Annotated in this window: 35 protein-coding genes, 3 pseudogenes and 1 CRISPR repeat array; of the genes and pseudogenes, 7 read left to right on the top strand and 31 right to left on the bottom strand. The window is 34.3% G+C overall.

All coding sequences use genetic code 11. The annotated features are described in order from the left end of the window. The 21 genes and pseudogenes from G577_RS12685 to G577_RS0103135 form a co-directional block, all read right to left on the bottom strand. Positions 1-141: pseudogene (locus G577_RS12685) on the bottom strand (IS1380 family transposase); the annotation flags it as partial. A gap of 219 nt (positions 142-360) precedes the next feature. Further along, positions 361-555 carry a hypothetical protein gene (locus G577_RS0103230; RefSeq protein WP_028789938.1) on the bottom strand — a complete coding sequence of 65 codons (195 nt, stop codon included), beginning with the start codon at positions 553-555 and terminating at the stop codon, positions 361-363. A 58-nt stretch (positions 556-613) separates the two neighbouring features. After that, complete coding sequence (locus G577_RS0103225) at positions 614-1855, bottom strand: hypothetical protein (protein ID WP_028789937.1); 1242 nt, start codon at positions 1853-1855, stop codon at positions 614-616. Positions 1856-1945: 90 nt separating this feature from the next. Next, entirely contained in the window at positions 1946-3739 is a 1794-nt protein-coding gene (locus tag G577_RS0103220) for a hypothetical protein (protein ID WP_028789936.1), read from the bottom strand. A gap of 76 nt (positions 3740-3815) precedes the next feature. Further along, positions 3816-6743 carry a CDP-glycerol glycerophosphotransferase family protein gene (locus G577_RS10960; RefSeq protein WP_155988479.1) on the bottom strand — a complete coding sequence of 976 codons (2928 nt, stop codon included), beginning with the start codon at positions 6741-6743 and terminating at the stop codon, positions 3816-3818. Between the two features lie 12 nt (positions 6744-6755). Then, positions 6756-6920, bottom strand: coding sequence for a hypothetical protein (locus tag G577_RS11975; RefSeq protein ID WP_155988478.1), 165 nt, complete (start codon positions 6918-6920; stop codon positions 6756-6758). Between the two features lie 33 nt (positions 6921-6953). After that, complete coding sequence (locus G577_RS0103205) at positions 6954-7136, bottom strand: hypothetical protein (protein WP_028789935.1); 183 nt, start codon at positions 7134-7136, stop codon at positions 6954-6956. A 50-nt stretch (positions 7137-7186) separates the two neighbouring features. Then, the gene (locus G577_RS10955) at positions 7187-7999 is read right to left on the bottom strand and encodes an acyltransferase (RefSeq protein WP_051176606.1); all 813 of its coding nucleotides are present in this window, start codon (positions 7997-7999) and stop codon (positions 7187-7189) included. A 333-nt stretch (positions 8000-8332) separates the two neighbouring features. Then, positions 8333-10231: a glycosyltransferase gene (locus tag G577_RS0103195; RefSeq protein WP_028789934.1), complete on the bottom strand. Its 1899-nt coding sequence runs from the start codon at positions 10229-10231 to the stop codon at positions 8333-8335. Positions 10232-10278: 47 nt separating this feature from the next. After that, a complete protein-coding gene (locus G577_RS0103190; RefSeq protein ID WP_028789933.1) occupies positions 10279-13392 on the bottom strand; it encodes a CDP-glycerol glycerophosphotransferase family protein in 3114 nt (1037 codons plus the stop codon). 9 nt (positions 13393-13401) lie between these two features. Then, on the bottom strand, positions 13402-16173 hold the full coding sequence (locus G577_RS0103185) for a CDP-glycerol glycerophosphotransferase family protein (RefSeq protein ID WP_155988477.1): 2772 nt from the start codon (positions 16171-16173) through the stop codon (positions 13402-13404). Between the two features lie 368 nt (positions 16174-16541). After that, positions 16542-17738, bottom strand: coding sequence for a CDP-glycerol glycerophosphotransferase family protein (locus G577_RS0103180; protein ID WP_028789931.1), 1197 nt, complete (start codon positions 17736-17738; stop codon positions 16542-16544). Continuing rightward, positions 17719-18465 carry a WecB/TagA/CpsF family glycosyltransferase gene (locus G577_RS0103175; protein WP_014125007.1) on the bottom strand — a complete coding sequence of 249 codons (747 nt, stop codon included), beginning with the start codon at positions 18463-18465 and terminating at the stop codon, positions 17719-17721. Before G577_RS0103175 ends, G577_RS0103180 begins: the two co-directional genes overlap by 20 nt. Further along, entirely contained in the window at positions 18455-19609 is a 1155-nt protein-coding gene (locus G577_RS0103170) for a CDP-glycerol glycerophosphotransferase family protein (protein WP_028789930.1), read from the bottom strand. Before G577_RS0103170 ends, G577_RS0103175 begins: the two co-directional genes overlap by 11 nt. Before the next feature lie 176 nt (positions 19610-19785). Then, the gene (locus G577_RS0103165; RefSeq protein ID WP_014125009.1) at positions 19786-20013 is read right to left on the bottom strand and encodes a hypothetical protein; all 228 of its coding nucleotides are present in this window, start codon (positions 20011-20013) and stop codon (positions 19786-19788) included. A 241-nt stretch (positions 20014-20254) separates the two neighbouring features. Beyond that, positions 20255-21553 (bottom strand): asparagine--tRNA ligase, encoded by a 1299-nt coding sequence (asnS, locus tag G577_RS0103160; protein ID WP_028789929.1) that lies wholly within the window; start codon positions 21551-21553, stop codon positions 20255-20257. 41 nt (positions 21554-21594) lie between these two features. Further along, entirely contained in the window at positions 21595-22785 is a 1191-nt protein-coding gene (locus G577_RS0103155) for a pyridoxal phosphate-dependent aminotransferase (protein WP_028789928.1), read from the bottom strand. A gap of 26 nt (positions 22786-22811) precedes the next feature. Then, complete coding sequence (locus tag G577_RS0103150) at positions 22812-23324, bottom strand: cell wall elongation regulator TseB-like domain-containing protein (protein ID WP_028789927.1); 513 nt, start codon at positions 23322-23324, stop codon at positions 22812-22814. 78 nt (positions 23325-23402) lie between these two features. Further along, a complete protein-coding gene (locus G577_RS0103145) occupies positions 23403-26153 on the bottom strand; it encodes a helicase C-terminal domain-containing protein (protein WP_028789926.1) in 2751 nt (916 codons plus the stop codon). Positions 26154-26405: 252 nt separating this feature from the next. Next, the gene (locus G577_RS0103140) at positions 26406-26606 is read right to left on the bottom strand and encodes a cold-shock protein (protein WP_028789925.1); all 201 of its coding nucleotides are present in this window, start codon (positions 26604-26606) and stop codon (positions 26406-26408) included. Between the two features lie 239 nt (positions 26607-26845). After that, on the bottom strand, positions 26846-27940 hold the full coding sequence (locus G577_RS0103135) for a baeRF6 domain-containing protein (RefSeq protein WP_028789924.1): 1095 nt from the start codon (positions 27938-27940) through the stop codon (positions 26846-26848). A 204-nt stretch (positions 27941-28144) separates the two neighbouring features. Here G577_RS0103135 and G577_RS0103130 point away from each other — a divergent pair, with 204 nt between their 5' ends. The 5 genes from G577_RS0103130 (at position 28145) to G577_RS0103110 (ending at position 34214) form a co-directional block, all read left to right on the top strand. Continuing rightward, positions 28145-29485 carry a Y-family DNA polymerase gene (locus tag G577_RS0103130; RefSeq protein WP_028789923.1) on the top strand — a complete coding sequence of 447 codons (1341 nt, stop codon included), beginning with the start codon at positions 28145-28147 and terminating at the stop codon, positions 29483-29485. Positions 29486-29576: 91 nt separating this feature from the next. Further along, positions 29577-31625 carry a heavy metal translocating P-type ATPase gene (locus G577_RS0103125; RefSeq protein ID WP_028789922.1) on the top strand — a complete coding sequence of 683 codons (2049 nt, stop codon included), beginning with the start codon at positions 29577-29579 and terminating at the stop codon, positions 31623-31625. A 156-nt stretch (positions 31626-31781) separates the two neighbouring features. After that, positions 31782-32846: an ABC transporter permease gene (locus tag G577_RS0103120; RefSeq protein ID WP_028789921.1), complete on the top strand. Its 1065-nt coding sequence runs from the start codon at positions 31782-31784 to the stop codon at positions 32844-32846. Between the two features lie 2 nt (positions 32847-32848). Next, on the top strand, positions 32849-33529 hold the full coding sequence (locus G577_RS0103115; RefSeq protein ID WP_028789920.1) for an ABC transporter ATP-binding protein: 681 nt from the start codon (positions 32849-32851) through the stop codon (positions 33527-33529). Between the two features lie 76 nt (positions 33530-33605). After that, positions 33606-34214, top strand: coding sequence for a TetR/AcrR family transcriptional regulator (locus tag G577_RS0103110; protein WP_028789919.1), 609 nt, complete (start codon positions 33606-33608; stop codon positions 34212-34214). Positions 34215-34641: 427 nt separating this feature from the next. Here G577_RS0103110 and G577_RS0103105 read toward each other — a convergent pair whose 3' ends face one another. The 9 genes from G577_RS0103105 to G577_RS10950 all read right to left on the bottom strand — a co-directional run bounded on the left by G577_RS0103105 (position 34642) and on the right by G577_RS10950 (position 46021). Then, entirely contained in the window at positions 34642-35358 is a 717-nt protein-coding gene (locus G577_RS0103105; RefSeq protein ID WP_028789918.1) for an MIP/aquaporin family protein, read from the bottom strand. Between the two features lie 3 nt (positions 35359-35361). Beyond that, positions 35362-37167 (bottom strand): type 1 glycerol-3-phosphate oxidase, encoded by a 1806-nt coding sequence (gene glpO, locus G577_RS0103100; RefSeq protein ID WP_028789917.1) that lies wholly within the window; start codon positions 37165-37167, stop codon positions 35362-35364. A 5-nt stretch (positions 37168-37172) separates the two neighbouring features. Continuing rightward, complete coding sequence (gene glpK / locus G577_RS0103095) at positions 37173-38690, bottom strand: glycerol kinase GlpK (protein WP_028789916.1); 1518 nt, start codon at positions 38688-38690, stop codon at positions 37173-37175. A 152-nt stretch (positions 38691-38842) separates the two neighbouring features. After that, positions 38843-40282: an AcpB/EbpR/MafR family transcriptional regulator gene (locus tag G577_RS0103090; RefSeq protein WP_028789915.1), complete on the bottom strand. Its 1440-nt coding sequence runs from the start codon at positions 40280-40282 to the stop codon at positions 38843-38845. Continuing rightward, on the bottom strand, positions 40272-41588 hold the full coding sequence (locus G577_RS0103085; protein ID WP_028789914.1) for an NAD(P)/FAD-dependent oxidoreductase: 1317 nt from the start codon (positions 41586-41588) through the stop codon (positions 40272-40274). The genes G577_RS0103090 and G577_RS0103085 overlap by 11 nt, the downstream gene beginning before the upstream one ends. 491 nt (positions 41589-42079) lie before the next feature. After that, on the bottom strand, positions 42080-43069 hold the full coding sequence (locus tag G577_RS0103080; RefSeq protein ID WP_028789913.1) for a nuclease-related domain-containing protein: 990 nt from the start codon (positions 43067-43069) through the stop codon (positions 42080-42082). A gap of 136 nt (positions 43070-43205) precedes the next feature. Next, positions 43206-43955 (bottom strand): DUF4336 domain-containing protein, encoded by a 750-nt coding sequence (locus G577_RS0103075; RefSeq protein ID WP_028789912.1) that lies wholly within the window; start codon positions 43953-43955, stop codon positions 43206-43208. 433 nt (positions 43956-44388) lie between these two features. Further along, positions 44389-45276 (bottom strand): serine hydrolase, encoded by an 888-nt coding sequence (locus G577_RS11605; RefSeq protein WP_051176604.1) that lies wholly within the window; start codon positions 45274-45276, stop codon positions 44389-44391. Between the two features lie 274 nt (positions 45277-45550). Beyond that, a complete protein-coding gene (locus G577_RS10950; protein WP_051176601.1) occupies positions 45551-46021 on the bottom strand; it encodes a hypothetical protein in 471 nt (156 codons plus the stop codon). A gap of 428 nt (positions 46022-46449) precedes the next feature. Between G577_RS10950 and G577_RS10945 the strand changes: the two are divergent. Continuing rightward, positions 46450-47556: pseudogene (locus tag G577_RS10945) on the top strand (IS4 family transposase). Positions 47557-47790: 234 nt separating this feature from the next. Here G577_RS10945 and G577_RS11970 read toward each other — a convergent pair. Then, on the bottom strand, positions 47791-47958 hold the full coding sequence (locus G577_RS11970) for a hypothetical protein (protein WP_155988476.1): 168 nt from the start codon (positions 47956-47958) through the stop codon (positions 47791-47793). A gap of 397 nt (positions 47959-48355) precedes the next feature. Here G577_RS11970 and G577_RS0103040 point away from each other — a divergent pair. Then, positions 48356-49106 (top strand): annotated as a pseudogene (locus G577_RS0103040) (transposase). Positions 49107-49401: 295 nt separating this feature from the next. Continuing rightward, positions 49402-51386: a CRISPR direct-repeat array (repeat unit 28 nt; unit sequence GGATCACCCCCGCTTATGCGGGAAAGAC). Positions 51387-51390: the final 4 nt, after the last annotated feature.

The raw sequence follows: 51390 nt of genomic DNA, 5'->3' as shown, positions 1-51390 counted from the left end.
TGAATCAAAATGAATTTGATTTAGAAACTCCGAAAGTAAGACGAGCCCCGCGTCATTGGTTAAGGTACCACCGTCGTTGGCTATTGAGATGACTTTTTGCTCATTGAATGTAAGAGAATTTTGTTGTAAAGTAATAGACATAAGAACGCACTCCTTTATTGTTATGTTTTGTCGACTTTACAATAACACGAAGTGCGTTCTTTTTGTACACCCAGAAGGTGAAGCAACTAAACTTTTAGAAAAATGAGCATACCAATGATTGAATCATTCTTGGAAAAATTTATAAATCATTCAGGATATCTTTTTATTATTTTAAATTTTTTCCTTTCTATTATTCTATAAAAAATTACAAATAATGTTTCATTGTTCGTTTTCTAATAGTCTATCTAACGAAGAATCATGATAGTTTACAATATTAAACCTTGTATCTAAAGAAATATTATGATGCATTTTTTGCCGATCCCCTTGAACACTGCCATCTGGTGGTGTTAAATCATGACCTATAAATTCATATGGCAAACGTTTCAGTTCTACCTCTTCTTCGCCAGAATTCACCTCTTGCTTTAACTGAGCTATTCGTTGGCTATCTTCAAATTTATTTATTCCATGTAGATCAAGAAAAAAAAAGAGTTAGGCAAGCTACAAGTATTAACGCAATTTTTTTACTCCATCGACTAGTAAAGTCTATTTTTGTGTATCTCAGCAATTCAAATAAAGCTAGACCTAAAAATACATAAGAAGTCAAAATATTTCTTGGGCCATAAGGCCTGACAATCAGAAAGGGAGCAATTAATAATAAAGAAATAATAATATAACTAAACGAACGACGCTTACTAGAAAAAGGGATCTGGGACTGACTAATGACAACGATTAGTGTCCCTAAGAAATTAATAATTAAAAGTAATTCAAATACTAAAACCACTATTGACTGTTGTTGCCAAGAGATATTAAATAAATAACGCAACATAAAGTAGCCAGATGGTATAAAAAATAACAATAATTTTTCTAAAGATTTGTTTTTAGACAATAAATACATTGCGGTGCTAAATAAAACTAATAGCAAAGCATTATGTTTAACATATAATTCTGACCACTCCGTTAATAGCGTGGAATTAAAAGTATGAAAATCAGCATTTGAAAAACCCCGCATATTATTATCCATATGATAAGCGCTATTGGAAAACATGATAAACGCACCGACAACCGCTCCCGCTAGCCAGCTGATATAAGGAAGTATTTGTTCATTTAACATGATAGCTGTTATTAAACCAATACCTGCGATTAAGATACTAGCAATGGTTAAATTCTCAATAAAAAGCTGTGTCAGCAAAGATAAAACAAAAATGCTCCCACATAAAAAAAAGCTATTCCTATTTTTTTGAACGAAGTAAATAATCAATAAAAATAGAAAAGTTGAAGTATTATAATTCGCAAATCCTGCTAACCAGCCGTAAGTTTGGCTATAGAAACTAACAGATAACAGTAGAATCAATAAAAAACAATAAACATAGGCAACTTTTCTATCCAAAATTTCTCTAATTAAAAACACAATTCCAGTGTTGACAAATGAATAAATCAACAGTCGAGCAAAGATACTTCGGGTAATAATCATCTCAATAATATTACCAAAATACCGCCCGTTATATTCGTCAAAATGGTTCTCCAAACGGGCTTGTCCAATATCTCCACCCCAAGCCCAGTCATCTCCAGAAAGAACCAATAACCAAGCAATGACTAAATAAAAGAGAGTAATGGCAAGCAAAAGGAAAAAGTTATCTTTTCCGCTCTTTGCTTTTCGTTTCTCTCTTTTTTTTGTGACTCTACGGCCTACCCCAACGTTATCCGTATTTTCCATTAATAACTCCCCTTACCGACTCTTATTCACTTTTTAGCTATGAGAATTTTATTCATAAAGAATCATCCCATATAAGTCTTATTCACTGTTTTAATTTTTACCGTTGAGAAACTTTCTTATGCCTTTTACAAAAGCCAAAATAACGAGTAAGCTTATAGTAAAGAATTTTATTACGAATAATAAAGCGGTATTGACCAATGGTTCATAGCTAATCGTAAATTGATTTGTACCACTTTCCGATTGAACAATAGGAGCGCCTAATGTAGTTTTTGATATCTGCTCTGAAGTATAATGATTTCCATTAAAATTGATTTGACTATTTGAATAAATAACGGCTGGTAACGTCTCTTCTTCATTCCCATTACTTTCCCATGTTAAAACCAAATTATTGTGATTATCAATTGTTTTGGACACACGAAGTTCATTATTAACAACTTGTTCATCATACATATTATACCCCCCTTGCTCTTCTAACTCTTCTTGAGTCGTACCATTTAACAAAGGTAGATAATCAGGGGTAGGTTTTTTTATCACTTCAAAAACATCCTCATACTGCCCACTAGTAAATCCTTGCCGCAATTCGTCCGGGTCATCTGTCGTCGTCCAAACACCATTATTTCCTGCTGCAGTAGGATCATCTGTTTCCCAAGCTTCAGCACTTTGCAACACTTTCAAGTTGACATTAGCAATCATCAAAAAAGAAATCATACATAAAACGGGATAAACCATTTTTTCCCGCTTATTCCCCAAATTTCTGATGCCTTTTTCTAAAGTAAAAGCAAAAGCAATCAAAAGAAACACATAAGCGACTACAGTAAATCTTCTTGGAAATTGTATAATTTGTACCATATTGGTATATTGGGAAATGTCTTCCCATGGTAAAAAGTTCGTAGAAAGCAGCAAGAAAATAGCACCGACAATTGTAAGTAGTCTTTCCAAAAGAGAAACACTTTTCCAATTAATAAACAAATAAAAGATTTGAAATAGCATAACACAAGAAAAAATGAGTCCTAAACTGGAATAAGTATTATCACCAATATCAAAATAAGTTGTATAAGAAAGAACATCCTCAAAAAAATTGGGATAAACAAGTTGGTTTGTTAAATAAACCTCTGCAAAACCTATTAATGTATTAATATTTAGTAAAATTGTCAGTAAAACAGCGAGAAAGAAATCTCTTATCATTTCTTTTTTATGACTAGTTCGAACAAAACCTACAATATAAAAAGGGACACTTGAAAGGATTCCCAAAAATAGTGTCAAATTATGCAAAAATCCCACGCTAGTAACTGCAAGAGCTAGTTCTATAGGTTTTATAGGCTTTTGGGAATTTTGGACCACTCTGATAGCTGGAATATATATAAAAGGAAGAAAGGCAGCGGCCCAGCTTGTCATATTTTGTGACAAAGCGTAATAAGAGATCACTGAACTACTCATATAAAGCAAAGAAATAAATACAGAAAGCTTATAGTTCATTTTCGTTTTTCTAGTCAAAGAAAACATAGCTATACCAGCAATAAAAAAGCAAAGAAAAGAAGATAATAGTTGATAGCGAAACCAATTCTTTGTCAAAAACATTAATAATCCTTGTAAATAAGCAAAATCAGGCCCGTAAAGTGCATTGACAATTCTACCGGATTGATCAAAACTAAAAATGGATTGAAAATAGTTAAAATCCCCCGTCTTTATTTGCATATAAGCTTCATAAAAACGATTAAAGTGAAACATCATATCGTTACCAAGTATAAGACTATGCTTGTAAAGCTGAGGTGATATCATTAAAAAAGACACTAGCGCGAAAATAAAGACTACAATAATAATCTTTTTCTTCGATGAGTACGACTTCCCTTGATTTTTTATTTCTGTTTTTTCCAAGACTTCCACTTATAATTCTCCTTTGCTATTCACATTTAAACTCTCGGATAAAAAGGTGATTAAAAAACTTTAAAAAGACTTTTAATCACCTTTTAAAAAACGCTTTATAAACCTTCTCTGCTCTATTAGGTCCATCTAGAGGTGCAAAACGATTTTGAAACGCTCGATATTTCTCTCCATAATTATCCCAATATTCCCCTTCTTTGGCAATTGATCTGAATAAATTTGATGTGTTTTTTACAATTGGCCCTGGAGCTTGTTCTTCTAAATCAAAATAGAAACCACGCATATCTCCATATTCATCCAAATCATAACAGTAAAAATACATTGGTTTATTTGTATTCGCATAGTCAAACATAACCGATGAATAATCTGTAACCAGCATATCAGAAGCTATCATTAGTTCTTGAATGTCCGGATATTTTGACACATTTATAATATTGTGTCGAAATTCTTCTGGTATAATCAACTTACTAGCTACTACAACATGTTCTCTAATTAATAAAACATAATCTTCTCCTAAGCGACGTTCAAAGATTCGAAAATTGATTTTATTTTTCATGGTGAACTTCTTCCCCTTTTTCTGATTATCACGAAAAGTAGGAGCATAAAGAATCACTTTTTTCTCTTCATCAATATTCAATTTACGACGAATACTTTCTCTTTTCTCATCTAAATTAGGCATATAAAAAACATCATTTCTTGGATATCCTAGCTCTAAGACTGGACCATTATATTGAAAGGCAGAACGAAACGCCTGCGTAGCGTAGGAAGAAGGAGACACCAACGCGCTCCATTGGTTTTTTGCATGAGTTACACGAGCCAGATAGTCTTCATCTCTACCTTCAATTTGATCTTGGTCATGTTGCATTTTCTTTAAAGGAGTACCATGCCACGTCTGTAAATACTGAGTTTGTTTCGGCTTTGTTAAATAAGTAGGAAAGTTTTGATTATTTACCCAATATTTACTTGTAGCTAGGTACTTATAATAATCAGGAGATAGTCGTTTTATAATTTTTGTTTGAGGATTAGCTTTTAAGGGTGCATTATTATTCATAATCCAGATATAATCAAAATCTTCCTGATTTTCTATCATTTTTTCATAAATCATACGCGGGCTATCTTCATATCTTTTCCCTACACCACTTTCAAATACAATTTGTCTATCATTTGTTTTTCCAAAGTGACTTAAAAATTTATAAAACAATTTCATGGTAGGAAAATAGTACTTAGAACGTCTGTAACGGGAGAAGACTTTTAGAGCTAATGGGTCATCTCTAAGAAATTTCTTTATTTTATTTTGTTGGGGAATATTTTGAATAGCTTTAAATATACGTTCATTTGAATAACGATCACGATACATAATGAATTTATCAGCTTTTTCTACATATTCATTCTCCATTTTAAAATTGTCCTCACCAATTTTAAATAAATACTCAATAACCTTATCCTCATCAAATGCAATGTCTCCAGGTAACTCATTGTCCAAATCCAAATGCGAAGGGTTTTTGCCTAAAAATCGGTTACGATCAAATTGATAATAAACAACGGGTTTGTGCAAGAAACTAAAGTCAAATGCAACACTGGAATAATCTGTAAGCATTACCATACTTTCTTTAATTAAATCTTGAACATCTCGATCTCCTTGTTTTACCACGGTCACAGGTGCATTTTCAAAGTAACCCACGTAGTCTTGCATATTCGGATGCAAGCAAAAAATCAATTCTAAATCAAACTTTTCTGCAAACTCTTTTAATCGCGGGTCAAAGAGTAGTTCTTCATACCTTTTAAAATAATCACTTTCCTCAAAAACTTGGTTATTCGTAATCCAATCTCGCCAAGTAGGAATAATCAAAACTTGCCGTTTTAGTGGAAGATCATTTTTAAATAATGTTTCAAAACGAGCTAAACATGTGGCCACTACTTCTTCCTCATGATATCCCATATCTACCATAGCAATTTTCCGCTCTTTTTCTGAACTTGTAATAAATAGATCCGTGTAAAATTCATTCACCCATTTTGCATAAATGGGAGCGATATTCTTTGTTCCGAAAACACCATGCTGCAAAAAAATCTTTTTAGCTGAAATATTTTTAATATATTCTCTACTACGAATCGGATACAAAGAATCCGGGTGGTGGGTTCCACAAATATAATCTGCTTGAATAACTTTTTCAAAGTGGTCCTTAGACCCAAAATCAATAACATTTCCAAACGGAGCAACATGTTTACGTTCAGGAGAGTCCTTTTGTATGACATAATAGGCATCGATTTCTGGATGGTTCGTACGTAAATATTTGAAAAAATGGTATCCGTTATCTTGAGCTTTATAAGAACGCTCCCCTATGATCCACACAGAACGGTTCTTTGCTTGCTTTTTTACACTCTTCCAATGCTTTTTATATTTCCGATAATAATCATAAGCTTCTTTTCCATATTGATTATAAGTTAGTGAAAGATTGACGCCTTTCAAAGTGAAATAAGGGACAGCTGAAAGCCAACGATTATCTTTCTCCGAAAAAATAGCCATTTCACCCTTCATGAAATAATTTGTCAAAAACCTTGGGTTCCCTACCCGAAACCTAACGGCTTGATCCGTTCCTTTTAATGATAAGACAAAGAAGAAATCAATACTTAATTCCTCTTTTTTGGCTAAATTTTCTAAATACAATTTTATTTTTTCTATAGGTAAATGCCAATCATAATGGTGTCTCCGTGCAAAAGCGTTCTCTTTTTGATTTTTATTTTGAACAATTGAAACAGGAAAACTTATTGACTGATCGCCACCTCTTTCAACTAATTGAATTTCTCCACTCTCAATATCAAAAAAGCGAGTAGTCAAATTGCCCTGAAGATGTAATTCTTTTTCTGTAACTTTAATTTTAGAAATCGTCTTTCTTCGATAATATTGACTATCCGCAAGTTCTTTATTTACTAAAAGAGCCAAAGCCCCTTTTTTTGTAATGTAAGGGACAAACATTAAATCATTTTCTTCATTAAAAACATGGTCCAAATTAAACAAGGACTACTTTTTCTTATTCAATTTTACGATATGTTCCGCACGCTTTATCGTATCTAATTTTTTGTTATATTTTAAATATTGCGTTGTAATAGTAAATTTATACGTTTTCTCATTATTCTCTTGATCTTCTTCCTCTTCTTCATTTATATCGTCTTCGTAATTTACCATTGAATTTTCTTTTTCCTGTAAAAATTCAGCAAACTAAGTTAAAGAACAACCAAATTGATAAAGATTATAATCGTCATATTCTTCATAATTTATAAGATGAAAACCAAATTGCTTATCGCTACGCTTTAGAGAAACTGTATATTCATAGGATGATTTATTACTTGTAAATGCAAGAATCAGTTTATTTTCTTCTACAAAGTATCTTAAGTTATTCATCGTCATTTCCCCTTCAGGAATAAAGAATTTTGGACCAAAGATTAATTTAATTAATCTAATACAACCAACGGTCTTAAGTGTGTTACTTTTTTTATAAAACCCATAACTTCAGATTGATTGGTAAAGGTAGGCTTTGCAGTAATATTTTCCCACCATTTTTCCAAATTATCTGTTTCTTTAAATATATATTGTGAAGAATCTGTTTCATAAAATTCATGTTGTCTCGTATCTTCTTCAGTAAAGAAGTGAGAAGACTGTCTATCCCAAAAAACATTTTCTCTAATCCGTTTAATCGGATTCCCTACATTAATACTGTTAGATTGTATTTTTTTAGCAACGATGGACCCAAGCCCTATAACCGCTCCTGAGCCGATATACGAACCTTTTAAAATTGAAGCATTTTGTCCTATCCATACGTGATCACCTATAAGAATACTTTTACTTTCATTAATCCGTCTTTGATATTCATCGTATATCAAGTGCACATCAGAATTGCGGATCCAACATCCCGAAGAAAACATTACATCTTTACCAACAATAATATCTTTGGCTTCAGAAGCAATTAGAAATAAAGGTTTGTTAAATGAACATCCTTCATTAAAAAACACCAAAGAATGATTATATAATGTAGCTTTTAAGTGAACTTTATTATTCCTGGTCTTTTCTATATACAATACAGAGTTACTACCATGGAAAGTAATCGTAGTATCTACTAATTGCGCGTCTTTATCTAAAAAGACATAATTATTTGTGCCTTTAAAGATAATCTTGGAATCTTTAAACTGAATATTATTTTCTTCTTCAGTTACAATAAAATTATCTTTTAAGCTTGTAGTTTCTTCTAAAGAATTTATTGTATTCATAATTACACCTCAAGCTAATGATTTAATTTGTTATTTATTTTCTATAAAATTAGTCTTTTTGCTAAGCCACCCTTTTAAATAATCCACAAATCCCTTTCGCATAGCCTTTCTTAATTATTAGATTCTTATTGATTATACCATGAAATTTTAGGTAAGTGTTTTTTTTTAATATTATATAAGAAATTTGATTTAAACTTTAAAAAAATATTATAAGATTCGGATAAAAAAAGTAAGTACCACTCCTCCTTTTTATAAAAAGGAGGAGTGGTACTTACTTTACATCCATTTATTAAAGTTGCTTGCTAACTAGATTTAAAAACCAAAAATAAAATTTTATAAATCACAAGAACAAATGGTTTCTACAAAATAGAAGTTATCCGCATTTCCAACGCCTAATAAAAACTTAGGTGTCATTTCTTGCAGCTCATTATAAACTACTTTACTTATTGTTAAAGTCCCACTTAAAGTTTCACTGTTTTCCTTGCTATTTTCTATAACGTTAAGTTCAAAATAACGATTCCCAATCTTTTCCAAATCATAATAATTAGACAAATAAAGATAATAATTTTTATTCGGAGTACCAGTTGATAATTCATTTTGTATCGTAAAATTCAATTCCACATTGTTCTCATTTTTTTCTTTATATATGTTTGTAATTTCTGAAAACAAAATAACTTGTTTCATTATTCTGTCATTATTTTTCGGTGATTGATTTTCAATTTTTCTAATCAATTCTATCCATTCTTGTTTAATTATTTCTACATTAAACTTAGAAGCTTTTTCTTTAGCCGCCTTTCCCATTTCTTTTAAAGTATTTTTATCTTTATACGCTTTAATGATTTGGTTTGCTAGCTCGGCTACATTCCCATTTTCGACTATATACCCGTTTATATCGTCATCTATCAATTCTTTCGGTCCATAATTAAAATTATAAGCTAATACTGGAGTTTGACTAGCCATGCTTTCTAATATAGTCATACCAAAACCCTCATACCTTGAAGTAATGATTGATAAACCAGCGGAATATAATACTTTGCGAGGCTCATTTGTATAACCCTTTATAGACACAAAATTTTGTAAATGGTTTTCGTCAATAAATTCTTGGTACTTTTCTTGTTCTTGCCCTGACCCCCAAATTTCTAATTTTACATCAGCAACCTTTTCAACAGCTAATTTAAACGCTTCTAAAATATCCATAATCCTTTTCATCTCTACAAATCTTGACAAAACCACAATCTTATAGATGTTTTTTTTAACATTGAACTCCTTTTCTTGTTCTAATTTAACATGAGGAATGTGATATAAATTAGGCTGTAAACCAAACTGATTTTGTACATGTTTTAATTGTTGTCTAGTAAGTAATACCACAGCGGAACAATCAGAAGTGTCTTTTAATAGTTCTCCATTAAATTGATTAATTTTAGCGCCAAAATTATAAGGTTTTTTTAGATGACTACTATGAATTACAGCAACAGATTTAAACTCTTCCGTAGAATATGGATTACTTATAACTGATTTATCTAATTTCCGATCTTCAATAAAGAATATACTATTTGGATAGCTTGAATTTAACTCGGCAAGCCAAAATTTAGCCATTTCTTCTTCGTTTGTAAATTTTTTATAGAAGTATCCATTTTTATCAAAGGTTATACATTGCACTGTATCAAAAGACACTCTATCGTAATCAATATAAAGGTATACTCTCTCATTTCCTGTATAATAAATTTTTCTAAGAGCTTTCTTATTTATTACATCTAAATAAGAAACCAATTTTATGTTACCTAAACTATCGTATGTTTCTCTCTTTAGTTTTCTTTTTTTATCATCGAAGAAATCTTTATATACACAAGTGCCGTCATCATCTAATTGAACGTATTGTACTTGTATACCATTATCGTATACCTTATATGCATTTTTTTTCTCAATATACTCATAAGAATATTTTGGATCTTTTTCATAAATAACTTTTTGTGTTTCAAGGCCTCTATATAATTCTTCTCCAGCATAAAATTCATACATATTTAAAAAAGAAACCGATAAGGGAATGTTCCTTTTTTTTCTAACAATGTCATATATTTTTCCATAGTCTCTTTTAAAATTAAAAGTTAAAATAAAAGAACTATCAGAAAAGTCTGTTAGCATTTTTGCTCTTGTAAAAGTTGCTTGAGTTCTTCCACCTGAGTCTTCACTAAATGAGTTTGCTAAGTAAAATAAATTCCTAGTTTGTTTCATTTTTCGTCTCCTAGTTGTAAGGTTAAACACATCATTTTAATTACTTATCATGTTAAAATTTTGCGTTTCCAATTAAGTAATTTTCTTCTTACACCATAAGGTACAAGATGACTAACTTTAAATTTAGGTATTTTTAATGAATCATTAATAAGCCAATCCCTGTTTTCTTCTATAGCTTCATAAATACGTTCTGAATTATGTTTATCCATAAAAGTGAAATAATCATTTCTCATTTTAGCGTACTTATTCTTTTCCTTAAACCCATTTTGAATATAACCTTCAATAATATCAATTAAGTCTGAAGTTTTATAAGCAACATCGCCAAATAGATCTGTATCAAAATTCATATATGAACCTTCATATTCTAAGTATTTATTCTTATCGAAATGAAAAAAGACGCATGGTTTTTTTAAGTAAAACATTTCCCATATAACACTTGAATAATCAGATATCATTAATGAGCTTTTCATAATCATTTCATCTATTGAGGTTTCTAAAAAACCAAACTTTTCTATATTTGGTGATTTACTATCAAATAAATCAATATAATCACGAAATTTGGGGTGTAAGAAAAACTTGATTTTCACATTATATTCTTCCAAAAGTTTGTGAAGCCTTTCTGAAGAAAGAAGTTCATTATACTTTTGGAAGTATTCACTTTCAACAAACTGTTCTCTATCCATACTATCCATCCATGTTCTCCATGTAGGCATTAAGAAAATCTGTCTGTAAGAAACCTCATCTGTCTTATCTACTAAGCCATCCCATCTTGCTAGCCCAGTAACGGCAACTTCTGTTTCATCGTAGCCCCATTTTTCAGTTATCATTTGTTTTTCAAATTCCGAAGGAGCGATAACTAAGTCAAAAACCCCTCTATTTTTATGAAAATCAGGCACACGTTTTAGACCATTAACTCCATGTTGTAAATATACTAAATTTTTATTTGTAAGTACTTTTGCAAGTTTACTCTTTTTTAATTTTAAGTTATAACTATTACGCTTTGTGTCTGAAGAAACTAACAGTTTTGCAGCAAACATATAAACAAAATATTTGAATGACATAAAATAAACGACTTTATCTTTTTTATCAGCTAAATTTTTCAGCTCTGGAGAGTCTTTTTGAATGATATAATAAAAATCGTCATGTTTTTTGTTTTTATATACATAATCAAAAAAATAATAGCCACTATCATGCGCAGAAACAGCGAGCTTTTCAAAAGCTAGCCAAATTTCCCTTTTAGAGAAATTTTTATAAAAAAGTTGCACAAACAAATATGCTAAATTTTCTTTGAGTAAATAATAACGGTTTTCGTAAAACTCTCTTTCACGATAAGTAAATGAAAGTTCATTCGATAATGTTATATACGGATATATTATATTTGTATTATTAATACTATATTGGTACTTAGAAATTGTTTGGTTAATATCCCATCCAATCTCTTTTTTAATAGAACTTACTTTTACAAAAAGGGGTTTTCCATTGCTTATAATTGTGACATATAGATCCCAATATAAAGGTCCCAAATTAGCAGTTTCGAGATTAATTGTGCTTTCTATAGTTTTTTTACCAATAGAAGTATTATTTTGTTTTATAGGGAAATTTCTCACATTTAAACTATCTTTATTTCTTTGAATAAGTTGTAGAGAATCCAACTTTATATCTTGGATATAAGGCGAAATTACATCTATCTGTAAATTAACTATATTTCTTTTCATAGTAAAATCAACAACCTTAGGCTTTAGCTTAAATTCTTCTTTTATGAGGTTAGAAATATTATTTTTTACTAAAGCTAATTCATTATTTACAGTAATATAAACCCTCGTATATCTCTTGTAGGTTGAATTATTTTCAAATTCTTGTTTAAAAGGAGGGAAAAACCTTTTTGGCTTTTTCAAAATAGTTTCTGTAAATAGACCAAGTTGATAACTCACTGTACTTTTAGGGTCGTTTATTAAATAGATATCCCATCTTAAACCATTTTTATTTTCAAACTCTTCTAATAAATAATAAAAATCAAAATATAAATCGGTATCTAACCTTGTTCCATGAATATAATAGATCATCCCTTTATTCCTTTGTTTAATTAACAAAAAAGGAGTCTCACTTTCAATATAACTTTCTTCCGTATCTAAAGAAAACTGTAAAGTGGTTCCTTTAATGGCAATATTCTTTACAGATAAAGGTACAGTGTTTTTTAAATGGTTTTTATTAAAGTTATACTTGGTTATATCAACGAAATACGAAGCAATCTTCTCTCCATTTATAATAATGCCCTCAAGATTCTTTATATAAAAGCCTTGAGAGTTTTGTAGTAATAAATAAGCTGTCCTCATATTTTCAGAAAGAAAGTTAGACACTAAAAATGTCTTAGAAACATCTACCCTATGTAGTTCTGCTAACATATTATCAGTCAACAGGAGAATTTGTTTTATATCTGTATCACCTTCAACATGAAATGATAGCTGACCTTCTTTAGTGCTTTCATACTTTATTTCGTTATCCCAAGCACCTAAATATTTTTGTGTTTGACTTATGAATATACAATCCTCATTTGTAACTGTAAAAGTAGGCGAAATTAAAAAAATATGCTCATTCTTTAATAAAATAACCTTTATGTCAAAAAGCCCGGTTAAATATTTTGTAGAAATAAATATTTTGTCTTTCTCATAAGTTAAAGGAACAATATGATTAACTGAGGTATCTTCTTGTATAGAAATAACTAATAACTCAGAACTATCATCTATTGCCTTTCTGTTCAGTGCTTGGTTTGTATAATCGTATAAGTTTTTCACTTGTAAAATTGGAGCATCTACTACTTGTTCAAAAAGATCATTAAAATGTAGAAATTTCAATTGTACCTGATTATTTTCTAATTTAAAAACTCCTTGTACTGCTCCAAAAAAAGAACCTATCCCTTCTGTATTTGTTTTTATATTAATCTTGTGCTCTTCTAAATCAAAAAAAGTTAAGTTGAAAAAAATACCTGAGGGAAAAACCTCATCAAGATTTAATGATATTTCCGTACAACCATCTTCCGATACGGATTTATCAAATGAAACACTTTTATTACTAATCTTTACATTTTCTATTTGTTCAGCTTCTGGTGATTCTACAGAAAATATATTATTTCCATCAGGAAATTTTACTTTAATAAGACCCATATTTTCCTCCTAATTTAACTCTTTAACTACATCAAAAATTCTTTCTGAATTATTATGATCAGCATACTTAAAATACTCTTCATGTAGTTTTTCATAATAAAACTTTAATTGAAAACTATTCTCTGCGTATTCTTGTATCAACTGAATAAGTTCTTCTTTATTAAATGCACGCTCACCAAATAATTGTGTTTCCATATCTATATAACTTCCTTCAAAACGTTCATATTTTTCATAGTCAAATTGATAAAATAACACTGGTTTCTTCATGAAAAACATATCCCAAGTTACAGAAGAATAATCACTAATCATTAAAGATGCTTCCATAATTTCTTCATTTACTTTAATATTTTGAAACTCCTTTAAAATAATTCGGCTACTATCTAGTTGGAATTCAGAAATATACTGTTTAAATTTGGGATGTAGAAAGAAAACCAGTTGTAAATTTTCCTTTTCAAGGATCGCTTCCAGCTTATTTGACTTTAAAAAGTTGATATAATTATTATAATAATCTGTCTCCTTAAACTCATCTATAGGCATACCTTCCATCCAAGTTCTCCAGGTTGGCATAACAAAAATCTTTTTTTGATTTCTGAGTTTTGACTTATCAAATAGTTTATCCCACCTAGCAAATCCTGTTACAGCAATTTCATTTAATTCGTATTTCCAATTTTGATGAATAATTTCTTTTTCTAAATCAGAAGTTGCAATAACTAAACTAAAATTACCTCTTCCTTTTGATTTTTTAAAGACATTAGATTGTTTTAATGCCGTAACTCCATGTTGAAGAAATACACTTTTTTTATTAGCAATTTTTCTAGGTACAATTCCCGACCGTATATGTAAATTATATACATGTCGTTTATTCTCTGAAGATACCAATAGATTACTTGCATAAACTAACAGGAGATACCTAAATGACATAAAAGGAATGACTTTATTACTACTCTTTTTAACTTCATTATAGTCAGAAGAATGTTTGTCTAGTATAAAATAGAAATGATCATGCAATTTATTATCATCAACGTATTGGAAAAATGCATAGCCATTATCTTGAGCTGTAGAAGAAAATTTCTCAAAGCCTAACCAAATATCTTTATTTCTGTAATAAAATGGCTTCATCAACAAATATGTTATATAAGCTAATTTTTCTTTAATTTTATTTGTTTTGTTCTCGTAATACTCTTTTTCACGCATCATAAACGCTATGTCATTCTTCAGTGTTACATAAGGATAAAGTATCTTATCCTCAGTATAAATCGCATTTTTGAAATAGTCTTTATTTATTTTCTTTTTTAATTTGTTAGTTGCTCCCGTTACTTTTACTTCTTCCTCATTTCCTTCCTCATTTTCAACTATTATAAAAATGTCCCAATATAATGGGAAAAAACTTTTATTCCAGTCCATAAAAAAGGATCCCTTAACTGAATATCTACTATTTTGAATTAACTCTACTTCCGTGTCATTAGTTTTAATAGTTTTCGTTACATCTTGTGACCTTAACTTCAATAGAATATTTTTTACAAATATATTTCCAACTTTTTTTACTTGAAGAGTTATTATAAAGCCTTTCTTTTCCTGCTTAGTAATATCCGTCATTTTAGTTTTTATTTTATATTTTTCTCTAAGCACAGAAGAACCAGAGGATTTTAATATTGCAATATAATTGTTCTTTGTCGTATAAGCCATAACCGCATAATCGTCAATAGAATAATTTAAATAAGTGAACTTTGCGTTAGAATCTCTCAGCACTTGTAGTCTTCCAGCTTTTGTCTTATTCCCACTGACAGACCAGCCTTCTAAGTCCCATCGGTTCTTTCCAACTTCTTCCATAGTTGCCGCAGTAAAAGGTACAAATATATTTCCATTCATTAATTTAACAGTAGGAATTCTTACACGTTTTTTGCCTTTTCTTGAAACAAAAACAATTTCTGCTAACAGACTTAAATTAAATTGCTTATCGATTATATGTAATTCCAGTCCTTTTTCGGGAGCTTCATGAGTAATAACTTGATCTACTATTATATCTGTTCTTTCTTCAATTGGTAATTCTTTAAAAAACTCTTCAATACTAAGTGAACATATTATAAGCTGATTCTTGTTGAAATAAATTCCTTGATATCTTCCTTGATATTCTCCCATGTAACCAATAAACGATGATTTATTATAATATATAGGGCTTCCTTCAACTACATTATCCAATAAATAAACATCACCAATTCTATAGAGAATTTTCATTTGCCAATGACCCTTAGGTAAAGTTAGAGGCAAGCTAATTGAAAGCGTATTTTCAAGAAAATAAAAGGAAAGCTCCTTTTTTTCATCTGTTTCTTCATTTACTAAGAAACAGTTTTCAGTATTTTTTTTCGTTAAATCATTATTGTATAAATTTAATAAAAGATTTTCTTCTACAAAATTCACCGTTTGAACAGGCATATCGCCTTCTAATACATAATCAAGATTTTTAGGGAAAGTAGTATTTTCATGTTTTCTAAAAATAATAGAACCAGTATCGCCTTCAATACTTAGATTATTCAAACTAAAAATTATATTTTGTTCGCTTGCTTTTAACTGATTATTGATATACAAAAAGTAGTCGGTTCCAGGTTCCATCTTCTTTTTTGGATTTTTTAAGATTAAATTTCCCGTCTGAGATATAAGTTCAATATCAATTTTATCTTTTCCCTTACTTAGAAGAAAAGCCTCAGGATTTACTAGTTGCTCTGGATTTTCGATTATAACTTTTTCATCATGTGTTGTTAACAATTTAATTCTTTGTTTCACTTCCTTGGCCTCCAAATATACATAAACCCCTAATTATCAATCACTGCTTAATTACATTCTTAAAACTCTAATTAGTAAATAAAATAATAAACAATTTCATAACCGTAGTTACAAAAAAGCAAATACATTGCTAACTCTACAACAAAAATTACTCCAATTCAATGTTCATATTAACTTTTAAAAATAGAAAATTATAGAAACTCCTAAGTCGTCTATTATATTCCACTCACACAATCTCCTTTTTGCTCTACTTTTTCTAAAAATAGCTACTCAAAATTATATATTACTAACTTTGAGTAACTACTTTTTAGCTATATTAGTATAAAACAAATCAATTACACCTTATTGAAATAAAAAATGTTCACTTTTTATTTAATTTCTAGCTCAACCTCTTTATCTATCAGCTGGCTAACTTCTTGAGAGGCTCTTCCCTTCTCCCACTGACAAAACCTTTGCTCAAATGCATGTACCTTATCTTCATATTGCGAAAATTTACCATACGACATAAATTCTTGAATAAATTGATAAAAATCTTTTTCATTTTGTGCGATTGGTCCAGGGACTTCATTATAATCCAGATAAAATCCTCGAAGTTTTTCTTTATAATGTTCTATATCATAAGGATAAAATAACATAGGTCGTTGTAATATCGCAAAATCAAACATTACGGAAGAATAGTCCGTAATCAATAAATCGCTAATCAAATATAGCTCATTAATAGGTTCATTCATGCAAATTTTGATCTGATCTTCGTAGCCTTCAATATTAATTGAGTCACCAACTAAGTAATGGGGGCGAATAACTACCGTGTCCTCTTTTCCTAAACATTGGGTTATTTTCTCTAGATCAAAAGGCATAAAGAATTTATAGCTACCTTTTTTAATAAAATAATCATCACGCCAAGTAGGGGCATAAAGAATGACACGACCACTTTCCTTGCCAATAATCTTTTGCTTTAATTCATTTCGTAACTGCTTATTGTCTTTATTATTAACTAACTCATCATTTCTTGGGTAGCCAATTTCCAATACATTATTTTGAAATTGAAAAGCTTGTTTAAAGATTTTTTCAGAATACTCATTAGGAGCGACTAAATAATCCCAACGCTTAGCTTCAACAATAAAGTTATTTTTATACTTTTCTGTGTCAGTACCTGGCATCGCTACTTCTTGTATATCAGCCCCTAATTTTTTCAAAGGCGTTCCATGCCAAGTTTGGATGTAAACTGTATCTTTGTTTTTCTTTAACCAGTTAGGCATGCGTGAATTAAATATCCAAAAATTGGCTCGAGTAGTAAGCCATAGCCACTTGACTGAGAAACGAGGGACAAGATTCAAATCAGGATATTTTTCTTTTGCTTCCCTCATGTTCTCTTTTTTTATTCCCCAATATAAATTCTTCTTTTCCATCTTCTTGATTAGTTCCTGATAAATGGCGTAAGGGTTATCTGATGGTAATTTCCCATTGAATGTTTCTAATAAAACCATCCCTTTTTGTATGGGAAAAACTGTGGCAGAAAAATTAAAAATGATTTTATATATTTTACTAAGAACTCTTTTTATCATTTCTTGTACGAACCTTCCAAAATAAACTTTTAATTACAAATATAGGTAGTTGTAAAATCCGTTTAAACCTTTTACGATCAGTTAACGATCGGTACAACCACTCTAAATGGACATCAATAAAAAATTGAGGCGCACGTTTAACATGTCCACTAAATACATCAAAGCTTCCCCCAACATCCTGAAATACAGAAGCATCTAATTGGGGGATATTTCTTGCTAACCACTCTTCTTGCTTAGGAAAACCCAGTGCTACAAATAGAAAATCTGGCTTGCTATAGTTAATTTTTTCAATAATTTCAGTTTCTGATAAATCTGTATACCCATCGATTCTACCACTTAGTATTAAGTTTGGATAATCATTTTGGATTTTTTCCGCAGCATCAGCAACAACTTCAGGTTTGGCTCCGTATAAAAAAATACTTTTCTTATATGTATTCGCATATTCTAAGAACCGGTACATTAATTCAATACCTGCTACGCGTTCTTTAATTTGCCCGCCTAGTAGCTTTGAAACCAATACAATACCTATGCCATCAGGAATCCGATGTGTACTTTTTTTAATAAATTCATAGATCTCCGAGCGGTTCTGTCCTTCGACAATAATTTGTGGATTCACGCTAATAGCGCTCATCTTTTTATCACTTTGTAAATACTCTGGCAAGTCTTTAATAATTTCGTTATAAGTAATCACATCCACAGGAAATCCCATAATTTCTTCAGTTATCATATACGTTTTTCACCCACTTTAACAATTGTTCGCGAGCACTTCCATGCGCATATTCATTCCACATTTGATTGAAAGTTTCAAAGCCCTCCTCTGAAGGAGCTTGGATTGCTGAAACCAACTCATTTTGTTTCTTTACTATTTTTCCAGGTGCCCAATATTGAAACCCTTCTTCAATACCTACTTCTTTCTTATACTCCTCGTAATCATAACAAAAAAAGACCATTTTTCCATTAGGGTTAGCTAGGGAATACTCGAAAGGAATAGAAGAATAGTCCGTAATTAAACAATCTACTGAAGGTAAGATTTGAGCTAAATCCATCTCTTTAAAATCAGAAATGATTCCATCTATATCTTTCACTTTTTGATAAAGCTCTTTATCATGAGGGTGTGGCTTTACCATAACCAACCATTCATCGTTTAATTGTCTTTTCAAAGAGGAAAAATCCAAGGGTACTTCTGATTGATGTTCACGATAAGTTGGAACATACAATGCAATTTTTTTATTAGTAGGAAAATTATGTTTAAATTGTTTTTTTGCCCTATGTAACCATTCTTGATCAAAAAAAAGATCTGTAGGTAAATAACCAAAAGGTAGTTCATTAATTGCTTGTCGATAATTTTTCGCAAAAACGTCTGCCATTTTTTGCGAACTCACAACGTAATGCGTAAACTTATTATAAACCTCGATGTATCTTTCTCGATCTCTTTTTGTTACATTTTTAGTATACTTCGCTGCAAGTCCAAATAATTTAATAGCACCATTTGCATGCCACAATTGCACTACACTAGCTTTATTATTGAATGTAATACGAGCTAAGAAAGCAAAATAGTTATCACAAAAAACTAGCTTACTACTAGAAACAAGCGGCACAATGTCTTTTATCAATACAGAAAAGGTATCAATACAATAAATTGGACAGCCTTTATTTTCATAAAACTCAGCTAGGTCTTTCGCATTTTTAGCATAACAAATAACCAATTTTTCTGGAAAATGTTTGTATAACAATTGTAAAGTCATTTGGCTACTCTCTGGAAAGCTAAGTAAGAAAATAATCCTGTCGTTCTTTTTTTTAGTTCTCTTACTAGCCAATTGAACCAACATTAAATAAAATTCTTTGCTTGCTAAAACAAGTGGGGTACTCACAAATATGCCTCCTGTTCCATACCTTATTATTTTACCTGAAAACAATGAAAAAGGAAACGTTCATTAAAGATTGAAAAATAAATTTCTATTTTTTTTAAATTTATTTACTACCAAAACTAAAAAAAAGTGTCAAAATTTATCGAAATAAAATTTTGACACTTTTTATTAACTTATTTTCAGCTAAAGAAATAATTATTAATCATCGAATGCTTCACATCTGCAAACTCCACAGTGATTAGTCGGCTGGCCTCTATCTTCTCTTGATCACATAGTTCAAAATTTTCTACTTCAAAAACAATAGTCGAGCCGCTTACATCATTTACCCTACCAATAAAAGGACGATGGAAATAACTTGGTTGTACTTTATACCGTTCTCCCACTTGGATAGCTTCCACTTGATTCATTAAATTTACCTCCTCTATTAAAACCCTTACAAAATTATTACTATACTATATACATAACACGTATGCAACAAACGTACAAGTAGATAAAGTAAAATATTTCAATTTTCCACCTCATATATACCAATTTTCCCTATTTCAGTAACAATACTATTAAAATCAATTATATTACAGTATTACCTTTTTGTCTATGAAATATACCAATTCAAAAAAACAGACAACTTAAAAAAGTTGTCTGTTGCTTTTACGGATAAATTCGATTCAACAAACGTGGGAATGGAATGGCTTCTCGTACATGTTCAATTCCAGCTAACCATGTAACTGCTCTTTCTAACCCTAAGCCAAAGCCAGCATGGGGAACAGAACCATATCTACGAAGATCCAAATACCAAGAGTACTCATTTTCATCTAGGCCATGGTTTCTAATTTGTTCTAATAAATAATTATAATCAGTAGCTCGTTCTGAACCACCAATGATTTCCCCGTATCCTTCTGGAGCGATCAAATCAGCACAGATCACAATGTCCTCTCTTGTCGGATGAGGTTTCATATAAAAGGGCTTCGTGTCTTTTGGATAATTTAGAATGAAAACGGGTTGATCAAACGAATTGGCAATAAAGGTTTCGTGCGGTGCACCGAAATCTTCTCCCCACTCAATATCGTCAAATCCATTTTCTTGTAATAGCGTCACGGCATCATCATATGAAATACGTGGATAAGGTAATTTTGTATATTTTTCTAATACGGTTCGGTCACGTTCTAATACGTGTAAGGCATAATCGCAATTATCCAATAAGTTTTGTACTAAAAATGCGACGTATTCTTCTTGAATTTGTAAGCTTTCTTCTTGATGCATAAAAGCCATTTCTGGTTCCATCATCCAAAACTCAATCAAGTGACGACGAGTTTTAGATTTTTCTGCCCGAAAAGTTGGCCCAAAGGAAAAAACTTTCCCAAAAGCCATTGCGGCAGCTTCCATATAAAGTTGTCCTGATTGAGATAAATAAGCTTTTTGGTCAAAATAGTTCGTTTCGAATAAATCTGTTGTTCCTTCTGGAGCAGATCCAGTTAAAATTGGCGGATCTACTTTTGTAAAGTGCCGAGAATTAAAAAATTCGTAAGTGGCACGAATAACTTCGTTACGAACCTGCATAATAGCGTGTTGTCTAGAAGAACGTAACCACAAATGACGGTGGTCCATTAGAAATTCTGTGCCGTGTTCTTTAGGCGTTATTGGATAGTCATGACTTTCTCCAACAACCTCAATATCTTGCACCCCAAGTTCATAGCCAAATTTCGAACGACTATCTTCCCGTATTTCTCCAGTAACCCAAACAGACGTTTCTTGAGGTAGTTCTTTAGCTAAGTGAAACGTTTCTTCTGTAACATCATTTTTTACTACAACTCCTTGGAAGTAAGCTGTTCCATCACGCAATTGTAAAAACGCAATCTTCCCACTGGAACGTTTGTTAGCTACCCAAGCGCCAATTTTTACAACTTCTCCTACATGTTTATTAGCATCAATAATTTGAATTTTTTCCAACTGTGTCTCTCCATTCTATAACCTAACATTCTCGCTTTTTTCTACTTTTTCCTTTTTTTCTCTACGAATTCTTTTATGCGTTTTACCATCTCTTCTAGAGTTCGCATATCTGTTGCATAGCTAATGCGAATATTTTCATTAGAACCAAATCCTTGGCCCGTAACTGTTGCAACATGCGCTTCATTTAACAATGCATCGCAAAATTCAGTCACATTGTCATAACCACATAGTTCCATTGTTTCTTTTACATTAGGAAAGAAATAAAATGCGCCTTGCGGTTTTTGCAATTTAACCCCAGGAATTTCTAACAATAACGGATAAATACGTTTCATTCGTTCTTCAAAAGCTTTACGCATTTCTTCCACAGAATCTTGGGGACCATTCAAAGCTTCTGCTGCTGCAAATTGACTAACCGCTGCAGGATTACTTGTTGATTGAGAGGCAATATCTGACATTGCTTGGATCAACTCTTTATTTCCAGCGACAAATCCGATACGCCAACCTGTCATGGAATAAGATTTAGAAACGCCATTAACAATTAATGTTTGTCGACGAATTTTTTCTGAAATTGTTGCTATAGGTGTAAAGACATTGTCATCATAAACTAGCCGTCCATAAATATCATCAGAAACAATTAAAATATCATGTTTAACGGCCCATTCACCGATAGCTTCAAGTTCTTCTTTACTATAGATCATTCCGGTTGGATTGGAAGGGGAATTTAAAATCAGTGCTTTCGTGTGCTCTGTAGTTGCTGCTTCTAATTGTTCAGCTGTAATCTTAAATTGATTTTCTTCTTTTCCTTCGACAAAAATCGGTGTACCTGCTGCTAATTTTACTTGTTCGCCATAACTCACCCAATAAGGGACAGGAATAATCACTTCATCATCTGGATCTAAAATCGCTTGAAATAAGGTATAAAGCGCAAATTTCGCCCCATCTGTCACCATTGTTTCAGATGTATCATAAGTCAATCCATAGTATTGTTTTAAATAAGCAACAATAGCTTGTTTTAATTGAGGAATTCCAGAAGTTGGTGTATAAAAACTCGTTTGGCCTGAACGAATTGCCTCAATTGCTGCTTCTTGTATATGAACAGGTGTTGTAAAATCCGGCTCTCCTACCGTTAGACTTAAAACATCTGCTCCTTGGGCCTTTAATTGTTTTGCCTTTTCTGAAGCTCCTAAAGTGACAGAAGGCTCTAAATTTCTAGATCGTTTTGAAAATTGCATTTGCTTACATCCTTTCTATTTACAAGCTAGATGTCACGAAGTGTTTTAACTTCTTCTCCGTCTTGGAATTGTAATAAGTAATAATTACTCCCTACAGTATCTTCATTGTTATCGGTCGTCACTACTTCCCAGACTGGGGTATCATCTACCATCCCTAAACTAGCTTTTTCAACTGTTTCATTCTCGTGTTCTTGGAGTACTGCTTGTCTGGCTTCTTGCTCACTCAGTCCTTCACTTTGCTCTTCTACTGTAACTCTATCTCCAGATTGAGGGACAATCACAGCTAGTGCTCTATCATCTTCATCTCTTCCCATAACGGTAAAATAAGTTTCTTCACGCGTAAACCAATAAAAATCATCCACTGTATCAATATTGGCATACTCTTCAGCAATTTCTTCGGCTTCTTGCCTAGCTTGCCGCATCGGTCGTGACGCGCGAATATAAAAGATAATAGAAAAGAAAATAATGAAAAGTAAAACCATACTAATGGCAAACAAAGCAGTAACTTTGTATTTTTCTCTTTTGTCGTTATCTGGCACTTTACACGCACCCTTTCTTTGAACTAGTTCCTATTATACAAAAAGTTGCATGAAAACTGTACCATTTTTTTATGAAAATTATGGGTTTTGTAAAAATTCTTCTATAAGCTGTTTCATCTCATATATTGTTGCCTCTTGCACAGGTAACTCTTTCGGTAAGGCTTTTTCCAAACGTTTTCCATAACTTTTCGTTACAAATCGCCGATCAAATAAAATCATTAACCCTTTATCTTTTTCGGATCGAATCAGTCTTCCTAAGCCTTGCCTTAATTTCAAAGCTGCCTTAGGAAGGCTTTCTTGTGAAAAAGAATCCACTCCTTGTTCATTTAAATAATAATTTCTTGCTCGAATGAGTGGCCGATTGGGATTTTCAAAAGGCAAGCGCGTAACAATTAATAGCTGTAAGGCGTCTCCTGGCAAATCCACCCCTTCCCAAAAACTATCTGCACCAAATAGAATGGATTCTTTGGATTGAATAAATCGCTTAAGCAGCTTTTCTTTACTCCCTCCCATGCCTTGGGCAAGAATTTCTCGTCCCTTACTTAAAAAATGCTGATGCATTTTTTTGTAAACTTTTTGCAAGATCTCATGAGAGGTAAATAAAACTAGGGCAGGTTTTGTTGTATCTTCCAAAAGAATGGTTAAATTTTTTGCTATATAATCTGCATATTCTTTATTACCTAATTCATTGATTTTCACATCATCACTTGTAATGAGAAGCTTAGCTTGTTGCTCGTAGTTATAGGTTTGCGGGATAACTTTTAATGGAGCGTCGGGGATTCCTAATTTTTTTGCAAAATAATTTCTATTTTTAGGAACCTTCAAAGTACCACCTAAATAGACAATCTTTTCATATCGTTCATACCAACTCGTATTCGGTAAAACGGCTGCTTGAAAGTCAATTAATTGCAAACGGGCGGTCTTTCTATTTCCATATAAATACAACCAATGGACATAAGAAGAAGACCAATTTGTTAGCCAATCTTTCATAAATGCAGCTTGTGTCTGCATTTCTTCATAAAAAGAAAGAAATTCACCAAAATAGACCCGCTGGCGATCTAACCAAGCGTCGCTAATCGTATTTAAATAGTCATTTAACTGCGATTGAATACTAAGTAATTCTTGATAATACAATAATAATCGCTCAATGTTTTTTTCGACAGTTAGTGACAAATTTTGCCGCTGTTCTACTTGTAAAATGACCTCTTCTTGTAAGGGCCAGTCGGTAAACCATTCAAAAAACAAATCTTCTTGGCCATCAATAATTGCTTGTAGTTCTTCTTGATATAACGAAAACAAGCGCAAACTTTCTGTATCATTTTTTAGCATCGCCTCAATCTGATCGAATAGTTGCTCGTCTTCATGAAATTGTTGAACTTTTCGTTGAAATGCAGAAGTATCAAGATAATTTTGAGATACTTTCTCCATCGTTTCTGGCAAATGATGCGCTTCATCAATAAGTAAATAGCGACTTTCAGGCAACAATGGCTGGCTGCGTTGAGTTTCTTGAGCTAAAAACGCATGATTGATAATTAAAATATTACTTTGTGCCATGCGTTGTTGCAAATGCCATAAGAAATCCTCTTGATAAAATGGTTGTTTTTCAGACAAATAGTTTATACCGCGGTGTGTAATTTCTTGAAATAACAAATGGTCCAAACGAATTAAGTTTAATTCATCTAAGTCCCCCGTTGTAGTTTGTGTTAACCACACCAAAATCCCCATTTGATAAAGCGCATATTGTTTTTGCTGAACCGGAGATTCTAAAGTTGCTTTAAAACGTTGCAAATCAATATAATGACTTTTGCTTTTAACAACAGTTGCATATAGCGGTTGGTCAATCAATCGATTCAACAAAGGAATGTCTTGATCGATCAATTGATGCTGCAACAAAATAGAGACTGTACTGATAATAAGCGGACTTTCAGGCGTTGCTAAAAAAGCCGCAGGTAATAAATAGCCAATTGTCTTGCCCATTCCCGTAGAAGCTTCGATCAACAAATTTTTTTCTTCGTTTTCTGCAAAATGACGAAAAACAGTATTCATTAGTTGCCCTTGTTCTTTACGATAAGTCAGTTGATCTTGATAAAGGTTCATTTTTTCTTTTTTGGTTTTGGGATAGCGCTGTTCATAGTAGATTTCTTCAAATAACGGAACCTCTTTTTTACGTAGAGCAACACCGTCTATTACTTGTAAAGAAGGATCTAACGGCTGCGGATCCGCCTGCTTTTGAGACGTTATTTGTTTGATAAACAAGTTCGTTTGTTTGCTTGTCATCTCACTTAATTGGCTGATTTTTTCTAACGTGACTAAAGGTAACTTTTCCATCGTATCTTTAATATGTAATAATAAAGAAGCTGTCACCTCCGCATCGCTATCCGCTTGGTGTGGCGATTCATGTTGGAGTCCTAAACTTTCAGCTAAATCATTTAAACGAAAACTTACTTGAGTAGGCAAAAAAATTTGTGCCAACTCCACAGTATCAATACCTGGAATTTGCAATTCGGGCATCCCACAACGTGCCATTTCATGATTTAAAAAATTGTAATCAAAATGGATGTTATGAGCCACAAATGTCGTATCAGCTAACAAATTATAAATAGTGGCTGCGACATCTTCAAAATAAAGCGCCTTTTTAACCCGTTGATTTGAAATATGTGTCAAGTGCTGGATTTTATTTGAAATAGGTTTAATAGGATTAATATCTACAGCAAAACGACTGATAATTTCATCATTTTCTACTAAAACACAACCAAATTGAATGATGCGATCAGTCTCAGGATCGGTTCCTGTTGTTTCGATATCTACAACTGCATAAGTGGTATTCATTGTTTTTCACCTTTTCTTTGCTTCTTGCATTATAATACAGAACGAATGAAAAACCAATAAATGAAAATAAAGCAATAGGAAAATCTAGAACTACTTTAATCTCCCCCGCTCTAGTTTTAAAGAATTCTAGGATTACTATGAACAACTATCTTTTTTCAAACAGCAGTCATCAAATAAAAAGCACGAACGTTATTTAAATGGCAATAAAAAAACGGAGCAAAATTTGCCCCGTTTTATGCTTGATTTTTTAAATTAAGCTTTTACTACATTAGTAGCTTGTGGTCCGCGTTGGCCTTCTTCGATATCGAAAGTTACGGATTGGCCTTCTTCTAAGGTTTTGAATCCTTCTTCTTGGATAGCTGAAAAGTGAACGAATACATCGTTACCATCTTCACCTGTAATAAAACCATAACCTTTTTCTGCGTTAAACCATTTCACTGTACTTGTTTCCATGTAAAAAAATCCTCCTTGTGTATAAACACATATTTTGCGAATCCTTGTTAAGTGAATATTTGGAAGATGTTCTTAGATGAAACAAGCTACCATAAATTACGTAACAAAAACTACATTTCATAGTATAACATATAAACTAATAAATGCCTAACTATTTGCAAAAAATTTTTCACATCAATTTGAAAAAATAACAGACACTTACGAAACATAAGTGCCTGTTTATTTTCAGCAATAAATCATTAATATCTTAAAGTAGCGTATAAACTTTTTTCTCCTGGTGCATCATCTTGATCGAGTACGAATACATCGCCGCTATTGCGTAATACGTCACGCGCCGTTGTGTTAAGAACTTGGCGCCAATCATACTCTTCTTCAGGATTTTCACCGAAGTTTTCTTGCAAGTTAGATGTAGCGATAAAAAATTGATCAACTCGTCCTAATGCAGCTGCTTGTTTGATATCAGCAATTTGATCAAAGCTTTTTCGCTCGATTAATTTCTTATACTCAGCGATTTCTCTTTTTGATAGTTCATCGGTAATAGGACCTGTTTCTTCTTCCATTTCTTGAATGGAAAGTTGTGCTGGTGAACGAGTAATGGCTATGGTTGGATCATAGTAATTATATTTCGCATTTTTCTTGAAAGTTGTTTGATTTTCAGAAAGAGCGAAAAGATAAAGCGGAACTTTTTCTTCATTTTCAAGTTCATTTCTTAAAAAGTTATCAATTGCTTGATAGTAATTGTTCCAATCAATATTAACTTCTTCATCTTTTGGGTTCCCGCTATGATAACCTAAACCAGAACGAAAATCGGATCCACCACCTGTGATTTCAGTACCTAAAGCTGTTTCTAAGTCCGTTGGCGCATCACTAGGTAGTTCAACTTCTGAAAGTTTTTTATTACTCATAAAATACAAATCCATAGAGTCACGATTTAACGCCATCAAGTAATAGCGATAATTAAATTGAGCATTTTTAATGATAGCCAACAAGTAAGGTGTATCTCCTACATAATATTGTTCATCAACACGAATACTTAATCGATGAATATAGGTTTCTTCTGCAGTTAAAATAATAGCGACACTTGTTGTTGCATTACGGAAAAATGCTCGATCGTTTAACAAATCATCAAGTTTTTCTTGGAATGGTTCCCAATTTTGATCTGGATAACGTTTATCAAAACGAGCTTTTGCTTTTTTCATAAAGTTTTTAATCTTAATTTGATCTTTTTCTACTCCTTGAGGAGATACATTAGTATTTACCATAATTGTAATAAATGGTCCTTGTACCCCTTCATTTGACAAACGCTCTAATAATGCTCTTCCAATTCTTGCCATATATTGTTCGCCTCCTATTTAATTTGTTAACTCAATTTTAGTGTACCATGAGAATGCTTCCTAGCAAAATAAAACGTTATCACTCTTATTGAAATTTTTTTCTTTTAAATGCTCAGCTTTTTATTCTTTATTTCCAGGGGTTAACTTTTTCTTTACAAACAGGAACGTTTGTTCGTATAATAAAAGTGAAAGTAGGTGGTCGTTTTGGTTTATTTTGATTATGAAAAAGAACCTTTACGCGATATTTTATTTATTGATGTGAAAAGTTTTTATGCTACAGTGGAATGTATCTTTCACGATTGGGACCCTTTAGAAACTATGCTAGTAGTCGCTAGCCACGCCGATAACACAGGCAATGGTTTAATTCTAGCTGCCTCTCCTAAAGCTAAAGAAGTCTTAGGGATTTCTAATGTTTCGCGCGTAGACCATTTGCCTGATCACCCTTTATTAAAACAAGTACCTCCACGTATGAAATTGTATATTAAAGAAAACATGGCACTAAATCGGCTATTTGAAACTTACGTCGCTCCTGAAGATTTATTAATTTATTCAATTGATGAATCGATTTTAGACGTGACACGTTCCTTGAATCTATTTTTCCCAAGTCCTCATTTGTCTCGCCAAGAAAAACGATGGAAGATGGCACAAAAAATCCAAAAAGAAATCTATGAAAAAACAGGATTAATTCTTTCAATAGGAATTGGCGACAACCCTTTATTAGGAAAACTGGCTTTAGATACCGACGCCAAATATCAAAAAGCAAATAACTATACCGCTGAATGGAGCTATCGCGATATCGAAAATAAAGTTTGGCAAGTTCATCCGATGACGGAATTTTGGGGCATTGGTACACGTACAAAAAAACAACTAGCTAAAATTGGCATTAATACCATCGAACAATTGGCTAATTCAAATGTGGACTTACTTTATTACCGCTTTGGTGTTATTGGCGAACAGCTTTACCATCATGCAAATGGCATCGATCGAACAATTCTAAGTGAAACACCTCCTAAAGTAAAAGAAAAATCTTACGGAAATAGCCAAGTTTTACCTAAAAACTATACCGATCAACGAGAAATTGAGATTGTTATCGGTGAATTAGCAGAACAAGTGGCTGCTCGAATCCGCCGTCACGATTGCTTAACTTCATGTATACATCTTTATATCGGTACAGCTTACGGCGAAAGTGATAGCGGGTTTTCTCATCAAATGACGATCCCTGCGACCAACACTAATAAAGAATTAAAAGCTCATTGCTTACGTTTATTTCGTAAGTATTATGACAAGCAAGCTATTCGTCATGTGGGCATTACTTATTCCAAATTAGTTTATACGCAAGCACGGGAAATAGATTTATTTTCAGAAGCTGATCAACGTTTAACTGAAGAACGCCTAGATAAAGTGGTTGATAAAATCCGTGCTAAATACGGTTTTGCTTCCATTGTTTATGCTACTAGTAAATTAGAGGGCGCACGCAGTATTGCTCGTAGCCATTTAGTTGGGGGACATAACGGTGGTGCTGGCGGCTTAGATGGTCTCACTTGATAAAATCTCCTTCTTCTCCATTCATTTTCGTTTACAAACGTAAACAACAATGCTACACTGAATGTGTAATATAAAAAAGGAGGCAGTCGTAATGAGTACAACACATGAACATCAACAACATACAGATCATTCTTCAATGGACCACGATCATGATCATAGCGGACATTCTGGAATGGATCATTCCATGCATATGGGAAATTTAAAGCCTAAGTTTTTTATTTCTTTAGTTTTGACTATTCCAATTATTTTAATGTCACCTATGATGGGTATGGATTTACCCTTCCAATTTCAATTTGCTGGTTCTGAATGGATTGTATTAATTCTAGCTACGATTTTGTTCTTTTATGGTGGGCAACCTTTCCTACAAGGAGCAAAGATGGAATTGTCTTCCAAAGAACCTGCGATGATGACATTGATTTCTTTAGGAATTACAGTGGCTTATATCTACAGTTTATATGCCTTTGTCATGAATAATTTCGTACCCCAAGCAGATCATGTCATGGACTTTTTCTGGGAGTTGGCTACATTAATTGTCATTATGCTATTAGGCCATTGGGTAGAAATGAATGCTGTAAGTAATGCAGGCAGTGCACTAGAAGAAATGGCTCAGTTACTACCAAACACGGCCCACATTGTCGATGATAATGGCGATACAAAAGATATTTCCCTACAAGAAGTACAAGAAGGACAACATGTATTAATTAAAGCTGGCGAAAAAATCCCGACTGACGGCACAGTTTTAAAGGGCACTACTAGTGTTAACGAAGCAATGGTTACCGGTGAAGCTAAAGACGTGGAAAAAGAACAAAAAGATACTGTTATTGGTGGTTCCGTTAACGGTTCTGGTACAATTACAGTAGAAGTCACAGGTACGGGTGAATCTGGTTACCTATCTCAAGTGATGACTCTTGTCGAAAACGCACAGAATGAAAAATCAAGAGTAGAAACTCTTTCTGATAAAGTTGCCAAATGGCTGTTTTACGTTGCACTAGCTGCTGGGATTTTAGCATTTATCGGTTGGTTAATTACTTCCGATTTAAGTACAGCTTTTGAACGTATGGTTACCGTTCTTATCATTGCTTGTCCACATGCGTTAGGACTTGCTATTCCTTTAGTTATCGCACGTTCAACATCTTTGGGTGCTAAAAACGGATTACTATTACAAAATCGAGAAGCCTTGGAAACTGCAAAAAGTGCGGATGTCATTTTAATGGATAAAACAGGAACATTAACAGAAGGTAACTTTGCTGTAAACGATTATCGCTCATTTAGTGATGATTATACCGCTGATCAAGTACTTACTTATATCTCAGCGTTAGAACAAAATTCGAATCATCCATTAGCTCTCGGCATTTTAAATAAAGCAGAAGAATTATCCCTAGATATTCCAGAAGCTTCCGATGTCGATAACCTACCAGGTGTTGGACTTAAAGGAACTGTAAACGGAAAAAACATTAAAGTAGCAAGTGTTTCTTATTTAAATAAACAATCGATTGATTATGATAAAAATAATTTTGACGAACTATCAAAACAAGGAAATTCCGTTAGTTTCCTATTAATTGATGAACAAAACATCGGCCTAGTTGCTCAAGGTGATCAAATAAAACCTAGCGCTAAATCCATGATACAATCCTTAAAAGATCAAGATATCGAACCTGTCATGTTAACAGGAGATAATCAACAAGTAGCTCAAGCTGTCGCGAAAGAATTAGGTATTGATGATGTACATGCAGAATTGATGCCTGAAGATAAAGAAAAAATGGTCAAAGATTATCGCGATAACGGCCAAGTTGTTATGATGGTTGGCGATGGTGTCAATGACGCACCTAGTTTGGCAAGAGCAGATATTGGTATAGCCATTGGCGCTGGTACAGACGTTGCTATCGACTCAGCTGATGTAATATTAGTCAAAAGTGACCCATCTGATATCATGCACTTCCTAACGTTAGCTAAACGTACGCAACGTAAGATGGTACAAAATATCTGGTGGGGTGCTGGATACAACATTGTAGCTATCCCATTAGCAGCTGGTGTCTTAGCTCCAATTGGTATCATTTTAAGCCCAGCAGTCGGCGCAATTGTGATGTCACTAAGTACGATTATTGTTGCTATTAATGCTATGTTGCTAAAAATTGATTAAAGCTTACTTAAAAAGAAGTTACCAAAAATGGTAGCTTCTTTTTTATGTCCAAGCTTCCTTTTAAAAAAATTTATTTCATTAGTGACATTTTGTCACTTTTGTTGTATAGTAAACGAGTGACAAATTGTCACTAACATTATTCAGGAGGTTACTAATATGTTTTTAGCATTAAAAGAAATGCGTTATTCTAAATTACGTTTTGGCTTAATAATTGGAATGATGGTTTTAATTGCTTATGTCGTCTTTATGCTCTCTGGATTAGCAAGAGGATTAGCAGAAGAATTTAAAAAAGGCGTAGAAGACTGGCAAGCTGAAGAAATTGTTTTATCTGATGAAGCAAATAAAACACTTACTGCTTCTCAGCTAACAAGAGGCAATATTGATGATGTTCAAAGTTCTACTAAAGCTCCCATTGGTTTATACAGCGGAGCGATTAAAGGCACTCAACAAGATATCACAGTTTTTGGTAGTACTAAGCAAGCTTTTTTACTGCCTGAACTAACCCAAGGAGAAAATTTCAAAAATAAAAATGATATTATCATTTCACAAAATCTAGCAGATACAGGGTATCAAGTTGGCGATAAAATTAATATTGGTCAATACGAAGAAGATTTAACCATTACTGGTATTTTCCCCGAATCTTATTATACCGTAAGCCCCGTGGTTTATACGGATTTGGAAACTTGGACATCATTGAAGTTTGGCGATCAACCATTTGCTTCTGATGAGGAAAAACCAATCAACGCCATTGCTACAGAAGAAAAAGTAACACAAGTAGAAAATGAAGAAGATTTAGATCTCTTGACGACTCCCGAATTAATTGAAAATATTCCTGGTTATTCGGCTCAAAATCTCACATTAGATGCTATGATTTATTTCTTATTTGTAACAGCTACAGCCGTCATAGGCATTTTTATGTATGTTATTACATTACAGAAAAACGCCATTTTTGGTGTGATGAAAGCACAAGGCATACGGAATTGGTTTATAGCAAAATCAATCATTGCTCAATCATTCGTAATAGGAATATTGGGCACTGGCGTTGCGATGATACTTGCTTATCTTACAAGCCTAGTCTTACCTACTGCGATGCCTTTTGCCATTATTTGGTCACAATGGCTACTTTATAGTTTCGTTTTAGTTTCAGTCGCTATTATAGGTGGATTATTCTCAATACGATCAGTCGCTAAAGTTGACCCCATTACCGCTATAGGAGGATAAGTATGAAAGATATATTAGTTATGGATAATATTTTAAAAAAATTTGGTTCCGGTCATACAGAAATTACTGCGTTAGAAGAAGTTAATTTTACAGCCAAAAAAGGAGAATTCATAAGCATTATTGGCCCTTCTGGTTCAGGGAAAAGCACATTTTTAACTATCTCTGGTGGCCTCCAAAGCCCAACTTCTGGAGACATTTTAATTAATGGCGTTTCCTTTTCTAACTTATCAGAAAAAAAGCGCTCCGATTTACGTTTTAAAGAAATTGGTTTTATTTTGCAAAGTTCTAACTTAATCCCATTTTTAAAAGTTAAGGAACAATTTATTCTAGTCGACAAAGTAGATAAACGTAAAGCTTCTAATGAGCAAATAAACGAACTATTAGAATCTTTGGATATTGCTTCTTTGAAAAATAGCTACCCTCGTGATCTATCTGGTGGTGAACGACAACGAGTAGCTATCGCCCGTGCCTTATTTAATAATCCAAGTTTGATCCTAGCAGATGAACCCACAGCAAGCCTAGATACAGATCATGCTTACGAAGTAGTTAAATTATTAGTAAGAGAAGCGCATGAAAAGCAAAAAGCTACAATCATGGTAACCCATGACGAACGGATGACTCAGTGGAGTGATCGAACCTACCAAATGAAAGATGGTAAACTACTTGAAAAAGATAAAAATTGAAGTGTTTCTTTTCCATAGTGACAAAAAAGTAAGCACGAGTATACTGTGAATAAAGATCACTAAAGGAGAAAAGTAAATGCCTAAAGAAACATTTCTCAATTTATCGCAAGAAAAAAAGCAGCATATTGAACAGATCTTACTGGAAAAATTTTATAATCGACATATTAGTCAAGTGAAAGTTTCAGAAATCGTCGAAGCAATGCAAATGTCTCGCGGAGCATTCTATAAATATTTCCAAGATTTAGAAGACGCCTACTTCTATCTTATTCATAAATATGCTATGAAAATTCATGAAGATATTTTGACATCTATCAGTCAGCATAAACAGGACTTTTTCTTAGGTATCGAAAATTTTCTAATATACTGTAGCGAATTAGACCGAAACGATCACTATTGGCAAATGCTTCAATTACTTACTCAAAGTAGTCACTCACAAATGACCAAGAGAAAGGAACTATCACCAGATTCGCCCATGTTTTCTCAATGGTTAGATCTACTTAAGCACAATCATTTTGCTATGGACTCTTATGATGAAGCTCTTAGTTTTTTATATTTTATAATGAATTTAGTAATGGATGCTCTTACTGATTGTATTGTCAATAATTGGACTACTGAAGAGCTAGTGCAAGACTTCCGCTTTCAAAAAAAATGGTTACTACAAGGAATTAAACAAAGAACTACTTAATCATCTCTTTTATGATTCTTTTTGTTTGAAAGCCACTGTTGTGTTGAAACTTTGATTTTATTTCCAAACTATGCACCACTAGACCATAACTTTAACAGACCTATGTCCTGAGTTTGCTTTCAGGACATAAGTTGGCTAATTCTATGTCCTGAAATTGCGCTCAGGACATAACTTGACTCGACTTATGTCCTGAGATCGATTTTTAGCACATAAGTCGGCGAAACCTATGTGCTATATCCCCTTTCAGGACATAAGTTGGCTAATTCTATGTCCTGAAATTGTGCTCAGGACATAACTTTGTTGGATCTATGTCCTGAATCTAATTTCAGGACATAACTTACGGCTTAAAACCCTTTTAGTTAGTTTTTCCTAAAAAAAATCCTCCATCTAGGACATTAAAGAGTCTTAGATAGAGGATTACTTTTATTTAAAATGGAATGATCGTAAATAACCCTGCTGCTAATAATCCACCAATGATTGGACCGACGATAGGAACCCAGGAATAGCCCCAATCGGAAGAGCCCTTATTTGCAATTGGTAAAATTTGGTGAGCAATTCTTGGTCCTAAGTCACGCGCTGGATTGATCGCATAACCTGTAGGACCACCAAGTGATAGCCCAATGGAAAGAACTAAGATACCTATAAGAAGAGGATTAAATCCATCAGAAAGATCATTTTCGCCTAAACTGAGTAAACCTAGCACCAAAACAAAGGTACCAATAATTTCGGTAACCATATTAGCGGTGAAATGACGTACAGCAGGCGCAGTAGCAAACGAAGCTAAAATGCCATCTGCATCGTCTGTTTCGCTCCATAACGGCATGTAAGCTAACCAAACAATTGTTGCTCCAACAATCCCACCTAATATTTGTGCAATAATAAATGGCACAACAAGTCCGACAGAAAAGTCACCCATAGCTGCAAAAGCAAGTGTTACAGCTGGATTGATATGAGCTGGTCCCATAAAACCGGCAATGTATACGGCCATCGCTAGCCCCATGCCCCAACCTACCGTTATAGCAATCCAACCAGCGCCTTCTGCCTTACTTTTTTTCAAATTTACTCCAGCAACTACTCCGTCACCTAATAAAACTAAGATAGCTGTTCCTAAAAACTCACTAAAGATTTGTAAATTGTCACTCACGTGTTAATCCCCCTTTAGTTCTTGCAACCCTGATTCTGCCAATACATCTTCTAGTTCTTTTATATAACGCTCTTTTTCTTCTTTCGTCCATTGATAAAAGTCAGCCATCTTATCTATTACAGGTTGTTTTACATTATCTAACTCATCTCGCATAAATAAGATAAAGTTCGTTCGGCGCATGAGATAATCTACTGGAGTCAAAACTAGCTCTTCATTTAACGCATAATTCAATGATAAGCTGTCTCTCTGATTTAATCCCTGAATGGGTTCATCATACGTCAATACGGTTGGTAAGTTTGAACCATAAAGGTCTGCTAAATAAAAAGCATCTTTTTCACTTAATCCTTTTTCTTGAGCCTGTTTTGCTAATTTTTCCAATTCTTCATCAACATTTTCTGGATCAATATCTCCACCAGAAACAGGATATTCTTTGGAATCAATTAAATCAAAATGATCGTCTAACTTTTCTTGAATTTTTCTTAAAGCACCGACAGCCATCAAGCGATAATCTGTAATCTTTCCTCCAGATAGTGTCATTAAACCATCACTTGCTTCTTCTAAGCTGCTTCCTCGTGAAACTTGAGAGGGGTCTACTTCACCATCGTCTTGTTCACTATCTGCTTCTTTGATGGCTTTTTCAACTTCGCCTCTTTTAGCGGCATCTTCTAAATATTTCTTTGTGGTATTGACTACATTATTAAAGCTTTCATCGGAAAGTTTATCATTACCGCCACCGTTATAATCTGAACCACCATTTTTGGCAATTAAAGGACGCAATCCAGCCCAACTAGATTCGATATCATCTAAACCGATCGCAGCATCTGGATAGCGGCGGTTGACGATTCGTAGTAGGTAATCTACATCCTCTTGAGTGACTGTTGGGTGGTTAAAATCCCCATGATAGTCAGTATCTGTGGTACCAAAATATGTTTTATTTTCTCGAGGAATCACAAAAATCATACGACCATCATTTTCACCTGTATCAAAATAGGTTGGTTGTGGTACGTTGAGCTTTTCTTTATCTACGACTAAATGAACACCTTTAGTCGGACGCATTTTATCAGATAAATTATCATTTTTATCTAGTTCACGTACTTCATCTGTCCAAGGCCCTGACGTGTTAATAACCACTTTGGCTTTAATATGGAAGGTTTCTCCCGTTACTAAATCTTCAACGTCAGCCCCATTAACTTTGCCATCCTGATCGTGAGTAATTTTGTTCACTTTGACTTTGTTTAACATATATGCGCCATCTTCATGCGCTTTTTTAATGTTTTCGATCACTAGCCGAGAATCATTATTACGGAAATCAAGATAAACGCCGCCACCTTGTAATCCTTCTTTTTCTAATTGTGGTTCTCTTTCAAGTACTTCTGATTTGTCTATTGTATAATTAGCGTATTTCCCGGTAACGCCAGCTAAGCGATCATAGAGATCCATTGCAATTTTAGCTGAGAACATATTGAATGTTGCACCTGCTTCGTCATAAATTGGCAATAACATCGGATCAGGCTTGGGAATATGAGGAGCAATATGTTGGACATTTGCCCGTTCTTGTACTGTATCAGCCACAACTTCAACATCAAATGTTTTCAAATAGCGAATGCCACCATGAACTAATTTTGTTGAACGAGAAGATGTTCCTTCTGCAAAGTCCTGCATTTCAACTAATGCCGTTTTCATCCCGGAAGCGGCGGCTTGAACAGCAACGCCGGCTCCGGTAATTCCTCCTCCAATTACAAGTAAATCCATTTCTTCATCTTGGACTTTTCGTATTTCTTCATTTCTTGTCTTGTATGAAAAAACCATTTCAATTATCCTTCTTTCCTAGCACGATGTTTGAAGACACGAGTTGCTTCAACAGCTTCTTGCCAACCAGTATAAAGATCATTACGTTTTTCTTCAGACATTTCTGGTTCGAATGTTTTTCCTTCTTCTTTTAGTTCTTTCAAGGCATCCATATCTTCCCAGAAGCCAACTGCTAGACCAGCCAAATAAGCAGCACCCAGTGCAGTCGTTTCCAGGTTAGCAGCACGTTCAACCTCTATGTTTAAAATATCTGATTGGAATTGCATAAGAGTGTCATTATTGGCAGCACCACCGTCAACTCTCAGAAGCTGAATATCAGTGTCTGTATCTTTGTTCATCGTATCGATGACATCTTTTGATTGATAAGCGATCGATTGTAATGTTGCTTTAACGAAATCTTCTCTACTAGTAGCACGTGTTAAACCAAATACTGCACCACGCGCGTTAGAATCCCAGTATGGTGCACCTAACCCAGTAAAGGCCGGTACCACGTAAACATAATCATCATCACTTGCTCTGTTGGAAACCTCTTCTGATTCAGGGGCTGTTTCTACCATGTGCATCGCATCGCGTAACCATTGAATAGCTGAACCAGAAACAAAAATACTGCCTTCTAATGCGTAATAAATTTTACCGTTAATTCCATAACCAATTGTTGTTAACAAGTCATTGTCCGATAGTTGCGGTTCTTCCCCAATGTTCATAACAATAAAGGATCCTGTCCCATAAGTATTTTTTACCATACCAGGTTCAAAGGCCATTTGACCAAACAAAGCAGCTTGTTGGTCCCCAGCCATTCCAGCAATCGGAACTTCACTACCATAGAAATGATACGTTTCAGTATAACCATAGATCTCAGAGTTACTTTTTACTTCTGGTAACATAGATTCAGGAATATTAAGCAAGTCTAGAATTTCTTTATCCCACTGTAAGTCAAAGATGTTATATAGCATCGTACGGCTCGCATTGGAATAGTCTGTAACATGAACTTTACCTGAGGTTAATTTCCAAACTAACCAGCTATCAATCGTACCAAATAACAATTCGCCATTTTCAGCTCTTTCCTGGGCACCTTCGACGCGGTCTAAAATCCAACGAACCTTGGTGGCAGAAAAATATGGATCAATAATTAATCCAGTTTTCTTATGAAAGAAATCCTTGTAGCCATCATTTACTAATTGCTCGGCAATATCTGAAGATTGACGAGATTGCCACACCACTGCGTTATAAATTGGTAACCCAGTATTTTTATCCCAAATAACTGTCGTTTCACGTTGACTGGTAATACCCACACTGGCAACTTCACTAGGGTGAATTCCGGATTCAATTAACGCACCAGCTACAACCGATTGCACAGCATTCCAAATTTCATTGGCATTTTGTTCTACCCAACCAGAGTCAGGGAAATATTGGGTAAATTCTTTTTGTGAACTACCAACTTCATTCGCATTTTTATCAAACAAAATTGCTCTAGCGCTTGTTGTTCCTTCATCAATCGCCATAATGTATTTCTTCTCTGCCATAGTAAAAATTCTCCTTTTCTTTATTTATGTATACGCTTTTTGTATACGTTTTCTTTACAATTCTTATATTAACGTGTTCCAGCCCATTTATTTTTCCAAATTTTCATAGATTTTGGGAATTTTTGACAAAATCTTATGCTGGCAACACTTTATCAAACATGACGAACTATTTTTTTTATTTCCTGCAAATCATAAGCCGATCCTAACTCAGTTATACGATAAATAGTCGCATTTACATCAATTGAGGTATTTGTAATCACTAAATCATACGTTTTGCTTTCATCAAAGGATTCAACCACTACGCCGTTTAAACTTTTAAGTTGCAACATTAACATATTAGTAGCTGCTTCTGTAAAAAGAGGATCAATTTGCAAAGCAATTCCAACATGAACTTCTCGGCTGACTCTAACGTCAATAATAGTAAGTACACTTAGATACTTAATAGCCGTCATCGCCAGCAAACTGTTTTCTTCATCATGAGGACTCATCTGTAAATTCTCACACGCAATTTTCAGTAGTTGTTCAGAATACCCCCGTATATTATGTGTAGATAGTGTTTCTTCTTGTTGCCAAATATTTTCTCGATCATACGTTTCCACATCCCCAGTAAAGAAATACAGACGGAGATGGATTTGCGACAAATAATAATAACAAGTGGCTTCGAGTTCCTTACGAATACTATTAGGGTCATACATCCGCAAAATTTTCTCTAAAATAACAGTGTCACACCAAGCGGTTGGTGTTAAACGTGAGCGTTGTAATGAATAAGCATGAAAATCTTCTTGCGAAAGAATCGACATTCCGGCTAAAAATACGAAGTGTAACATCGCTTCTTCTTCTTTAATTTCTACAGCATAAAAACTAAAGGAGCGACGAATAATCGGTACCAGTTTTAAATACAACGGATCCTTTTTATAAGGCTCAAATTTTGCTTTAAACTGTTCATATTGAGGAGCAGGTACTGTGATTCTTTTTTTAGTAACTCGCAACCATAAAAGAATCCGTTTCTTGGCTTCTGACATAAAGTCTAAATTTAATCCTCTTTGTAAACTCTCGATCACATGAACTTCTCTTGGTGAACTTTGTTCGTATCCTTGCCCTAAATACCAAAGCAGTTGAAAATAAAAATAACGAATCTGACTTTCCTCACCTATCATTTTTCCTTGCCAAATGCGCAAACCAAACTCATTCAATATTTTATTCAAATCCTTGATTTTACGAGACAAAGAAGATTCACTGATTTTTAATTCTTGCGTTAAACGAACAGGGTTAATCTCTTGTTCTTCCAATAAATACATCAAAATCTGGTACTTGGATGAACTTAAATAAAAACTCCGTTCAGCTTCTTCTAAGGAAAAATCATGCGCTTTAGCAAATGTTACTTCAGCGCCATCGTAAGTAATCTGACACCTATCCCCAAAATGTTTAAATGCTTCAATTAACTCATCAATATAATGATCCGTCGACTTTTTTGACAAACCTAACAATTCTCGTACGTCACGAATATTCATCTTTCCGCCAGCAATAATCAATTGTTTTATTAAATGGATTTGTTTAGCTTCTTTTTTTTCTAGTAACGCTTCAAAACGCATTCTGATCTCCGCTTTCCATATTTATTCGGTTGAATGGTTCCATTAGATTCGTAAATTCCGGTTGGAAAAAGTAGTCATTCTGCATTAATTCAGTTAGCGTTACTTGGCTTTCAATAGCTAAAGCAGCGGTATTAATTTTTTCTAAGCAATTGGCCTGAGATAACAACTGGATTCCTAAAAGCTTTTTCGACGACTTTTCAAAAACAGCCTTACAAAAAACTGGTGTATCATCCACTAATGAAACCGACTGTGTGAAAGACTTTGTTGCAATTTCATTGGAATATACAAACGCCTCCTCTTCAATTAATCCAGTACTAGCAAGATACCAACCAAAAATTTTCGTTCCAATCGTACGCAGTCCCCCTTTAAATTTCATTCGTGTTTGTTGCAAATTTTCTGCAGCAACTACTCCTGAACGGATGGCATGATTAATCTGTGGTAGATAAGCTCCTTCCTCTCTTATTCTAATTGGACTATGAATTAAATCACCAACAGCAAAAACATCTTGAGCAGAAGTCTCTAAATAATTATCTGTTTGAACCGTATTGTCACTATGCAATTGAAATCTTTTAGCAAATTGTGCTAACTGCGGATGGACATTGACTGTTGTTAAGACGTAATCACTGGTAATTTTTTGTTCGTCAAGAAAAATCTCGTAGTGTCCATTTTCAGTAACTTCCGATACTGTCGTATTAAAGTAAAATTGTAAATTAGGTATTTTTTGTAAATCTGTTAGAAATGGCTTTAAAAAGTTAGGATCAAAATATTTAAACAAAGGATAGTCCATTGCTTCAATAAGATGAACTTCTTTTTTTAAATCAACAAATGTACTTGCCGCTTCCATCCCTGCTTGGCCTGCGCCAATAATAGCAATGGTTTGCGCCTTTTGAATTTTAGGTAGTATTTTATGTGATAAATCGTAATTTTTAAAACTAGGATCCCATTCATCATCATTTTCTAAACCGATGTTTAACGATTTTTGTTCGGAACCATTGGCTAAGACTAACTTATCATAATGATAAGTTGATTTTGTTGTAGTAATTTCGTGCTTATCTGGAGAACAATCGAGCAACGGTTCTGATAATTTTACCTCAATGTGTTGCTTGTTTAATTGTTCTTCTGTGGTGAAAACAGCATCATCTAAACTTTTAAATTTATCTTGCAAATGTAGTAATAACCCGCCTGGCAAAAATCCTACGATGCCATTTTTTTCAATAATTATAATTTCTGCTTCAGGATAAAGTTTTCTTGCATGCATAGCACAACTTACTCCGGCAAATGATGCTCCAATAATATATACCTTCACTTATAGTCCCCTTTCTATGGATGCCTTTTCATAATTATAACATAATTTGTTACGACAACTTATTAAGTTCTTTTATTGTAACATTAAAACTAATCATTATCGTTTAGCGAACTTATGTCCTGAATTGGGTTTCAGGACATAAGTCTATCCGATCTATGTCCTGAATTGGATCCCAGGACATAAGTCCATCCAATCTATGTCCTGAATTGGATCTCAGGACATAAGTCCATCCGATCTATGTCCTGAATTGGGTTTCAGGACATAAGTCTATCCGATCTATGTCCTGAATTGGATCTCAGGACATAAGTCCATCCAATCTATGTCCTGAATTGGATCTCAGGACATAAGTCCATCCAATCTATGTCCTGAATTGGATCTCAGGACATAAGTCCACCCAATCTATGTCCTGAATTGGGTTTCAGGACATAAGTCCATCCGATCTATGTCCTGAATTGGATCTCAGGACATAGGTCTAGCAATTTTAGCACAAATTAGTCCGATTTATCACTTTTCCAATTTTTTCGTTTTTGTATTTTTTGAAATTTTTCTTTTTCGTCTTCAAACCAATAATCAAACAAAAGTCCTTTGTTAAGATAACCTGCCTTGCTATGAGGGCTTTTCTGTAATACAAAATTCTGTTGTAAGTTGGCTTTTAAGAAACGTTCGTTTACATTTTCTCCGAAAAACTTTCTAAGTTCTGGAAATTTTAAATTTTGATTATGGAAAAGGACACCAAATTCACAGATAGTTCGTGAATAAGCAATTAATTTTGCTTCAGAATATCCGCAAGTACAACTTATTTTATATTTATGCTCTGTCATATGATAATGATGACAATTTGCACAACAAATTCCTTTGCGTAATTGATCGATTTTTTCGATATCAAATGTACGAGTTGTTCGATAAGGTTCGATTTCGTAGCATTGTATAACAGATTGAACAGATTGTTTTTCCGACTTATCATTGTCTGTTAATTTTAACAACCAGCCAGGAATTTCATCAAACATCAAGACGGTCTCATAAGTTTCATCTACAATATTTATTGTTGCGTTTGGATTCATAAATGCTAAAACACCATAGACAGTCATTTCTATTTGGTTATCATTTAAAATATTTTGCAGCACTCTCGCTGCTCTTCGTATTTGCTCAAAAATATTATTCGTTAGTATTTTTTTGCCAATATACCAAGTATTATTTTTAAATACATAATCTCCTTGATAATATTTCATATCCATTAAACAAATCGTTTGGCCCACTATTAGGATCTTATCAATCTGTACAACACTATTTTTATATTGTAAAGTTAAATCATCCAAGCTTTTTATTTCTGGAGCCAAAAATTCATCAACCATTTGGTCTAGCCTCTTTTCTCCCTCATACCCTCGTTGTAACTTTTGATAGGTTTCCCGCTCTTCTTCTGTTAGAAAATAACGTTGATTGAGAACCTGTAACCATTGTAATTGATGCGATTTTTTCCTCATTTAAATCTCTCCCTTCATAAAGTAAGTACGCAAAAAATGCTCATTTACTTTTTTTTAGATAAAAAAACTGCTCCTTATTTTATTAAGGAACAGTTTTCATTGCTTGAAGGAAAATATTATACGTTTTTTTCATAAGTCATTTTTCTAGCCATTGGAATGCTCGTTTTAACTCCTTCGTTCCATTTTTATCATACCAACGGCCATGCGAAAGGATGATCTTTTCAGGTTGCCACTCCAACATTTGTTTATAACACTTTCGTGCGATTTCTTTTCTTCCCAGAAAAGTCATGCGCATATCAATCGGCGTTTTTCCATTAGGATCCGCAATGCCTGCAAATTTATGTATACTTTTCCAAAAATGACTTGTCGTCTTTTTAGGTTCAAAATTTTCAATTAAATCTGCTAAAATTAAAGTCTGACTTCTTTTATGAAAAAAGACAACTTCCTCAATCGCACGACTCCCTTTAAATATCAATTGTTCCAACTCGTCTTGCCAATAAGAAGAAGCACCTTCCTTTAAATAATAATCAAAATTCACCTTAATATTTTGCGACTCCGCTCGTTTGTCTACACCAGGACTGGCCCACGCAATCGCATCGGGATAACGCTTTTTCCATTCTTTAATATAAGCATAATGAATTTTATTAGGAGAAACTAAATGTTTTACTTTTCCTAACTGGTCGATTTCTTGTAATAGCTTTTCATTTGGTTCTATAGGAGAATGGCACCATAGTGTTTGATCGCTTAATTTAACAATCGTCATTCTCGTTGAAAATGGGATGCCCCATCCTAAAACATTCATTTTTATCTTATTGCCATCTACAATCCAAATATTATCAGCAACTTTTTTTAACGTATTTAATGGCTCATAACTCGGTATACTCATAAAAAGCTCCTCAAGAATAATCATTTTTACAAACTTAGGCAAAGCATAAAAAGACCCTTCTTTGATCGATGGACAATTCAATCTAGCCAGAAAGGTCTTTTAATTATTATATCTAAAACAAAGAAAACACAAACATTTCGATTTCTCATAAATAATCCAAACCTACAAAATTATCGCCTATTATTTCTTTGAGAGAATCTTTTTTTGATCACCCATTTTACTACAGCCAAAATAACTACCCAACCAATTGCATTCCCTAGAACCTTTAATGGATACATTGCACCTTTCTTTTTGCCAGACATGCAAACACCTACTTTCGTATTTTTTATTAGAACATCTTACTAAGTTCAGCATATTTTATATTGCCAAATTATTCAAGTAAAACACCATTAGTATAAAACAGGAGTAACTATCTATGTGTATCATTCACAGTTTACAACAAGTAATCACTTGAAATGCGAATTAAGTCTTCAATCACCTGGCTGCCTTCTTCAATTGTTAAATTCTTATCAGATAAAGCTACTGCAAGATATTCTTTATCTCCACGTGATACTTTTCCAATACTATTAACAATCCATTCATCGGTTAAATCATTAGGTAACCATCCGTTTTTAAATGAAACATCGCTTGAACCTGCATAGACACCCCAACTTTGGTCAGGTTGGATATGACTCATTAAGTCAATGATAACTTCTTGTGATTCTTCAGTTAAATATTGTGAAGAGGTATATAGTTCTTCAAGTAGTTTTATTTGATCTTTTGTGTTGGTAGATGTTTTTCCCCAGGTTTCTTCGTCTGCTTTGGTGTCATCCATCCCCAACTGGTCAAAAAGTTCTTGGAGAGAACTATATCCTCCTAGTGAATCTAGAAGAGTTGTAGCAGCTTCGTTATCACTACTTACAATCATACGATTTAAAAGATCTGTCTCTTCATCAGTTAGATCTTCTTGTGTCTCTTCCTTTTCATGAAGAAGTAACATTGCTACAGCTACTTTTGCAATACTTGCTGTCACATACTTTTTATCCTCTTCATCATTCGTATAGGTATAACTTTGTTCCATATCCAGATCGTACACTCTAAATTCCAAGGAATTGGGGGCCTCTTCTGCCCATTGATCCCCTTTTTGTTGTAATTCGTTTTCAAGATTCTCTGTATCTTTTTCTGTATTTTCTCCTGAAGTTTGTTCTTGTTGCTCCACCGTATCTTTTGCTTCTGGTGTTTCTTCTTGTGCTGTCGTAACGTGATCTCCCAACCAAAAACCAAGAGTTAAAAAGAAGACTGCTCCTAAAATTATGGGAAAAATTTTTACGAATGTCTTCATGCCTGATTCAATCCTCATACTTTCATCGAATAATTTTATTTTAAATTGTTAATTTTCATGTAGCACCCTATTTTATTACTATAAAATTGTATCATATGTAAACTTCTCAAAAGCTTAAAAAAATTAAATAACTAAAAAAGAAACAGTTCATTCTTTATATGAAGCACAACTGAACTGTTTCAAAATTTCTTATTTGTTAACATGGCGTCTTTTTAACTTATTAAGTAATAAAACGATGTTTTTGTTCAAACAGGATTTTTAATTTTAAAAATTACTAATAATTTTCCAAAATTTGTCTCCATGCTTCTTGCGCATCTGCGTCATCTGATACTTTGAAGGTAAACTCAGGCTCAATTTCTTTTTCTTGCCCGTCGTCACCATACAGACCAAACCCGTCTTGGTAAGCTCTGATCTCATCCACGCTACCAATTAGTTCATATACTACGCCATTATCTCCTAATAAGTATTTATGAATTGGATAATCGAGATCGGCGACTCTGCCATAATCTCGCTCGCCCCCAGCGCCACCGTGCTCTTCTTTAGGTTCTTCATCATATCCCACCGTTTCAGACTGAGAAATGTAAAAAACAACGCCTCTTATCGCATGGATATCGTAAGCATTATATCCAGGCAAATCTTCTTGTGGTAATTGTTGCTGCACTTGAATTTCCCCATCTTCTGTTTCAGCAAACCAGTCTCCACTCCCCGAGGCACCATGATCAAAATAATCATCCGTTACTGCCATTCCTCCTTCTTCTGCCCTTGGAATTGCCCAGTCTAGAAATTTTTGTTGGAGTTCTTCTTTTTCTTCTTCTGAATAACTTCTAACAGGAACTGTCTCTTGTGTTTCTTCTTGTTCTTTTTCGTCTGAACTTGAAGTCTCTGTCTCACTAGTAATAGAATTGCTTGTTGCAATGGATTCACTACTTTCTGTAGCCTCGCTTATCTCCGTAGTTGCATCCCTCCCTGCAGAGAGGTTAGTATTCGTTTTAGCATATTCTTAGCCTTCCTTCCTTTTTTGAAATCGTTTTTATTTTTCTTAATTTAAATCACTAGCGGTGCATGAAACATTTTGAATTTTCCTATTATGTTTCACACTGTTTCTTTCTATAAAAAAATCCTTTATACTGGACCTGGATGACTTATCCAAGACCAATACAAAGGAACCATAATATGGATAAGTATAAAACAATTTCAGCTTTTAATAAATGGTTTTCGGCTATAAATTTAAAAAAATTACCTTTTTCTATTCGTGAGAAGATTTTTCAAGCCGAAAAATATCACAAAAAATTGAGTTTTGAACACTTTCTTAAAGTGTTTCTCTACGGGGTCGACAATGAGTGTGAAAGTTTGCGTGAAATGGATACATCGTTCGTCTCTTCTGAACTCCAAAGCACCATGGCGTTAGATTCGATTAGTCATTCACAGCTTTCACGTACGCTTGCCCAGATGGATGACGAAATTTTGTGGGCCGTTTTCGCACAACTATTGGAAAAAGCTCGATCAAAAACGCCAGTTACGAAGCAAAATGCGCTCTATCTTGTGGATTCTTCTACATTTTCATTGGATACCACTCGGTATCCCTGGGCAGACTTTCGCCAAACCAAAGCAGGGATTAAATTACACTTAAAGCTCTGTTTTATGGATAAAGGTCACTTTTATCCGGACCAGTTTGAAGTCACAAATGCGGTGGAACATGATGACAATCACTTAGAAATTTTTGTCAATCAACCGGAAGCGACTTACATTTTTGACCGAGGGTATATAGATTACGAGCGACTGGACGAGATGGAAGCTAACGGCTTTTTCTTCGTCACTCGAGTGAAGAAAAATGCCAAGATCCATGTCAGAGAAACCTATGATACTTCTCAAAGTAAAACTATTTTAAGGAACCAAATGGTCGTGTTAGGCACTCAGGTCTATTTAACTTCCCCGTTTCGCTTAGTAACGATTGAGGATGAAAAAGGAAAACAGTTAAGTTTTGTCACCAACCGTTTTGATGTGACTGCTCAGGAAGTAGCCGACATGTACAAAGCGAGATGGCAAATTGAATGATTTTTTAAGCACATCAAGCAACATATGACGATTAAAAAGCTATTTTCCCACAGTGAAAAAGGGGTGACGAATCAAATCATCCTCGCCATGATTGCCAGTCTATTGACGTATTTAATCAAAGTAGAGACAGGAAGTAAGAAAACTCCATTTCAAATCAAGCGTTTATTGAAACACCTGCTTTTTCAACCTTTTGAAGAATGGCTGGCCTTACTCATTCCTACTTGATGGGATAGAAACTGTCGTTGTTGCTTTGGTATACAGATAAATAACGAAAATTTTTTCTGGAAAAGTCATCCCTTGCGCAAGCATTCGATTTTTTTGACATTTTTGGAAAAAAGTTAAAATCTGAATATTCTGACTACATTAATGCACCACTAGTGAATTTAAATATATCATACAAAAGAATTTTAATCTTACGGTTTAACCAAAAAAGGTTTCTATATTAAAATAAGCCATTTTTCAGTTAACAAAGAAAAAATAGCTATTAGGAATAAACCAGATAAGCACCGCAATGAGTAATGTTAACCCAAGACAAATATTTCGGTATTGTTTATTGGGCCTTTTCTCCACAAAATACCACGATCCTATAATACCAAACAAAAATAACGACCCTAAAAACACATTCATTTTATCCCTCCTGAAAATATTACCCTTAAATTAACGGTACCATAAAAAGTTTTTACGACCAATAACTTGAATAATATTTACTTAGCAATGTTTTCTATTAATGGAACTAATTCAAGGTAGCAATATCTTTAGTGTGTTTTTTGATAAGGTTTTAAAAGCTGCAGTTAACCCATGTAGAGCATTAATATCTTCCATCGTAACGTTGGGTCCTGGAAAACGTTGAAAAACTAGGACATCCAAGCACTGAACCATCCCATCTATTTCAAGCCCACCCTGATTAATCTCTGCAAACAATTTTTGCTTTAGTTGTTTCCATATAATTGTGTAAAAAGAAAAGAGATCATATCCATCTCTGTTACAATGTCATTAGCCGAAAACATTGGAAAGGAAGATAGATATGACCCAACTTCATATTAATATAGATTTTGAAAAATTAACAGAGGCCATTATGCAAAGCGATATGAATATGATGATGAAATCATTAGCTGTCCCTGTTCTCAACGCTTATATGGAAGTGGAAAGGGACGAATTTATTCAAGCTCAAAACTATGAACGCAATGATCAGCGTTTAGACTATCGTAACGGCTATTATGAACGAAATTTTATCTTAGCAGTAGGAAAACTTCGTTTGAAAATACCACGTACACGATCAGGGGAGTTCTCTACCCAAGTCTTTGAACAATATCAACGGAAAGATCAGGCTTTTGTCTTAAGTTTAATGGAGGCGGTCATTCAGGGCGTTTCCACAAAGAAAGTCACACACATTGTCGAAGAGTTGTGTGGCGAGTCGGTGTCCAAATCGTTTGTTTCGAATACGATGAAGCGCTTGGATCCGGAAATCGAAGCTTTTAAGTCTCGTTCATTAACCCACAGCTCCTTTCGATATGTTTATGTCGATGCATGGCTTACAATACTTAAGCGAGCCGAAAGACTATCATCTTTCGTTACGTACAACAAATTCTTTGGAACGCTTAAATCGGGAAATCCGACGTCGGGAAAAAGTCGTTTCGATCTTTCCCAACGTCGTTTCCGCTGAACGTTTGATTGGCGCCGTTTTAATGGATATACAAGAAGAATGGCAACAAATGCCCAAACCTTTTTTCCAAGGTCCTGTCTTAGAAGAAGAGTTCCCTTTCTCTACGGATTGATCTTTAAAGAAAACGAAGAACGATTTGACAATGAATGAAGGCATGGTATTCGCGGTAAGCGAAATGGGCGCCTGTTCTTAGGTTGAAGAACCGAAGAAGCCGCCCAAGATCACCATGCCTGAATAGATTCGTTGTCAAACCCGTCGGCTACCTGATCTTATTCGTCGTTTCTAGAAAAATTTAAACCATAAATAAAAAGAATCCTTATCAAATGATTAGAAAATCGTTCAACAGACAAAGCGTAAATGACATTGATATTTTTACACAAGATTTTGGGCTTGACCGCGAAAGACTAGGATCACCCCCGCTTATGCGGGAAAGACAGGGTTTATCCCGCTTGTTTCTGGGAAACCTAAGGATCACCCCCGCTTATGCGGGAAAGACAAAATATATACTATAAAGTATTGACATTATATAGGATCACCCCCGCTTATGCGGGAAAGACGGAAACGGTCGATTGATCAATTGCTAACTCATGGGATCACTCCCGCTTATGCGGGAAAGACAGATCTCACCTGAGGGCTATGTACAGTGGGGTGCAATCACTCCCGCTTATGCGGGAAAGACAGTCTTTTAACGAAATGGACCCTAATGAAGTTAGGATCACCCCCGCTTATGCGGGAAAGACGTAAGTAGCAACTTCCCAGTTAATCATGTTGAAGGATCACCCCCGCTTATGCGGGAAAGACTCTCCAAAGTCATTGATTGCGTCATCGACACTAGGATCACCCCCGCTTATGCGGGAAAGACTTGATAGTTACAGCCTGCTCCGTGGAAACTGTGGGATCACCCCCGCTTATGCGGGAAAGACTTTGACTGAATCCCATACGTCGCTACCTATCTGGGATCACCCCCGCTTATGCGGGAAAGACTTTCATCCATACGCTGCAAACGTAAATCATTGTAAATCACCCCCGCTTATGCGGGAAAGACTTTTAATCCCTTTGCCCATAGTGTTTTCCTCCAGGATCACCCCCGCTTATGCGGGAAAGACTTTCATCCATACGCTGCAAACGTAAATCATTGTAAATCACCCCCGCTTATGCGGGAAAGACTTTTAATCCCTTTGCCCATAGTGTTTTCCTCCAGGATCACCCCCGCTTATGCGGGAAAGACTGGTTAGACTCATGCCACTTGCTGCTTCTGTCAGGATCACCCCCGCTTATGCGGGAAAGACATTTTGAATATACATTTACAAACAGTCGCTTTAGGATCACCCCCGCTTATGCGGGAAAGACTTAGCTTTTCAGTTAAATAGTTTTTGTGTATTTGGGATCACCCCCGCTTATGCGGGAAAGACCAAAAACGATGGAAGATGGTTCGCGCGAATACGGGATCACCCCCGCTTATGCGGGAAAGACGGCACGGCAATTGTCTATAGCGCCATAAGTACAGGATCACCCCCGCTTATGCGGGAAAGACTCAGGCCTATTTTTCGGACATTGTGAAAAATCGGGATCACCCCCGCTTATGCGGGAAAGACTTACTCTACGACTTCCCGGAGCAACCTCTTCATAGGATCACCCCCGCTTATGCGGGAAAGACGTTTTGATTGTGAATACTTTGGGGCTAGGGATAGGATCACCCCCGCTTATGCGGGAAAGACGTACTGCCCCTGAGCCTGATCCTGATAGTAACGAGGATCACCCCCGCTTATGCGGGAAAGACTCAGCCACGTCTGGCAATGTTTATAACTCTTTAGGATCACCCCCGCTTATGCGGGAAAGACGCATATCTAAAAAAGCATCGCTATCTATAATTGGGATCACCCCCGCTTATGCGGGAAAGACTTGGTAAGCATCGACAGGCACGCCCTTGCCATAGGATCACCCCCGCTTATGCGGGAAAGACTCATAAGATATGACATTAAAATTAGGAGACGAGGGATCACCCCCGCTTATGCGGGAAAGACTATGAGGACGAATTGGAAGATGAGTTTCCGTTAGGATCACCCCCGCTTATGCGGGAAAGACGAAAACATCGTACAAGCAACAGCTCGGGATGTAGGATCACCCCCGCTTATGCGGGAAAGACTTGGTGGGCGTTTTGTGCTAGTCCTAGTTGATAGGGATCACCCCCGCTTATGCGGGAAAGACGTCTTTCTTGAAAATTTTCTTTTACTTTTACCAGGATCACCCCCGCTTATGCGGGAAAGACTGAATTCTTTTTTTAGCTCCTATAAAAGGAAGCAGGATCACCCCCGCTTATGCGGGAAAGACGTAATGAAAAACCAATTGGCTTAAACCGTGATAGGATCACCCCCGCTTATGCGGGAAAGACTTTT

Origin of the sequence: Tetragenococcus muriaticus DSM 15685, from assembly GCF_000423785.1 — a bacterium.
In the GTDB taxonomy this organism is placed as follows: domain Bacteria; phylum Bacillota; class Bacilli; order Lactobacillales; family Enterococcaceae; genus Tetragenococcus; species Tetragenococcus muriaticus.
The sequence above is the reverse complement of the archived record's forward strand: the minus strand, read 5'-3'. Positions and strand labels throughout refer to the sequence as shown.

Bases quoted from the DNA above. Each gene is read 5' to 3' on its own strand.
- G577_RS0103075 (WP_028789912.1), bottom strand. From the start codon at position 43,955: ATGAGTATACCGAGTTATGAGCCATTAAATACGTTAAAAAAAGTTGCT.
- G577_RS0103195 (WP_028789934.1), bottom strand. From the start codon at position 10,231: ATGAAACAAACTAGGAATTTATTTTACTTAGCAAACTCATTTAGTGAA.
- glpK (WP_028789916.1), bottom strand. From the start codon at position 38,690: ATGGCAGAGAAGAAATACATTATGGCGATTGATGAAGGAACAACAAGC.
- G577_RS11970 (WP_155988476.1), bottom strand. From the start codon at position 47,958: ATGAATGTGTTTTTAGGGTCGTTATTTTTGTTTGGTATTATAGGATCG.
- G577_RS0103135 (WP_028789924.1), bottom strand. From the start codon at position 27,940: ATGGCAAGAATTGGAAGAGCATTATTAGAGCGTTTGTCAAATGAAGGG.
- G577_RS0103125 (WP_028789922.1), top strand. From the start codon at position 29,577: ATGAGTACAACACATGAACATCAACAACATACAGATCATTCTTCAATG.
- G577_RS0103120 (WP_028789921.1), top strand. From the start codon at position 31,782: ATGTTTTTAGCATTAAAAGAAATGCGTTATTCTAAATTACGTTTTGGC.
- G577_RS0103090 (WP_028789915.1), bottom strand. From the start codon at position 40,282: ATGCGTTTTGAAGCGTTACTAGAAAAAAAAGAAGCTAAACAAATCCAT.
- G577_RS0103225 (WP_028789937.1), bottom strand. From the start codon at position 1,855: ATGGAAAATACGGATAACGTTGGGGTAGGCCGTAGAGTCACAAAAAAA.
- G577_RS10955 (WP_051176606.1), bottom strand. From the start codon at position 7,999: ATGAATACAATAAATTCTTTAGAAGAAACTACAAGCTTAAAAGATAAT.
- G577_RS0103140 (WP_028789925.1), bottom strand. From the start codon at position 26,606: ATGGAAACAAGTACAGTGAAATGGTTTAACGCAGAAAAAGGTTATGGT.
- G577_RS0103080 (WP_028789913.1), bottom strand. From the start codon at position 43,069: ATGAGGAAAAAATCGCATCAATTACAATGGTTACAGGTTCTCAATCAA.
- G577_RS0103190 (WP_028789933.1), bottom strand. From the start codon at position 13,392: ATGGGTCTTATTAAAGTAAAATTTCCTGATGGAAATAATATATTTTCT.
- G577_RS0103180 (WP_028789931.1), bottom strand. From the start codon at position 17,738: ATGATAAAAAGAGTTCTTAGTAAAATATATAAAATCATTTTTAATTTT.
- glpO (WP_028789917.1), bottom strand. From the start codon at position 37,167: ATGGTTTTTTCATACAAGACAAGAAATGAAGAAATACGAAAAGTCCAA.
- G577_RS0103115 (WP_028789920.1), top strand. From the start codon at position 32,849: ATGAAAGATATATTAGTTATGGATAATATTTTAAAAAAATTTGGTTCC.
- G577_RS11605 (WP_051176604.1), bottom strand. From the start codon at position 45,276: ATGAAGACATTCGTAAAAATTTTTCCCATAATTTTAGGAGCAGTCTTC.
- G577_RS0103205 (WP_028789935.1), bottom strand. From the start codon at position 7,136: ATGAATAACTTAAGATACTTTGTAGAAGAAAATAAACTGATTCTTGCA.
- G577_RS11975 (WP_155988478.1), bottom strand. From the start codon at position 6,920: ATGGTAAATTACGAAGACGATATAAATGAAGAAGAGGAAGAAGATCAA.
- G577_RS0103165 (WP_014125009.1), bottom strand. From the start codon at position 20,013: ATGAATCAAGTGGAAGCTATCCAAGTGGGAGAACGGTATAAAGTACAA.
- G577_RS0103145 (WP_028789926.1), bottom strand. From the start codon at position 26,153: ATGAATACCACTTATGCAGTTGTAGATATCGAAACAACAGGAACCGAT.
- G577_RS0103110 (WP_028789919.1), top strand. From the start codon at position 33,606: ATGCCTAAAGAAACATTTCTCAATTTATCGCAAGAAAAAAAGCAGCAT.
- G577_RS0103155 (WP_028789928.1), bottom strand. From the start codon at position 22,785: ATGCAATTTTCAAAACGATCTAGAAATTTAGAGCCTTCTGTCACTTTA.
- G577_RS0103175 (WP_014125007.1), bottom strand. From the start codon at position 18,465: ATGATAACTGAAGAAATTATGGGATTTCCTGTGGATGTGATTACTTAT.
- G577_RS10950 (WP_051176601.1), bottom strand. From the start codon at position 46,021: ATGGCAGTAACGGATGATTATTTTGATCATGGTGCCTCGGGGAGTGGA.